Source organism: Pseudomonas sp. R151218B TE3479 (assembly GCF_053629195.1).
In genome coordinates this window covers 5,617,626-5,673,509 of sequence record NZ_JBRJHV010000001.1, presented here as the reverse complement: position 1 = coordinate 5,673,509, position 55,884 = coordinate 5,617,626, and the positions used below count along the sequence as shown (strand labels likewise).

Below are 55,884 nucleotides of genomic sequence, written 5' to 3'. Positions count from 1 at the left end.
TCGCAATCCAGAGCTTCATTGACGAACTGGCCCATAAAGCCGGCCAGGATCCGCTGAAGTACCAGGTCAAATTGCTCGGGCCGGATCGTAAGATCGATCCGCGTACCTTGAGCGAAGAATGGAACTACGGCGAATCCCCCGAGCGTTACCCGATTGATACGGCGCGGATCCGCACGGTGCTGGAAACCGCCGCGCAGGCCGCCGGTTGGGGCCGGAAGCTACCCAAGGGCCGTGGCCTGGGGCTGGCGGTGCACTACAGCTTCGTCACCTACGTGGCGGCGGTGCTCGAGGTGGAGGTCAAGGACGATGGCACGGTGATCGTGCACAAGGCGGACATCGCCGTGGACTGCGGCCCGCAGATCAACCCCGAGCGCATCCGCTCCCAATTCGAAGGCGCCTGCGTCATGGGCCTGGGCAATGCCATGGTGGGAGAAATCAGTTTCAAGGACGGCAAGGTGCAGCAGGACAATTTCCATATGTACGAAGTGGCGCGCATGTCCCTGGCGCCCAAGGAAGTGGCCGTGCATCTGGTCACGCCGCCGGGTGAGGTACCGTTGGGGGGTGTTGGCGAGCCGGGCGTGCCGCCGATTGCGCCGGCCCTGTGCAACGCGATTTTCGCCGCCACCGGCCAGCGTATCCGTAACCTGCCTGTGCGTTATCAGCTGCAAGGCTGGCAACAGGCCAAGGCCTGATGGACAGCGTCGATCTGAATGTCCTGCGCAGCGTGCTCGAGTGGCGCCGCGCCGGGCAGCGGGTGGTGTTGTTCACCGTGGTCCAGACCTGGGGCACTGCGCCAAGGCCGCCGGGGGCGATGCTGGCCCTGCGCGAAGATGGCGTGGTGATCGGTTCGGTGTCGGGCGGTTGTGTCGAGGATGACCTGATTGCCCGGCTGCACGACGGCCGTATTCCGGCGGACGGTCCACCGGTGCAACTGATCACCTATGGCGTCACCCGCGAAGAAGCGGCGCGATTCGGCCTGCCGTGCGGCGGCACCCTGCGCCTGACCGAAGAGCGGGTGGGCGATCCGCAGTGGGTCACCGAACTGCTGGAGCGCTGCGAAGCCCATGAAATTGTCGCCCGTGAACTGACGGTCGCCAGCGGCAACGTGGTCCTGACCCCGGCCAGCAAGACCGACGTGCTGGTGTTCGATGGGCAGGTGCTGCGGGCCATTTACGGCCCGCGTTGGCGGTTGCTGTTGATCGGTGCCGGGCAATTGTCGCGCTACGTGGCGGAAATGGCTCGGCTGCTGGACTTCGAAGTGCTGATCTGTGATCCGCGCAAGGAGTTCGTCTATGGTTGGGAGGAGCAGCATGGGCGCTTCGTCTCGGGGATGCCCGACGAAGCCGTGTTGAGCATCCAGACCGACGAGCGCACGGCCATTGTGGCGTTGACCCATGATCCACGCCTGGACGACATGGCGCTGCTCACGGCCCTGGACTCCAAGGCGTTTTATGTCGGCGCCCTGGGTTCGCGGGTCAACAGCCAGAAACGCCGGGACAACCTGGCTCAGCTAGGCTTGTCTGCGGAGGCGATTGACCGCTTGCATGGGCCGATCGGCTTGCACATCGGCAGCCACACCCCGGCGGAAATCGCCTTGTCGCTACTGGCCGAAATCGTGGCCATCAAGAACGGCGTGGAACTGCGGCAGAAAAAAACGCTGTAAGCCGTGGGTAAGGAGGGCGTATGAGCGAGTCGATTGGCGTGATCATACTGGCGGCCGGAACGGGCAGCCGTTTTCGCCGGATTGCAGGCCCCGGCAAGGATAAATTGCTCGCCGATTGCACTGGGCGTGACGGTGCCGTGCGTTCGGTGATCGAGCACGTGTTGGTGAATCTGCCAGCCTTCCTGGAAAGGCGCGTGCTGGTAGCGCGCAAGGACCGGCCGCAAGCCATTCGCATGGCCCAGGCCTATGGCTGCGATTTTGTGGAGCTGGACTCCCCTGGCTTGGGCGACAGCATTGCCGCCGGTGTCCATGCCTGCCCTGAGCTTGATGGCTGGCTGATGGTGCTGGGCGACATGCCCTTCATCCTGCCGTCGAGCATCGAGCAGGTGGTGGCGGCGATTCGCGCGGACGGCATCAGCGTGCCGGTCCTGGCCGGTGAGTATGGGCATCCGGTGGGGTTCGGTGGTGAGTTTGGGCCGAAACTGATGGCATTGACCGGCGATCGGGGGGCCAAGGTGTTGTTTGCCGGGGCGCAAGTGGTCGAAGTGCCGGTGGACGACCCTGGCGTGACGTGGGATGTCGATGTGCCAGAGGCCCTGGTCTTCAAATAACAGGCGACGCGGAACCCAGTGGGAGCGAGCTTGCTCGCGAAAGCGGTCTGACTTCAGCATTGAGGCAAGCTGACCCGGCGCCATCGCGAGCAAGCTCGCTCCCACATTGGATCTTCAGTGGGCTAAGTCTTGTGCCTGGTTCCAGTCCCCTGTGGATAAGTCTGAAGGCATAAAAAAGCCCCGCCTGGGGTTACCAGGCGGGGCTTTTTACTGGGCGGTGGAATCAGGCGTGAGGTTTAGGCTCGTGCTCTTTTTCCAGGGCTTCAGGGTGACGCGGCGCGATTTCTTCAGCGGTGTGCTGAGGTTCGTCGAACGTCGGAGCTGATTCAACCGGGGTTTCGGCGACCGGGGCAGGGGCTGCCTCGGCGACTTCTTCCACGACTGGAGTTGGCTCGGCAGCAGGCGCTTGAGCGGCGGCAGCGGCAGCTTGTTCGGCTTCCTTCTGCAGACGCTCGGCTTCACGCTTGCGACGACGCACTTCACGTGGATCGTTCGGTGCACGGCCATTCGCGGTCAGGGCGCTGGCAGGTGCAGGCTCTTCCACCGGGGCAGGGGCTTCGGCAACCACCGGCGCCTCGACCACTGGAGCAGGCTCGATCACTTCTGGCTCGACCGCTTTCACGGGCTCTGGGGCCGGCTCAGGCTCGACAGCAGGTGCCGGTGCGGCTGGCTCGGCGGCCCAGTTGAACGCAGTCTGCTCTTCGCGGACAGGCTCTGGTGCCTTTTCCTCGGCCGGTGCTTCGACGACCGGTTCGGCAGTAACGATTGGAGCCTCGACGACCGGTGCAGGCTCGGCGGCGACTTCGGCTTCAGGCTGGGCGTCATGGGCCGGTGCGAGTTCCACTTCTGGCGAGGCGGTGGCTTCTACCGGGGTGGTGGCTTCGACCACAGGCGCTTCGACCGGCGCGCTTTCCACCGCAGCGGTGGCACGTTCGGCTTGTTCGTGAGCCTGGGCTTCAGCCGGGGCACTGATCGCGCTGCTGGCAACGGCCGCTGTCACGGCCAGGCCGGCGGCCAGGTCCGCGGCGCTTGGCGCTTCGGCGTTCTCGGTGGATTCGGACTCTTCCGAACCTTCGATCACGTTGCCGTTGGCGTCGCGTTGACGTTCACGACGGTTGCTGCGACGACGCTGGCCACGGGAGCGGCGGCGTGGACGATCGCCTTCGGCGGTGTCCTGGCCATCTTCCTGCAACTGCTCTTCGGCGTTCAGCACTTCTTCTTCGCTGGCAGCGGCGGCTGCCTGCTCGGCGCGTGGCTGGCGTTCTTCACGTGGAGGACGCGGTGCGCGTTCTTCACGAGGCTGGCGGGCTGGACGCTCTTCAGCGGTGGCGGCAGCCACAGCCGGGGCGGCATCCAGTGGCTCGCGCAGTTCACGAACACGTTCTTCGCGCTCGCCACGTGGCTTGCGGTCTTCACGCGGTGCGCGTGGCTGACGTTCTTCGCGCGGCGGACGCGGTGCGCGTTCTTCGCGGGCTACGGCTGGCGCTTCCTCACGGGCTTCGCGCGGCTGGCGTTCTTCACGCGGCTCACGTGGTGCACGTTCTTCACGCGGTGCACGTTCTTCGCGAGGCTTGCGCTCTTCATCGCGACGACCGTTGCGGTTGCGGGTCTGCTGGCGGCCGTTGCGGCGTTCTTCGTTGCGGGCAGGACGCTCGGTAGCGGCAGGCTTGGCGACGACGGCCGGGGTAGCGGGTTCTTCCTTGGTGGCGAACAGGCTGACCAGCGACTTCACCAGGCCTTTGAACAGGCTTGGTTCGGGGGCTGCGGCCGGGGCGGCAACCGGAGCGGCCACTTCGGTCGGAACCGGAGCGTTGGCGCGGGCCGGAGCAGTCTTGACCGCGGCTTCCTGGCGAACCAGGGTGCGAGTGGCGGCGGCCGGCTGGACTTCTTCCACTTCGGCGGCGGCAGCAGCGATTTCGTAGCTGGACTGGTTGGTGTGGGCTTCCGGACTGTCATCGCGCAGGCGCTGCACTTCGAAGTGCGGTGTCTCGAGGTGATCGTTCGGCAGGATGACGATGCGGGCGCGGGTGCGCAGTTCGATCTTGGTGATCGAGTTGCGTTTTTCGTTGAGCAGGAACGCCGCCACCGGGATCGGCACCTGGGCGCGAACTTCGGCGGTGCGGTCTTTCAGGGCTTCTTCTTCGATCAGGCGCAGGATCGCCAGGGACAGCGACTCGACGTCACGGATGATGCCGGTGCCGTTGCAGCGCGGGCAAACGATGCCGCTGCTTTCGCCCAGGGATGGACGCAGGCGCTGACGGGACATTTCCAGCAGGCCGAAGCGCGAGATGCGACCGACCTGTACGCGGGCGCGGTCGGCTTCCAGGCATTCACGGACCTTTTCTTCCACGGCGCGCTGGTTCTTGGCCGGGGTCATGTCGATGAAGTCGATGACGATCAGGCCGCCGATGTCGCGCAGGCGCAACTGACGGGCGATTTCCTCGGCCGCTTCAAGGTTGGTCTGCAGGGCGGTTTCTTCGATGTCGCTGCCTTTGGTGGCGCGGGCCGAGTTGATGTCGATGGACACCAGGGCTTCGGTCGGATCGATGACGATGGAGCCGCCGGACGGCAGTTCGACGACGCGCTGGAAGGCGGTTTCGATCTGGCTTTCGATCTGGAAACGGTTGAACAGCGGAACGCTGTCTTCGTAGAGCTTGATCTTGCTGGCGTACTGCGGCATCACCTGGCGAATGAAGGTCAGGGCTTCGTCCTGGGCTTCGACGCTGTCGATCAGCACTTCGCCGATGTCCTGGCGCAGGTAATCGCGGATGGCGCGGATGATCACGTTGCTTTCCTGGTAGATCAGGAACGGCGCGGAACGATCCAGCGAGGCTTCTTTGATGGCGGTCCACAGTTGCAGCAGGTAGTCGAGGTCCCACTGCATTTCTTCGCTGCTGCGGCCCAGGCCGGCAGTGCGCACGATCAAGCCCATGTCGGCTGGCGCGACCAGGCCGTTGAGGGCCTCGCGCAGTTCGTTGCGCTCTTCGCCTTCGATGCGGCGGGAGATGCCGCCGGCACGCGGGTTGTTCGGCATCAGGACCAGGTAACGGCCGGCCAGGCTGATGAAGGTGGTCAGGGCGGCGCCCTTGTTGCCACGTTCTTCTTTTTCCACCTGGACAATGACTTCCTGGCCTTCGCTCAGGACGTCCTTGATGTTGACGCGGCCTTCAGGGGCCTTCTTGAAGTATTCGCGGGAGATTTCTTTGAGGGGCAGGAAGCCATGGCGCTCGGAGCCGAAATCGACAAAGGCAGCCTCAAGGCTTGGTTCGATGCGAGTAATCCGGCCTTTATAGATGTTGGCCTTCTTCTGCTCGCGTGCACCGGATTCGATATCCAGGTCGTAGAGGCGCTGGCCGTCTACCAGTGCAACACGCAACTCTTCGGGTTGAGTTGCGTTAATCAGCATTCTTTTCATGTAGTACCGTCGGTTTCCGGGCTGCCGGAAACGGCGTTCGGCACACACGACTTCTCACGGTCGGTGTCAGGTGCGTCCTGGAGATGGCGAGGCCATTCCAGTGTCCAGCGAGTTCGGCCCAATGATGGCGAAGTCGCGACGGACGCGTCCTGCTTGCTGGTACTCAAGCACTCAGTCAGGAGGAGGAATCAACCGGCGTCTGTGGACGAGATGAAGCGTCTAAATATAAGCCTAGTGCTACACAGTCCGACGGTTGTACGTCTCCACCCTACACGTATCCCTGATAATTCGGGTGCTGCCGCGCGCAGAATCCGCAGCGGGTTGGCATTTACCGTGAGCTCCGGAAGGGGAGGTCACGCATCATGGCTAATTTAGGCGTTGTTTCCGAAGCTCTCGCTCGGGGTCGTTCGCAGCTGACTGCACTTTGTGAACTGGCCGTGAATGTGGCGCGCAAGGCGAGTCAAAACTCTGCTTTGCGGCGTATTTCAGGCCTCATGTCACCTGCGCTCGTTACACCTGAAAACTCTACCGTTACGTAGCGAAAGCCCCGTAGGACGGCCTCTCGTCCTCGTGAATTGCGTTGGTCAGGGCCGGTTTTTGACCGCTGGTCCACTGTCCAGCCACTTTTGGCGGCGTTCGCGACTATAGCAGCAATGATTAAGTGCTTCAATTCCATAAAAAATTGTTATGATCGCCGCCATGACAACTACTGCCCCTTCGACCCCTGGCGTTCAACTGCTCGAGGTCTCGCCGGAATATGCCGGCCAAAGAATCGATAATTTCCTGCTGGCCCGGCTCAAAGGCGTGCCCAAGACCTTGATCTACCGCATTTTGCGCAAAGGCGAAGTGCGGGTGAACAAAGGTCGGATCAAGCCCGAATACAAGCTCCAGGCCGGTGACATCGTGCGCGTGCCGCCGGTTCGCGTGCCCGAGCGCGATGAGCCGGTGCCCTTGGCCCAGGGATTGTTGCAACGCCTTGAAGCCTCGATCGTCTACGAAGACAAGGCCCTGATTGTGATCAACAAGCCCGCGGGCATTGCGGTTCACGGCGGCAGCGGCCTGAATTTCGGTGTGATCGAAGCCTTTCGTCAGTTGCGTCCGGACGCCAAGGAGCTGGAACTGGTCCATCGTCTCGACCGCGACACGTCCGGCCTGCTGATGATCGCCAAGAAGCGCAGCATGTTGCGCCACCTGCACGAGCAATTGCGCGGCGACGGCGTCGACAAGCGCTACATGGCGCTGGTGCGTGGCCGCTGGGAAACCTCCATCAAGCAAGTGCGTGCGCCGCTGCTCAAGAGCAACTTGCGTTCCGGCGAGCGCATGGTCGAAGTCAATGAGGAGGGCAAGGAGGCGCTGACGGTGTTCAAGGTATTGCGCCGTTTCGACGACTTCGCCACCTTGGTCGAGGCCAAGCCGGTGACCGGGCGCACGCACCAGATCCGCGTCCATACCCTGCACGCCGGCCACTGCATCGCCGGTGACAGCAAATACGGCGATGACGATTTCACCAAGGAAATCCGCGACCTGGGCGGCAAACGCCTGTTTCTACACGCCTATATGCTCACCGTGCCGCTGCCCGATGGCGGCGAGCTGAAATTGCAGGCCCCGGTGGATGACATGTGGGCCAAGACCGTGGAGCGGTTGAGTGCATCCTGACTACAAATTGCTGATCTTCGATTGGGACGGCACTCTTGCCAATTCCATCGGTCGGATCGTGGAGTCGATGCATGTCGCATCGGATCGCTCGGGTTTTGCCCGATGCGACGATTTTGCGGTGAAGGGCATCATCGGCTTGGGGTTGCCGGAAGCGATTCGCAGTTTGTACCCGGAGATCGACGACGATGAGCTGGTGATTTTTCGCCAGCACTATGCCGATCACTACATTGCGCTGGAGGCCGAGCCTTCGCCGTTGTTCGAGGGCGTGGTTCATACCCTTGAAACCTTGAAGGGCGAGGGTTATCGCTTGGCGGTCGCGACCGGCAAGGCTCGTCGCGGGCTGGATCGGGTATTGAAGGCCCATGGTTGGGACGATTATTTCGATATCACCCGTGCCGCCGATGAGACGGCCAGCAAGCCGCATCCGCTGATGCTCGAGCAGATACTGGCTCATTGTGGGATGCAGTCTGCGCAGGCGCTGATGGTGGGGGATTCTTCGTTCGACCTGCAGATGGCGCGCAATGCCGGCATGGGTTCGGTGGCTGTCAGCTACGGTGCGCAGTCCATCGAGGCACTCAAGGCGTTCGAGCCGCGACTGGCGATTGACCATTTTCCTGAATTGCACGCCTGGCTGAGCCGGCGCGCCGATTAAAGTCTGTTGAGGATGCATGTATGACCGATGAATGGAAGGCACCGGCCAAGGCGAGCGCTGACAACGGTGACGAAAAAAGCTGGAAGCTGCTGGAAAAGACCCTGTTGGCCGGGGTGGAGGAACAGCGTCGTGCGCGCCGCTGGGGGATCTTCTTCAAGTGCCTGGTCTTCATCTACCTGTTTTTCGGCTTGGCGATGATTTTCCAGGCGGTTGATGGCAAGCAGAGTCCGGGAGGTGGTTCGGCCTATACGGCGGTCATCGACATCGAAGGCATGATTGCCGACAAGGAAGCGGCCAGTGCGGACAATATTATCGGCAGCCTGCGGGCCGCGTTCGAAGATTCGAAGGTCAAGGGCGTGGTGCTGCGTATAAACAGTCCGGGTGGCAGCCCGGTGCAGGCCGGCTACGTCTATGACGAAATCGTCCGCTTGCGCGCGGCGCATCCGGCTATCAAGGTCTACGCGGTGATTTCCGACCTCGGTGCCTCCGGTGCCTATTACATCGCCAGTGCGGCGGACCAGATCTATGCCGACAAGGCCAGCCTGGTGGGCTCCATTGGCGTGACGGCGGCGGGTTACGGCTTTGTCGAGACACTGGACAAGCTTGGGGTGGAGCGCCGGGTCTATACCGCCGGCGAGCACAAATCCTTCCTTGATCCGTTCCAGCCGCAAAAGCCTGAGGAAACGGCGTTCTGGCAGGGCGTGCTCGACACTACTCATAAGCAGTTCATCGCCAGCGTCAAGAAGGGCCGGGGCGAGCGCCTGAAAGACAAGGAGCACCCGGAACTCTTCTCCGGGCTGGTCTGGTCGGGCGAGCAGGCGTTGCCGCTGGGCTTGATCGATGGCTTGGGCAGTGCCAGTTCGGTGGCTCGGGATGTGATTGGCGAGAAGGAATTGGTGGATTTCACCATTGAAGAGTCGCCGCTCGATCGTTTCTCGAAAAAGCTGGGCGCCAGCATCGCTGAGCGTCTGGCGATGTGGATGGGGTTCCAGGGGCCGGCGTTGCGCTGATTGCCTTGGAGTTTCAATGCAGAGAGGCTGACAGCCCCTCTGTGGCGAGGGGATTTATCCCCGTTGGGCGCGAAGCGCCCCTTGTCGCCTCGGTGCGCGGCTCCATTGATAGGGCCGCTTCGCGCCCCAGCGGGGATAAATCCCCTCGCCACAAGTTTTGTATTTAGCAGGGGTTGCTCTCAATGCCCGGGCTTCAGGGGATTTGCACGCCCTCGGCCAGCAACATGTCCACCAGGCGAATCAGCGGCAGCCCGACCAGGCTGGTGGCGTCCGGTCCTTCGGTGCTCTGGAACAGGCTTACGCCCAGCCCCTCGGCCTTGAAGCTGCCGGCGCAATCGTAGGGTTGCTCGGCGCGCAGGTAGCGTTCGACGCGCTCTGGATCCAGGGTGCGCATATTGACGGTAAACGCAACGCAATCGACCTGGCAGGCGTCTGTCCGGCTGTTGAGCAGTGCCAAGCCGGTCAGGAACGTGACCTTGGTGCCGCTGGCGGCCAGCAGTTGTTCGCGGGCGTTCTCGAAGGTGTGAGGCTTGCCCAGGATGCGCTCGCCGAGCACGGCGACCTGGTCTGAGCCGATGATCAGGTGCCCTGGATGGCTTGGCGCCAATGCCAGGGCTTTTTCCCGGGCCAGGCGTTTGACCAGTTCGAGGGCGGGTTCGCCGGGGCGATGGCTTTCGTCGATATCAGGTGAGCTGCAGACAAACGGCAGTCCCAGGCGGGCGAGCAATTCCCGGCGATAGACTGAGCTTGAGGCGAGTAATAAAGGCAGCATGGGCATCTCCAGGAGTCGGCGACGAATTCTAGCGAGGCACGCAAGTGACGGACAGGGCTGAATTTCCTTTGACATGGCCGGGGGCATCCCTATAATGCTGCGCCTATGTTGAATGACCCGATTCCACCTCACGTTGACCCGCGCAAATTGGCTGACCGTGGCACCACCCTTCAAGGTGAGCTGCTGCTGGCCGATTTGAAGAGACTCTGCGACCCGCTTTCCGACGATGTCGGTACGGTCCAGGCCAAATTCGTTTTTGAACGAGATGAACGTAAATCTGTGGTTATCCACAGCTTTATCGACACTGAAGTCAAAATGGTTTGCCAGCGTTGTCTTGAGCTGGTCACCCTGCCGATCCACAGCGAATGCAGTTACGCCGTGGTGAAGGAGGGTGCGAATACCCAGTCGTTGCCGAAAGGTTATGACGTGCTGGAACTGGGCGAAGATCCATTGGATCTGCAGTCACTGATCGAGGAGGAGCTTCTGCTCGCCTTGCCCATTGTGCCTGCTCATCATCCGGAAGAATGCCAGCAGCCGGCGGGAGCAGATGAGCCCGAACCGAGCGAGGACGAGGTAACGCGGTCCAACCCGTTCAGTGTATTGGCGCAGTTAAAGCGTGACCCAAACGTTTAGGAGTTAATCAATTATGGCTGTTCAGCAGAACAAAAAATCCCGCTCTGCCCGTGACATGCGCCGTTCGCACGACGCTCTCGAGGCTAGCACCCTGTCCGTAGAAAAGACCACCGGTGAAGTTCACCTGCGTCACCACGTATCGCCAGAAGGCGTATACCGTGGCCGTAAAGTGATCGACAAGGGCGCCGACGAGTAATCACTTGTCCGCTCAAGTCATCGCGATTGACGCAATGGGCGGGGACTTCGGTCCCCGCAGCATTGTTCAGGCCAGCCTTGCTTGTCTGAATGCTACACCCTCGCTGCACCTGACCCTCGTCGGTCAATCCCCCCTCCTGGAAGACATGCTCAGCGGCCAATCGGCTGTGGATCGCGCGCGCCTGACGATTGTCCCGGCGTCCGAAGTCATCACCATGGACGAAAAGCCAGCCCAGGCCCTGCGCGGCAAGCCTGACGCCTCGATGCGGGTGGCCCTTGAGCTGCTGCGTGATGGCAAGGTCCAGGCCTGTGTCAGTGCTGGCAATACCGGTGCGCTGATGGCGCTGTCACGCTATGTACTCAAGACCTTGCCGGGTATCGACCGGCCCGCGATGGTGGCGGCGATCCCGACCCAGCGTGGGTTCTGTCAGTTGCTCGACCTGGGGGCGAACGTCGATTGCAGTGCCGAGCATCTGCTGCAGTTCGCGGTGATGGGCTCGGTCGCGGCTGAAACCCTGGGCATCGTGCGTCCTCGCGTGGCGTTGTTGAATATCGGCACCGAAGACATCAAGGGCAACCAGCAGGTCAAGCTGGCGGCCACGTTGTTGCAGGCTGCGCGGGGCATCAACTACATCGGCTTCGTCGAAGGCGATGGGTTGTACCGTGGCGAGGCCGATGTGGTGGTTTGTGACGGTTTCGTGGGCAATATCCTGCTCAAGTCCAGCGAGGGGCTGGCGACCATGATCGGCCAGCGCATCGAGACCTTGTTCAGGCAAAGCCTCGCTTCGCGGGTGGTCGGTGCCCTGGCGCTGCCGTTGATGCGTCGCTTGCAGGCGGACCTGGCGCCGGCGCGGCACAATGGTGCGAGTTTCCTCGGTCTGCAAGGTATCGTGATCAAGAGTCACGGGTCGGCGGGCGTGCAGGGTTTCCAAAGTGCGATCAACCGAGCGGTGATCGAGATCCAGGAGAACCTGCCGGAGCGCTTGCACGGTCGCCTCGAGGATTTGTTAACTTAGGCGTTTTCGTCCGACAATGCTTAAATGTGACCGGTCGGTTCAACCCGCCATCCAACTTTCAGTTTGCTAGCGCCCCCAGGGGCGTCAATTTTTGACGACAAGATCATTAGGGGCTTTGTTTTCATGTCTGCTTCCCTCGCATTCGTCTTTCCAGGACAGGGCTCGCAGTCCCTCGGCATGCTGGCCGAGCTGGGCGCGCAATACCCGCTGGTCCTCGAAACATTCAAAGAAGCTTCCGATGCGCTCGGCTATGACTTGTGGGCACTGACCCAGCAAGGGCCGGAAGAGCGGCTCAATCAAACCGATAAAACCCAACCGGCCATTCTCACCGCCTCGATCGCCTTGTGGCGCCTGTGGCTGGCTGAAGGTGGCGCGCGCCCGGCATTCGTCGCCGGTCATAGCCTGGGCGAATACAGCGCCCTCGTGGCCGCTGGCAGCCTGAGCCTGGGTGCCGCGGTGAAACTGGTGGAGCGTCGTGGCCAGTTGATGCAAGAAGCCGTTCCGGCCGGGCAGGGCGGCATGGCCGCGATCCTCGGCCTGGAAGACGCCGATGTACTGGCGGCCTGTGCCGAGGCGGCGCAAGGCGAAGTGGTCAGCGCGGTGAATTTCAACTCTCCGGGCCAGGTGGTCATCGCCGGTGCCAAGGCGGCAGTCGAGCGCGCCATCGAGGGCTGCAAGGCCCGTGGTGCCAAGCGCGCCATGCCATTGCCGGTCAGCGTGCCGTCGCACTGTGAACTGATGCGTCCGGCCGCCGAGCGCTTTGCCGAGTCCATCGCGGCCATCGATTGGCAGGCCCCGCAGATTCCCGTGGTGCAGAATGTCAGCGCCGACGTGGCGCCTGATCTCGAGACCTTGAAGCGTGATCTGCTGGAACAACTCTACAAGCCGGTTCGCTGGGTCGAATCGGTGCAGACCCTGGCAGCCAAGGGCGCGACCGAATTGGTCGAATGCGGTCCTGGCAAAGTGCTGGCAGGCCTGAACAAACGCTGCGCCGAAGGCGTGTCGACTTCCAACCTCAACACCCCAGATGCCTTCGCTGCCGCCCGTGCGGCGCAGGCCTGAACAGGAGAAGCTTGCATGAGTCTGCAAGGTAAAGTTGCACTGGTGACCGGTGCTAGCCGTGGCATCGGCCAGGCCATCGCCCTGGAGCTGGGTCGTCAAGGCGCCATCGTCATCGGCACCGCGACTTCCGCTTCGGGCGCCGAGCGTATCGCCGCGACCCTGAAGGAAAACGACATCCAGGGCACTGGCCTCGAGCTGAACGTCACCAGCGACGAATCCGTTGCGGCGGTGCTGGCAAGCATTCAGGAGCAGTTCGGCGCGCCGGCGATCCTGATCAATAATGCCGGTATCACCCGCGATAACCTGATGATGCGCATGAAAGATGACGAATGGTTCGATGTCGTCGACACCAACCTGAACAGTCTGTACCGGCTGTCCAAGGGCGTTCTGCGTGGCATGACCAAGGCTCGCTGGGGTCGAATTATCAGTATCGGCTCGGTTGTGGGTGCCATGGGCAACGCAGGCCAAGTAAACTATGCTGCGGCGAAGGCCGGTCTGGAAGGTTTCAGCCGTGCGCTGGCGCGTGAAGTGGGTTCGCGCTCGATTACGGTAAACTCGGTTGCACCGGGTTTCATCGACACCGACATGACCCGTGAACTGCCGGAAGCACAGCGCGAAGGCTTGTTGACACAGATTCCGCTGGGTCGTCTGGGGCAAGCTCAAGAAATCGCGTCCGTGGTCGCTTTTCTTGCTTCGGACGGTGCGGCATACGTGACCGGGGCTACAATCCCGGTGAACGGCGGGATGTACATGAGTTAAATGTGACGGATTGCTTCAAAAAAATGTCATACGAGCTGTCTAAAATCCGTTATAAAGCTGCAATCAATTTATAGACGGCGGGCCGCGGGGTTTGAGGAGTGAAGCTTTCGGTTGAAAAACCGAAAAGTTCTTCTATACACTTACCCACCGGCCAGCTGCCTGAATTTGTCCATTAGGAGTGAAAACAAGGTATGAGCACCATCGAAGAGCGCGTCAAGAAAATCGTTGCCGAGCAACTGGGCGTTAAAGAAGAAGAAGTTGTGAACACCGCTTCCTTCGTTGAAGACCTGGGTGCCGACTCCCTTGACACCGTTGAGCTGGTGATGGCTCTGGAAGAGGAATTCGAGACCGAGATTCCTGACGAAGAAGCTGAGAAGATCACTACTGTACAAGCTGCTATCGACTACGTTACCAGCCACCAGGCGTAATCGTATTCAGTCGTCGCTAGCTGTCATGGAAAAACCGCACTGCCGTCACGGCGTGCGGTTTTTTCTTTAGGCCTGATGCAAAGTCGTCATTAGAAAAAGGAGAGTGCTGTGTCGCGTAGACGCGTCGTAGTCACCGGTATGGGTATGTTGTCGCCACTGGGCACGGATGTGCCGAGCAGTTGGCAGGGCATTCTGGCTGGCCGCAGTGGCATTGGTCTGATCGAACACACCGACCTTTCTGCCTATTCCACTCGTTTTGGCGGCTCGGTAAAGGGCTTCAATGTCGAGGAATACCTGTCGGTCAAGGAAGCCCGCAAGCTTGACCTGTTCATTCAATACGGCCTGGCAGCCGGTTTCCAGGCGGTGCGTAACGCCGGCCTGGAAGTCACCGACGCCAACCGTGAACGCATCGGCGTGGCCATGGGTTCGGGTATTGGCGGCTTGACCAATATCGAAGAAACCAGCCGCACGCTGCACGATTCGGGGCCGCGACGGATTTCTCCGTTCTTCGTGCCGGGCTCGATCATCAACATGATTTCCGGTTTCCTGTCCATCCACCTGGGCGCCCAGGGACCCAACTACGCCATCGCCACGGCGTGCACCACCGGTACCCACTGCATCGGCATGGCCGCGCGCAACATCATGTACGACGAAGCCGACGTGATGATCGCCGGTGGCGCTGAAATGGCCGCATGCGGTCTTGGCATGGGCGGTTTCGGCGCGTCCCGTGCGCTGTCGACCCGCAACGACGAGCCCGCCCGCGCGAGCCGGCCATGGGACAAGGGCCGCGATGGCTTCGTACTGTCCGACGGTGCCGGTGCGCTGGTGCTCGAAGAGCTGGAACACGCCAAGGCGCGCGGCGCGACCATCTATGCCGAACTGATCGGCTTCGGCACCAGTGGCGACGCGTACCACATGACCTCGCCACCGGCCGATGGCGCCGGTGCGGCCCGTTGCATCGCCAACGCCTTGCGTGACGCGAAAATCAACGGCGAGCAGGTGCAGTACATCAACGCCCACGGTACTTCCACACCGGCCGGCGACTTGGCCGAAGCCCAGGCGATCAAGACCGTGTTCGGCGAGCACGCCTACAAGCTGGCGGTCAGCTCGACCAAGTCCATGACCGGTCACCTGCTGGGTGCGGCTGGGGCGGTGGAAGCGATCTTCAGCGTACTGGCGATCAACAGCCAGACGGCGCCGCCGACCATCAACCTCGATGAGCCGGACGACGGCTGCGACCTGGACTTCGTGCCGCACACGGCCCGCGGCATGGACATCGATGTGGTGCTGTCCAACTCCTTCGGCTTTGGCGGGACCAACGGTTCGCTGGTGTTCCGCCGGTTCGCCGGTTGATGGAAAGCTGGGTCGACGGTCATCCAGCCGACGTCCTGTCGCTGAAAGATCGCGGCCTGGCTTACGGGGATGGGTTGTTCGAGACCATCGCCGTGCGCGGTGGCAACCTGCTGTTGCTGGAGCGTCACCTGCAGCGCCTGGACGCAGGTTGCCAGCGGTTGGCGCTCAACGTCGACATGAGCGCGTTGAGCGCTGAGCTGGACGCCTACGCCCGCGACCTGGGCGACGGCGTGCTGAAGTTGATCGTGACCCGTGGCGACAGCCTGCGCGGTTATGCCGCTGATCCCTCGACGCCGGTCAGGCGCATTCTGCAAGGCAGTCCGCCGGCCGCCTATCCCGCCGTCCATGGCGACCAAGGCATTCTGCTGTTTCCCTGCACCGTGCGTTTGTCCGAGCAGCCCTTGCTCGCCGGGCTCAAGCACCTCAATCGCCTGGAACAAGTGCTGGCTCGTGCCGAATGGCGCGATCCGCAATACGCTGAAGGCTTGATGCTGGACGTGTCCGGACGGGTAATCGAAGGTGTGTTCAGCAATCTGTTCCTGGTGCGCGATGGCGTCTTGTTTACGGCGGACCTGAGCCGTTGCGGTGTGGCCGGCGTGATGCGTGCCGAATTATTGTTTCAAGCCAAGTCCCAAGGCATCGTCACGCAAATCACCGACATCAGCCTCGAACAACTGCATCAGGCTGATGAAGTCTTCGTCTGTAATAGCGTTTATGGCGTATGGCCGGTGCGCGGATGCGGTTCGGCGCGCTGGTCGGTTGGCCCGCTCACCCGTAAACTGCAGACCCTTGCCCGTGCGCTATTGGATGTTTGATTCGTGAGACGTAAATTCTTGCTGCTGCTGGAGACCGGACTGGTCCTGGCAGGGCTGTTGTTGGGTGCTTCGGCCTGGAAGATTCATTCGGCGCTGCAACAGCCGCTGAACATCACCCAGGAAGAATTGCTGGACGTGCCCAACGGGACCACCCCTACCGGAACCCTCAAGCGCCTCGAAGCCGATGGCTTGATCAAGGACGCTTTCTGGCTGCGGATCTATTGGCGCTTCAATCTCGCTGACCAGCCGTTGCACTCCGGTGAATATCGGATGGTGCCGGGGATGACGATGGAAAACCTGATCGGTGTCTGGAAGCGCGGCGAAGTGGTGCAGTACAGCGTGACGCTGGTGGAGGGCTGGAATTTCCGCCAGGTGCGCGCCGCGCTGGCCAAGGATGAGAAGCTCCAGCAGACCCTCACCAACCTGAGCGACAGCCAGGTCATGGACCGTCTCGGTCATTCGGGAGTATTTCCCGAAGGCCGGTTCTTCCCGGACACCTATCGCTTCGTGCGCGGTACCTCGGATGTCGACCTGCTGAAGAAAGCCTACGACCGCTTGGAGGACGTACTCGCCAAAGAGTGGGCACAGCGTTCCGCCGATGTGCCTTACACCTTGCCGTACCAGGCGCTGATCATGGCGTCCCTGGTGGAAAAGGAAACCGGCGTCCCCCAGGAGCGCGGGCAGATTGCCGGCGTATTCGTGCGCCGCATGCGCTTGGGCATGCTGCTGCAAACCGATCCCACGGTGATCTACGGCCTGGGCGAGCGTTACACGGGCAAGCTCACCCGCGCCCACTTGAAAGAAGAAAACCCCTATAACACCTACCTGATCCCGGGCTTGCCGCCGACGCCGATCGCGATGGTGGGACGCGAAGCGATTCACGCCGCGTTGAATCCGGCGCCGGGCAACAGTCTTTACTTTGTCGCCCGTGGCGATGGCAGCCACGTGTTTTCCGATGACCTGGAGTCGCACAACAACGCGGTGCGCGAGTTCCAGCTCAAGCGCCGTGCCGACTACCGCTCCAGCCCGGCCCCGGCCCCGGCAGCGCCGGACGAGCAGACGCCGATCCCGGCGGCTTCGCCCGACACGGCACCCGAAGCGGTGCCCCAGGTGCCGCCCCAGGTACCGACCCCCGAACCGGACGCCAGCGAGCCACCGAGCCCGCAATGACTTTGATTAAGGATCGCCCAGTGACTGGCTTGTTTATAACGCTGGAAGGCCCGGAAGGCGCCGGCAAGAGCACCAACCGCGAATACCTGGCCGAACGCCTGCGGGCCGCCGGCATCGAGGTGGTATTGACCCGTGAGCCGGGCGGTACGCCGCTGGCCGAGCGCATTCGCGAGGTACTGCTGGCTCCCCTTGAAGAGGTCATGAACCCTGACACAGAGCTGCTGCTGGTGTTCGCTGCCCGTGCGCAGCATCTAGCCGAGGTGATTCGACCGGCGCTGGCCCGTGGCGCGGTGGTGCTCTGCGACCGCTTTACCGATTCGACCTACGCCTATCAGGGCGGCGGCCGAGGCTTGTCCTTGGAGCGCATTGCCACGCTGGAAACCTTCGTCCAGGGTGACCTGCGGCCGGACCTGACCCTGGTGTTCGACCTGCCAGTTGAAATTGGCCTGGCCCGCGCCAGCGCCCGTGGCCGGCTGGATCGTTTCGAGCTTGAGGGCCAGGATTTCTTCAATGCCGTGCGCAATGCCTTCCTGGAGCGCGCCAAGGCCGATCCGGCGCGTTACCTGCTGATCGATGCCGCGCAGCCGCTGAACCAGGTCCAGCAATCCCTGGATGGCTTGCTGCCACGTTTGCTGGAGCGTGTCCGTGGCTGAAGCCTATCCCTGGCAAGACGGTCTCTGGCAACAACTGGCCGGTCGTGCCCAGCATGCCCACGCCTATCTGCTGCATGGCCCGGTCGGCATCGGCAAGCGGGCACTGGCCGAACGCCTGATGGCCAGCCTGCTGTGCCTGCGTCCCGGTGCTTCGAACGCCTGTGGTGAATGCAAGTCCTGCCTGCTGCTCAAGGCTGGCAGCCATCCCGACAATTACGTGCTGGAACCGGAAGAGGCGGACAAGGCGATCAAGGTCGACCAGGTCCGGGACTTGGTCAGCTTCGTGGTTCAGACCTCGCAGATGGGCGGGCGCAAAGTGGTGCTGATCGAGCCGGTCGAGTCGATGAACATCAACGCTGCCAACGCCTTGCTCAAGAGCCTCGAAGAACCCTCCGGCGATACCGTGCTGCTGTTGGTCAGCCACCAGCCGAGTCGCTTGTTGCCGACCATCAAGAGTCGCTGCGTGCAACAGGCCTGTCCGTTGCCGAGCGAAGCGATGAGCTTGCAATGGCTGGCCCAGGCCTTGCCTGACAACACCGATGAGGAACGTATCGAACTGCTGACCCTCGCGGCCGGTTCGCCCCTGGCGGCTGTCAGCCTTCAGGCCCAAGGCGTGCGTGAACAGCGGGCCTTGGTGGTGGACGGGGTGAAGAAACTGCTCAAGCAGCAGCAATCCCCCACGCAGTTGGCCGAGGGTTGGAACGCCATTCCGCTACTCCTGCTGTTTGACTGGTTCTGCGACTGGGCGAGCCTGATCCTGCGTTACCAGTTGACCGAAGACGAGGCGGGCCTGGGGCTGGCGGATATGCGCAAGGTGATCCAGTACCTGGCGCAAAAAAGCAGCCAGGATAAAATCTTGAACATCCAGGACTGGATTCTTGCCCAACGGCAGAAGGTGCTGAGCAAGGCGAACCTCAATCGGGTTCTGTTGCTCGAGGCATTGTTGGTGCAGTGGGCGAGTTTGCCTGGTCGAAACTGACAGACACGGCCTAGCTACTAAACTCAGCTCAACCGCAGCGGAGATCAGCATGAACGAACCTGTCAGTCCCGGCCCACGTAACGGCATCCTGTCCCTGACCATCAAGGACAAGTCGGTGCTTTACGCCGCCTACATGCCTTTCATCAAGAATGGAGGCCTGTTCATACCGACCAACAAGAATTATCGCTTGGGCGATGAAGTGTTCATGCTCTTGAGCCTGATGGACGAGGCGGAGAAAATCCCGGTCGCTGGCAAGGTGATCTGGCTGACCCCCAAGGGCGCCCAGGGCAATCGGGCCGCCGGCGTAGGCGTGCAGTTCAACGACGGCGACAATGCGGCTCGCAATCAGATCGAAACCCACTTGGCCGGCTCCCTGAAGTCCGACCGTCCCACCCATACGATGTAGCCTGGCCTTTTATGCTTGTAGATTCCCATTGTCACCTTGACCGTCTCGACCTCGCTGCCCACGGCGGCTCACTGGATGCTGCGCTGGACGCAGCCCGTGAGCGGGGTGTGGGGCACTTCCTGTGCATCGGCGTCAGCGCCGACAACGCCGCCGACGTCAAGGCCTTGGCCGGGCGTTATGCCGATGTCGATTGTTCAGTCGGTGTCCATCCACTGGATGTCCAGCCCGACGCCGCGCCGGCGCTCGATTGGCTGTTGCGTGAGCTCGATCATCCACGAGTGGTCGCCATTGGCGAAACCGGCCTGGACTATCACTACGAGCCAGAAGCCGCCGACGTGCAGCAAGCCTCGTTCCGGCTGCACCTGGAAGCTGCCCGGCAGACCGGCAAACCGGTGATCATCCACACCCGTGGCGCCCGGGCCGACACCCTGGCCCTGCTGCGTGACGCCGCGCTGCCCCAGGCCGGTGTGCTGCATTGCTTCACCGAAGACTGGGACATGGCCAAGGCTGCCTTGGACATGGGCTATTACATTTCCTTGTCCGGGATTGTCACGTTCCGCAATGCCGATGCCTTGCGCGACGTCGCGAGCAAAGTGCCGGCTGATCGGCTGCTGGTGGAAACCGATTCGCCTTACCTGGCACCGATTCCGTATCGCGGCAAGCCGAACCTTCCGCAATACGTACGGGAAGTGGCAGAATTTCTGGCAATGTTGCGCGGTGAGTCCTACGAACGGTTTGCCGAGCAGACGACGGAAAACTTTAAGCAATTGTTTCCGCTGGCTCACGTCCGTCCGGTGGCTGCCTGAATTTCATGCAAAAAAAACCCGGGTTCTGGGGGGTGAATCCGGGTTAAGACCATTAGGAGTAAAACAAAGGCACGCGGTCCGTTGGTACCTTTATCAGCGCGTCACTTGGGGGAGATGTCGCGCCGACAGTTCAAGTATTGATCACTATGCCAACGCGTCCAGTCTGGCCGGGGCGGTTTTTAAACAAATTTGGAATACGCTCGCTTCGGATAAGTTCTCACTGCCGCCAAAGCTCGCCAGCGCGGCACATGGCTGCGGGAAACGGCGAGCCGGGTGTGTACGGTTTTGTGAAGAACAGTGGCCGAGAACGGATGATCCGTGCATTTTTGCGTAAGTTAGGCATAATACCCGGCTTCGAATTTTGACCCTTCAGACCTTTTTCTTATGCACAAAGAACCCCGTAAGGTCCGTGAGTTTCGCCGCCGCGAGCAGGAAATTCTCGACACCGCGCTCAAGTTGTTCCTCGATCAGGGTGAAGACAGCGTCACCGTCGAGATGATTGCGGATGCCGTGGGTATCGGCAAAGGCACGATTTATAAACATTTCAAATCCAAGGCGGAGATCTACCTGCGCCTGATGCTCGACTACGAGCGCGATTTGAACGAGCTGTTGCATTCGGCCGATGTGGACAAGGACAAGGAGGCCCTGTCCCGGGCCTACTTCGAGTTCCGCATGCGCGACCCGCAGCGCTACCGCTTGTTCGACCGTTTGGAAGAGAAGGTGGTCAAGGGCAACCAGGTGCCGGAGATGGTCGAGGAGCTACACAAGATCCGCGCCTCGAACTTCGAACGCCTGACCCTGCTGATCAAGGGCCGGATCAGCGAGGGCAAGCTCGAGGACGTGCCGCCTTATTTCCACTATTGCGCTGCCTGGGCGTTGGTGCATGGCGCGGTGGCGCTGTATCACTCGCCGTTCTGGAGCAACGTGCTGGAAGACCAGGAAGGTTTCTTCCAGTTCCTGATGGACATCGGCGTGCGCATGGGCAACAAGCGCAAGCGCGACACCGACGTCCCGAGCAACTGACTGGCCGCAAGGCAACAAGACATTCAGCTGCCTTATTGCGCCATGTCCGCTTACATGGCGCAGTGCCCCAGTAATATACTCAGGCTTGGGTCTTGCGAAATCTTGATTTCCAGGTCAATTATCGCGAGTCCGATTTTTCTTGTGCCGGAGTGATTCATGATCGTTGACCGTCAAGGCAGGCGTTTCCGTAATTTGCGGATCAGCCTGACCTCAGCCTGCAATTACGCCTGTACCTATTGCGTGCCTGATGGCAAGCGGTTGGTGGCTGCGCAGGATGAATTGTCGGCCGACGCCATGGCGCGCGGCGTGGCCTATTTGATCGAGGCCGCCGGTATCGAGCGGCTGCGCATCACGGGGGGCGAGCCGCTGGTCAGCCCCAAGCTCGAGCGTTTCATGACGGCTGTAGGGCAGATGGGCCTGGAAGACATCAGCCTGACCACCAATGGCCAGTTGCTGGCGAAAAAACTGCCCTTGCTGGTGGACGCCGGTATTCGTCGCATCAACGTTTCCCTCGACACCCTGGACCCCGTTGCATTTCGCAGCATCGCCCGTGGCGGCGACCTGGCGACCGTACTCGACGGCATGGAACAGGCTCGGGCCGCCGGATTGAAGATCAAGGTCAACATGGTGCCGTTGCGCGGGCAGAACCTGGACCAGGTGATGCCATTGCTCGAGTACTGCCTGGAACGTGGTTATGAGTTGCGTTTCATCGAGTTGATGCGCATGGGCCACCTGGCCAGCGACTCCAACGCCTTCCTGCAGCAGTTCGTCAGCCTCCAGCAACTGCTCAGCCTGATCGGCGACCAGTACGAATACCTGCAAGCCGACGCGCCGGTGGATGCCACGGCGGTGCGCTATGAAATCCCGGGGTTGGGGTATTTCGGCGTGATAGCCAATGAAAGCGTGCCTTTCTGTCGGACCTGCTCGCGCCTGCGGCTGTCCTCTACTGGGTGGTTGCATGGCTGCTTGTCCTCCAGCAACCGTCACTTTGTCGGCGATCTTCTGGACAAACCGCGTCACCAGGCGTTGCCCGCTCTTCAGCGATTGCTGGTCAAGGCCTTGGGAGATAAGCAGGAAGTGGCGTTCTCCGGTGGTGCGACCATCATGAAGATCATCGGCGGCTGACCGAGCTGGCGCAAAAGCTGCATCCACTGGCCATTCGCCGGTTTTCCGACACCGGTTTCTGGAGGGTAGGATGCGTAGCCTGGTTTTGCTGCTGGCCGTTTTGGTGCTTGGCGGTTGCATGAATGTCAGCGACATGGGAGAGGGCGTTCGTTATCACATGAGCGACGCCGGCCTGCTGGACCATAGCGACAGCCGTCGTGTGAACAATCTGCGTATTCAGCCCGACTCGTTCATCTACATCGCCCAGGGCGCCTTCGCTCCGCCGGGCAGTGCCTATCCGCGTCCCAACGTGGTGGCCGAAGAAGCCTTCAATGGTTTCATCGAATATTTCCCCATGGTCCGTCGCGCCCGTGTTCCCGAAGGCCTCGACCAGGCCATGGGCGAAGCCCGTGCCGCGGGTGCCCATTACCTGTTGTACACCCGCTTCGCCAAGGCCGATAACCGCATCGGCAACTCCGACGAATGGCTGGATGAAGAAGCCGTGGATCGCCTCGGTGTCGATACCAGCGTGATTCAAATCATGTTGATCGAGACCAGTACCCAGTATTTGATTGATACTGCACGAATCAAGAGTCGTGGCGGTTTACTGACGTTGCACGACAAGCAGCCCCAAGATCTCATCGCCACACCGTTGCGTGAATATGCCCGCAGCCTGCTGGGGATGAGCGACGAGTAATCACAAGGAGTCACCATGAGCGGACCGCAAAAAGCCAATGACTTGCTGGGGCAGATCCCCAAGACCAAAGGCCTGCCGCCGGTCCACTTGTGGAACCCGGATTTCTGCGGCGACATCGACATGCGCATCGCCCGGGACGGTACCTGGTACTACTTGGGCACGCCCATCGGGCGAAAACCGATGGTCAAGCTGTTCTCCACCATCATCCGTCGCGACGGCGATGATTACTTCCTGATTACCCCTGTGGAAAAAGTTGGCATCAAGGTCGATGACGCGCCGTTCGTGGCCGTGACCCTTGAGGTTGAAGGGCAGGGGGAAGGGCAGTTGTTGCGCTTCACCACCAATGTCGAGGAAACCACTGAGGCTGGCGCCGAGCATCCGCTGCGGGTGGTGATCGATCCCCAGACCCAGGAACCGGCGCCCTATGTGCATGTGCGCAGCAACCTCGAAGCGCTGGTCCATCGCAATGTGTTCTACCAATTGGTGGAGCTGGCGGTCGGTCGCGAGATCGACGGGCAGCGCTGGTTGGGCGTGTGGAGCGGCGGCGTGTTCTTCCCGATCGGCCTGGAACCCTGAGCCCTTGTGGAGCGATGGTTGAACCAGTATCTGTGTGGGCTGGACGTCCGCTATCGCGAGCAAGCTCGCTCCCACAGTGAATTTTGGGGGGGGCTGCAATATCTGTTTACGCCACCAAACCCTGTGGGAGCGAGCTTGCTCGCGAAGGCGTCGGCACATCCAGCATCTTCTTGACTGACCCACCGCTTTCGCGAGCAAGCTCGCTCCCACAGAGGCCAAGTAAAATTAAAATTGACACCCAATCGTATGATGATTAGCGTGGGCCTCCAATAAGAGTGGCCCGCGGGGTTTTCATGTCCAGCAGTTTTCATGCATCGACCGTCGATTGGCTGGGGGGCTGGATAGCCGCCGGCCAGGTCAAGCCTGGGCAAACCATCAAGGTCGAAGCGGACTTGGGCGAGCAACTGGGCGTCAGTCGCACGGTGATTCGCGAGGCGATCAAGACCCTGGTGGCTAAAGGGATGCTGGAAGTCGGGCCGAAAGTCGGCACGCGGGTGTTGCCGGTGCGCCGCTGGAACCTGTTCGACCCCCAAGTGGTGGGCTGGCTGTCACGCAGCGGCCTGCCGGAAAACTTCGTCGATGACTTGCTGGATCTGCGCCGTACCATCGAGCCGATGGCGGTGCGCTGGGCCTGCGAGCGGGCCACTGCCGATCAGGTGCAGGCGATCCGCCTGGCCTACCATGCGCTGGAACGGGCGGTGGACAGCGGCGCCGATTACAACCGCGCAGACCAGTTTTTCCACGAGTGCATTCTGGCTGCCAGCCATAATCAATTCATCGAACAAATGGTCCCGGCCCTGGGGGCGCTGCTGGCGGTGTCATTCGAGGTGTCGGCGGCCGACCCGGATGAGCTGCGCCGCACCTTGCCCATCCACAAGGACATCGCCGACGCCATCGCCGCCCGTGACGCGGCGCGGGGCGTCTGGGCCTGCATGACCCTGATCGATAACGCTGACCTGGCGATCAAACGCTTTTACCCCAATGTCATGGCGGGTCGAACAGACGCCGCCGGGCAAGTCGGGAACGGGAGGTTTCAATGAAGTGGACGGCTGTGACGGAGCACCGGGCGAAATTGGGCGAAGGGCCGTTCTGGGATGCGCCGACCCAAGCGTTGTATTGGGTCGATATCGCCGGCAAGCAGGCCCTGCGGCTGATCGGTGCCAATGTGGAGATCTGGCAGATGCCCGAGCATGTCTCCGCCTTTATACCGACCCAAAGTGGTGACGCGCTGGTGACCCTGAGCAGTGGCGTCTACCGTCTCGATCTTGATTCGCCGGGCCTGGAACCGCGTCTGACACTGCTGTGCATGGCCGACCCCCAACCAGGCAATCGCGCCAACGAAGCCCGTTGCGACCCCCTGGGTCAACTCTGGCTCGGCACGATGCAGAACAACATCGGTGCCGAAGGCGAGGACTTGCCGATCGAGCATCGGTCCGGCGGGCTGTTTCGCGTCGGGAGTGATGGCCGGGTCTTGCCCCTGTTGCGCGGGCTGGGCATCCCGAACACCTTGCTCTGGAGCCCCGATGGCACCACGGTGTATTTCGGCGACAGCCTGGATGGCACGTTGTATCGGCACTTTATTTACCCGGAAGGCAACCTGGCGCCTGCCGAGGTCTGGTTCGGCCCGCACCCGCGTGGCGGTCCGGATGGTTCGGCGATGGATGCCCAAGGGCATATCTGGAACGCTCGCTGGGACGGCAGTTGCCTGTTGCGGCTGACCCCGGACGGGCAGGTTGATCGGGTGATCGAATTGCCCGTCAGCCGTCCGACCAGTTGTGTATTCGGCGGTGAAGACCTCAAGACGTTGTACATCACCAGCGCGGCGAGCCCATTGGGTCATCCGCTGGACGGTGCCGTGCTGTCGATGCGTGTCGACGTGCCTGGTACGACCTGTACAAGGTTTGCTGGCTGAATCCCATAATATGGGATGTAAATATATATATTGAGATTGTTTGGGGGCCGGGTTTATAGTCGGCTCCATCGGCAATACGCACTCACACTAAAAAAACAAAACAGGTGAAGTGATGCAACGATCTTTCCCCGTACGCCCCGGTGGCGTACGCCGGCCACTGTTCTTTCAAGCGCCTTCGCGCCGGTCATCCGTGGTTGCCCGGTTTTCGTCGTGCCTGGGCACAGGAGCCTTGAGCCATGGCTGAGCCCTTGGTCTTGCCACCCGTGCCGGAGCCCCCCAAGGGCGAACGCCTGAAGGATAAGGTTGTGCTGTTGACTGGCGCCGCCCAAGGCATTGGCGAAGCCATCGTCGCGGCATTCGCTTCGCAACAGGCCCGGCTGGTGATCAGTGATATCCAGGCGCAGAAGGTCGAGGCGGTGGCCGCCCATTGGCGTGAACGCGGCGCCGATGTGCACGCACTGCAGGCCGATGTGTCGAAGCAGCAGGATTTGCAGGCCATGGCCCGTCGTGCCGTCGAGCTGCACGGCCGCATCGATGTGTTGGTCAACTGCGCGGGTGTGAATGTCTTCCGTGACCCGCTGGAAATGACCGAAGAAGACTGGCGCCGCTGCTTCGCCATCGACCTGGATGGCGCCTGGTACGGTTGCAAGGCGGTGCTGCCACAGATGATCGAGCAGGGCGTGGGCAGCATCATCAACATTGCCTCCGTCCATTCGTCCCACATCATTCCCGGCTGTTTCCCTTACCCGGTGGCCAAGCACGGCCTGCTCGGCCTGACCCGCGCCCTGGGCATCGAATATGCGCCCAAAGGGGTACGCGTCAATGCCATCGCCCCGGGTTACATCGAAACCCAACTGAACGTCGACTACTGGAACGGCTTTGCCGATCCCCATGCCGAACGCCAGCGTGCGCTGGATCTGCACCCGCCACGGCGCGTCGGGCAACCGATCGAAGTGGCAATGACGGCCGTGTTCCTGGCCAGTGACGAAGCACCGTTTATCAATGCCTCATGCATCACCATCGATGGAGGACGTTCGGTCATGTACCACGACTGAATATTCCTGGATTGCAGTGGGAAACTTCGCCTGTAATCCAATCATCATACGATATGACTATTTAGGCCTATGCTGTGTAGCAACTTGATGTAACCGCCCAGCCTGCGCACTTCCACCGTCGGTGGAGCAGACCCTGGACGTTTGGCTTTCAATAAAAAAAACAAGGAGTCAACTATGAATCATCGTCGTGGGATCCGTTCCCTGTGTCGCGCCGCCCTGGCGGTAACCGCGGTCAGCCTCAGCAGCAGCTTGCTGGCGGCCGATCCCGTGAAAATCGGTTTTCTGGTCAAACAGGCCGAGGAGCCTTGGTTCCAGACCGAATGGGCGTTCGCCGAGAAGGCGAGCAAGGACAAAGGCTTCGAGTTGATCAAGATCGCCGTGCCTGACGGCGAGAAGACCCTCTCGGCCATCGACAGCCTGGCCGCCAACGGTGCCAAGGGCTTTGTGATCTGCCCGCCGGACGTGTCCCTCGGCCCGGCCATCATGGCCAAGGCCAAGCTCAACGATCTCAAGGTGATTGCCGTGGACGATCGGTTCGTCGATGCCAGCGGCAAGTTCATGGAAGACGTGCCGTACCTGGGCATGGCCGCGTTCGAGGTGGGCCAGAAGCAGGGCGCCGCCATGGCCGCTGAAGCGAAAAAACGCAACTGGGAGTGGAAAGATACCTACGCGGTGATCAACACCTTCAACGAGCTGGACACCGGCAAGAAGCGCACCGACGGTTCGGTCGATGCCTTGAAGAAGGCCGGGATGCCCGAAGACCATATCCTTTATTCGGCGCTCAAGACCCTCGACGTACCCGGAAGCATGGACTCCACCAACTCGGCGTTGGTGAAGCTGCCAAGCGCCGCGAAAAACCTGATCATCGGCGGCATGAACGACAACACCGTGCTGGGCGGCGTGCGCGCCACCGAAGCGGCCGGGTTCAAGGCCGACAACGTGATCGGCATCGGCATCAACGGCACCGACGCCATCGGTGAGCTGAAGAAACCGAAAAGCGGCTTCTTCGGTTCGATGCTGCCAAGCCCGCACATCGAAGGCTACAAGACCGCCGAGATGATGTACGAGTGGATCACCACCGGCAAGGAACCGCCGAAGTACACCGCCATGGACGAGGTGACGCTGATCACCCGGGAGAACTTTAAGCAGGAGCTGGAAAAGATCGGCCTGTGGAACTGACGGTCGGTTGATTCAAAAGCGGCCCTGGCCACATGAGTGGCGGGGTCGCTTGATCTCTGTAAGTTCGAGGTGGTTATGCAAGCGCAAACAGCGACACGGCAACACAACATCGGCGGCAGCTTGCGGTTCAACGGGATCGGCAAATCCTTTCCCGGTGTGCAGGCGCTGGCCAATATCAGTTTCGTCGCGCATCCGGGGCAGGTGCATGCCTTGATGGGCGAGAACGGCGCGGGCAAGTCCACGTTGCTGAAAATCCTCGGTGGTGCCTATATCCCGAGCAGCGGTGACCTGCAGATCGGCGAACAGACGATGGCCTTCAAAGGCACCGCCGACAGCATCGCCAGCGGGGTGGCGGTGATTCACCAGGAACTGCACCTGGTGCCGGAAATGACAGTCGCTGAAAACTTGTTTCTCGGCCATTTGCCGGCGCGTTTCGGCCTGGTCAACCGTGGCGTACTGCGCCAGCAGGCGTTGACGCTGCTCAAAGGCCTGGCCGACGAAATCGACCCGCAGGAAAAAGTCGGTCGCCTGTCCCTCGGCCAGCGCCAATTGGTGGAAATCGCCAAGGCTTTGTCCCGTGGCGCCCACGTCATTGCCTTCGACGAACCCACCAGTAGCCTGTCGGCGCGGGAAATCGACCGTTTGATGGCGATCATCGCTCGCTTGCGCGACGAGGGCAAAGTGGTGCTGTACGTCAGCCACCGCATGGAAGAAGTGTTCCGTATCTGTAACGCGGTGACGGTATTCAAGGACGGTCGTTATGTCCGGACCTTCGAAAACATGAGCGAGCTGACCCACGATCAGTTGGTCACATGCATGGTCGGTCGCGATATCCAGGACATCTATGATTACCGCCCTCGGGAGCGCGGCGACGTGGCGCTGCAGGTGAAGGGCCTGCTGGGGCCGGGGCTTGCGCGAGCCGGTGAGTTTCCAGGTGCACAAGGGTGAAATCCTTGGCTTGTTCGGGCTGGTCGGTGCCGGTCGTACCGAGCTGTTTCGCTTGCTCAGTGGCCTGGAGCGCCAGAGCGAGGGAAGCCTCGTGCTGCATGGCAAGGAATTGAAACTGCGTTCGCCCCGGGATGCCATTGCCGCCGGCGTGCTGCTGTGCCCGGAAGATCGCAAGAAGGAAGGCATCATCCCGCTGGGCAGCGTGGGCGAGAACATCAACATCAGTGCCCGTCCGGCCCATTCCGCGCTCGGCTGCCTGCTGCGCGGCGACTGGGAGCGGGGCAATGCCGACAAGCAGATCAAGTCGCTGAAGGTGAAGACCCCGGCGGCCAGCCAGAAAATCATGTACCTGTCCGGCGGCAATCAGCAGAAGGCGATTCTCGGTCGCTGGCTGTCGATGCCGATGAAAGTCCTGCTGCTGGACGAACCGACCCGTGGCATCGATATCGGCGCCAAGGCGGAGATCTACCAGATTATCCACAACCTGGCGGCCGACGGCATCGCGGTGATTGTGGTGTCCAGCGACCTGATGGAAGTGATGGGCATTTCCGACCGAATCCTGGTGCTTTGCGAAGGGGCCATGCGCGGCGAGCTGTCGCGTGACCAGGCCAACGAATCCAACCTGCTGCAACTGGCGCTGCCGCGCCAACGCGTTGCCGACGCGGCGAACTGAGAGGTAAATCATGACCATTCAAAACAATGCACTGCCAACGGCACGCAAACCCCTGGACCTGCGCCGTTTCCTGGATGACTGGGTCATGCTGCTGGCGGCCATCGGTATCTTCGTGCTCTGCACCTTGATGATCGACAACTTCCTGTCGCCGTTGAACATGCGCGGCCTGGGCCTGGCGATTTCCACCACCGGCATCGCCGCGTGCACCATGTTGTACTGCCTGGCGTCCGGGCACTTCGACTTATCGGTCGGTTCGGTGATTGCCTGTGCCGGCGTGGTCGCGGCGGTAGTGATGCGCGACACCAACAGCGTGTTCCTCGGCGTCAGCGCGGCGCTGGCGATGGGGTTGATCGTCGGCCTGATCAACGGCATCGTCATCGCCAAGCTGCGGGTCAATGCGTTGATTACCACACTGGCGACCATGCAGATCGTCCGCGGCCTGGCCTACATCTTCGCCAACGGCAAAGCGGTGGGTGTCTCGCAGGAATCGTTCTTCGTGTTCGGCAACGGTCAACTGTTCGGCGTGCCGGTGCCGATCCTGATCACCATCGTCTGCTTCCTGTTTTTCGGCTGGCTACTGAACTACACCACCTACGGGCGCAACACCATGGCCATCGGTGGTAACCAGGAAGCGGCGTTGTTGGCGGGGGTGAACGTCGACCGCACCAAGATCATCATCTTCGCGGTGCATGGCTTGATCGGCGCGTTGGCCGGGGTCATCCTGGCGTCGCGCATGACCTCGGGCCAGCCGATGATCGGCCAGGGCTTCGAATTGACCGTGATCTCGGCGTGCGTGCTGGGTGGGGTGTCGTTGAGCGGTGGCATCGGGATGATTCGCCATGTCATTGCGGGCGTGCTGATTTTGGCGATCATCGAAAACGCGATGAACCTGAAGAACATTGACACCTTCTACCAATACGTCATCCGCGGCTCGATCCTGTTGCTGGCGGTGGTGATCGACCGCTTGAAACAGCGCTGAAGCTTGCGTCGGCCGGGCTGCCAACGGGAAAGCCCGGTTTTTTGACCGGGTGCAGGCACAACAATGTGGGAGCGGGCTTGCCCGCGAAGGCGGTGGTCCATCAGCATTGATGCGAGCTGACCCACCGCTTTCGCGAGCAAGCTCGCTCCCACAGGTTTTTGTGTCCGGCACAACATCGCGACACACCGCCAAACCTATGTGGGAGCGGGCTTGCCCGCGAAGGCGGTGGTCCATCAGCATTGATGCAAGCTGACCCACCGCTTTCGCGAGCAAGCTCGCTCCCACAGGTTTTTGTGTCCGGCACAACATCGCGACACACCGCCAAACCTATGTGGGAGCGGGCTGCCCGGAAGGCGATGGTCCATTCAGCATTGATGCAGGCTGACCCACCGCTTTCGCGAGCAAGCTCGCTCCCACAGGTTTTTGTGTCCGGCACAACATCGCGACACACCGCCAAACCTATGTGGGAGCGAGCTTGCTCGCGATAGCGTCCTCCCTGACGCCAACAATCACCCCGCTTTGCGCAACGCTTCGACCAACTCCTGCTTGCGCATCTTCGACCGTCCGGGAATGTTTTTCGCCCGGGCCTCTTTCATCAGGCTGTCCACCGTCTGGGTCCCATGGGAGGCCTTGCTGCTGCGCGGGTGGCCTTCGCGGGTCTTGGTGGCGCGGCGGGCCGATTCCTTGCGGTCGGTTTTCTTTTCCACAGCCGGTTTAGTCTTTCCCGAACCACCGGAACGTTCGCCGCCACCGGACTGCTTGTTCACCGTCGCCCAGGCCCGTGCTTCGGCTTCGTTCTGCGACACGCCTTTTTTCTCGTAACTCTTTTCAATGTGCTCGGCCTTGCGTTTTTGCTCGGCGGTATATTTGTCTTTGCTTCCACGAGGCATGGAATTTTCCTCCTCAAGTGTCTGAGCAGAGGCTGCTTACTGGCTGGCAGCGCCACCTTCGGAGCCCGAGCCACCGGTAGTGGTTTTCGAACCCACGCCGGTCTCGGCGTTGTCAGGAGCGGTGGAGTCAGGCGTATTCATGCCGCCCTGGCGTCCCATGTCATTACCCTGCACGCGGGGATCGGTGCCGGTGGCAGGTGGCTGGCCGTTGTTCAGACTGCCGCCGGTGCCGTCGGTGTTCAACTTGGGCAGGCCTTGCGTGGCTGGAGAATTGGGTGCCTGTACCGGGTCGGTGGGGCCGGTGCCGGAAGTGGAAGCCGCGAAAGCCACCGAAGACAGCAGCGTGGCGAGTGTGAATGCAGTCAGCCTTGAAGTGATCATGGTGTCGCCTCCATTTTTCAGAATGCTTACCTGATCTTGGGCCGTGGTGGCTTGGGGTTGGTGCCTTGGGCGCGACGAATGGCACTTTTTGAAACAAGCTCGCGTCCGCGATCAAATAGTTGGATCGGTATGTGACGAGCGCCGCGCAGCGGCTTAGTATGGCGCTTTCAATTGGCTACAAGGCCTGTTCATGTCGATCGAGATCCGTCCTGCGCAACCCAGCGATGCGCCTCAAATCCTTGCCTTCATCACCGAGTTGGCCGATTACGAAAAGGCCCGCCACGAAGTCATCGCCAGTGTGGCCGACATCGAGCGCAGCCTGTTCAGCGAAGGCGCGACCGCCCACGGGCTGATCTGCCTGCGTGATGGCGTGCCGATTGGTTTCGCGGTGTTTTTCTTCAGTTATTCCACCTGGCTGGGCAGCAACTGCCTGTACCTCGAAGACCTGTACATCACACCGGAGCAGCGCGGTGGCGGGGCGGGCAAGACGCTGTTGCGCCACCTGGCGAAGATCGCCTGCGACAACGATTGCGGTCGCTTCGAATGGAGCGTGCTGGACTGGAACACGCCGGCCATCGAGTTCTACAAATCCCTCGGTGCGCAACCCCAGGAAGAATGGGTGCGCTACCGAATGGACGGCAAGGTGCTACGGGATTTCGCTAACGGCCACTGAGCACTTCATGAGTGTGCGGCAGACGCGTACTCGGCGAACCCCGGTCGTTGCTCGAGGCGTTTGCAGTAAGCCGTCACGGCCGGATAGTCGGGACGCTCCATGGGCGTCTGGCGCCACCGGTGTACGGACAGGCCGATGAGCACGTCCGCGAGGGAAAACGCCGTACCGGCCACGTAGGCGCCGGTGCGGTTCAACTGCTGCTCCAGCAACCCCATCTTCTCGTTCCAGCCCTTGATGCCGGCGGCGATGCGCTGCGGGTCCTGGAAGTCCGGGTTCTTGCGCACCAGGGCGTGGAAGGCGTAGCCCCAGGACGGGTTGAGTTCCGTGGCTTGCCAGTCCATCCACTGTTCGATCCGCGCTCGGGCGGCAGGCTCGACAGGTAGCAGATCGCTGGGCCCGTGCTTGCCCACCAGGTAGCGGCAAATGGTATTGGATTCCCAGAACACGCCGTTCTCATCAATGATCACCGGCACCTGGGCATTGGGATTCAAGGCCAGGAACGCCGGGTCCTGGGTCGAGGCAAAACCGATGCCCCAATCTTCGCGCTCGTAGGCGATGTCCAGTTCCTGGCAGGTCCACAGCACTTTTCTGACGTTGATCGAAGACGTGCGGCCGAGGATTTTCAGCAGTTGTCCCATCACTTTTTCCCTAGTTGTTTGGCGTCCGGTCAGAAAACGTAGCAGGGTCTTGGGCGGATGGCGATTAGCTTTATAGGTGGTGCATTTTAATCCCAATATATGGGAGTGATATTTATATATTGAGATTTGATCGCCCCCAGGTTTATAGTCCGTCTCACTCACTGCCAAAAAACAAAACAGGTGAAGCGGATGCAGGCGCAATTGATCGCGCTCGATTGGGGGACCACCTCATTACGGGCTTACAAACTCGCAGCCGGTGGCGAGGTGCTCGAGCAGCGTTCGCTGTCGTCGGGGATCATGCAGTTGCCGTCCGGGCCGCGGAATGTGGCCGGCCAGGTGTGCATCGATGGTTTCGAACTGGCCTTTGACGAAGCCTGCGGCGACTGGCTCGATGCCCAGCCAGGCTTGCCTGTCATCGCCTGCGGCATGGTCGGCAGTGCTCAGGGCTGGCGTGAAGCGCCGTACTGCGACACACCCGCCAACGTCGCCAATCTCGGACATTCCCTACAAACCGTTCGCAGCCTTCGCGGTGTCGATGTGCACATCGTGCCGGGCGTGATTCAGCGTTCACGCTTGCCCAATGTCATGCGCGGCGAAGAAACCCAAGTGCTCGGTGCCTTGCACAGCCTGCCGGACGAAGCGGTGCTGATCGGCCTGCCCGGCAGCCACTCGAAATGGGTGGAAGTGGCCGATGGCCGCATCGTGCATTTCGATACCTTCATGACGGGCGAGATCTTCGCCGTGCTCAGTGACCACAGCATTCTCGGCCGCACCCAACAAAGGAGTGCGACCTTCGATGGCGCGGCCTTTGATCGCGGCGTGCAAGTGGCGTTGTCGGTGGACGGCCAGATCGGCCCGTTGTCCACCGTGTTCAGCGCCCGCAGCCTGGGCTTGACCGGCGAGTTGGGCGCCAGCGCCCAAGCGGACTATCTCTCGGGGCTGTTGATCGGCCATGAACTGACGGCGTTGGCCGAGGTACAACGCCGACGCCGCGACAGCCTGCACCTGCCGACGGTGGTGTTGATTGGCAACTCCCAACTCTGTGTCCGTTATCAACGGGCCCTCGACGCCTGCGGCTTCGCCCGGGTGGTTCTGGCCGAACAGGCCACCGAACGCGGTTTGTGGCAACTGGCCGTGGCGGCCGGGTTGCTCGACTCCACCGCCCCCTGAACCTGACTGGAGGTCTGACATGCTCACACAAGCACTGGCGCACAACGGGCTGATCGCGATCCTGCGTGGCCTGCGTCCCGAAGAGGCGGCGGCCATCGGCGAAGTCCTGTACAGCGCCGGATTTCGCGTCATCGAAGTACCGCTCAATTCCCCCGAACCGTACGAAAGTATTCGCATCCTGCGCAGTACCTTGCCCGCCGATTGCCTGATCGGTGCCGGCACCGTGCTCACGCCGGAACAGGTGGAACAGGTGAAAGCCGCCGGTGGCCAGGTGATCGTCATGCCCCACAGCGATCCGAAGGTACTGCGTGCGGCGAAAGCGGCGGGCTTGTACCTGTCGCCAGGCGTCGCCACACCCACCGAAGCCTTTGCTGCACTGGCCGAAGGCGCCCATGTGCTGAAGATGTTTCCCGCCGAGCAAATGGGCCCGGCGGTGGTCAAGGCCTGGCTCGCGGTGCTGCCGGCCGGGACCGTGCTGGTGCCGGTGGGCGGGATTACGCCAGACAATATGGCGGTGTTCGTCGAAGCCGGCGTCAAGGGTTTCGGCCTCGGTTCCGGGTTGTTCAAGCCGGGCCTGACAGCGGATGAAGTGGCGGTGCGCGCCAAGGCCTATGTGGCCGCATGGAATGCCTTGAACTGAAGACTTTTCCAGCGCTCCGTGCGCTGCATCTGACAAGAGAGACAACAAGATGAAAATCACCAAGCTGACCACGTTTATCGTTCCGCCGCGCTGGTGCTTCCTCAAAGTCGAGACCGACGAGGGCGTGACCGGTTGGGGCGAGCCCGTGGTCGAAGGCCGTGCCCACACGGTGGCGGCTGCCGTCGAGGAATTGTCCGACTACCTGATCGGCAAAGACCCACGCAACATCGAAGACATCTGGACCGTGCTCTATCGTGGCGGCTTCTACCGCGGCGGGGCCATTCACATGAGCGCCCTGGCCGGCATCGACCAGGCGCTCTGGGACATCAAGGGCAAGGCCCTGGGCGTGTCGGTCAGCGACCTGCTGGGCGGCCAGGTGCGGGACAAGATCCGTGTGTATTCGTGGATCGGCGGTGACCGGCCGGCGGACACCGCTCGCGCGGCGAAAGAGGCGGTGGCGCGGGGCTTCACGGCGGTGAAGATGAATGGCACCGAAGAGCTGCAGTTTCTCGACACCTTCGAAAAAGTCGACCTGGCCCTGGCCAACGTGGCGGCGGTGCGCGATGCGGTCGGGCCGAACGTCGGCATTGGCGTGGACTTCCACGGTCGGGTGCACAAGCCGATGGCCAAGGTGCTGATGAAGGAACTCGACCCCTACAAACTGATGTTCATCGAAGAGCCGGTGCTCAGCGAAAACTACGAAGCCCTCAAGGAACTGGCGCCGCTGACCAGCACCCCGATTGCCCTGGGCGAGCGGTTGTTTTCCCGCTGGGACTTCAAGCGCGTGCTCAGCGAAGGCTACGTGGACATCATCCAGCCGGATGCATCCCACGCCGGTGGCATCACCGAAACCCGCAAGATCGCCAACATGGCCGAGGCCTACGACGTGGCGCTGGCGTTGCATTGCCCGCTGGGCCCCATCGCCCTGGCGGCGTGCCTGCAACTGGATGCGGTCTGCTACAACGCGTTCATTCAGGAGCAAAGCCTGGGCATCCACTACAACGAAAGCAACGACCTGCTGGATTACATCAAGGATCCGCAGGTGTTCGACTATGACAAGGGGTTTGTGAAGATCCCGAATGGCCCGGGCCTGGGCATCGAGATCAACGAGGAATACGTCATCGAACGCGCAGCCATCGGCCACCGCTGGCGCAACCCGATCTGGCGCCATGCCGATGGCAGTTTTGCCGAGTGGTGAGGCACGCCTGACCCTGTGGGAGCGCGCTTGCTCGCGATGGCGATGTATCAGTCACGCATATGCCAACTGACACACCCTCATCGCGAGCAAGCTCGCTCCCACAATTTGATCTTCGCAAGCAGGGAGATCTTCTTCGATGCGCCCGTTTCCTCAATAAACATAAGAAGAGGCACCTCACATGCAAGCGCACACCCTGAGCGCGCAGGCGTCGTTGGTGACGCCCAGCCGCAAGCGTTTCTTCATCATGGTCCTGCTGTTCATCACCGTGGTGATCAATTACCTGGACCGCAGCAACCTCTCCATTGCCGCCCCCGCGCTGACCAGCGACCTGGGCATCGACCCGATCCACGTCGGGCTGATTTTTTCGGCGTTCGGCTGGACCTACGCCGCCATGCAGATTCCCGGTGGCTGGCTGGTGGATCGGGTGCCGCCGCGCATTCTCTATAGCGTGGCATTGCTGTTGTGGTCGGTGGCCACGGTGATGCTGGGGTTCGCCGCCAGTTTCATCGCGCTGTTCGTCCTGCGCATGGCGGTCGGTGCTTTGGAAGCGCCGGCGTACCCGATCAACAGCCGCGTGGTCACTACCTGGTTTCCCGAGCGCGAGCGGGCCACGGCCATCGGCTTCTACACCTCCGGGCAGTTTGTCGGGCTGGCCTTCCTGACGCCGGTATTGGCCTGGCTGCAACATGCCTTCGGCTGGCACATGGTGTTTGTCGCCACGGGCGCGGTGGGCATTCTCTGGGCGGTGATCTGGTACGCGGTGTATCGCGAGCCCCGGGATTTCAAAGGCGCCAATGCCGCCGAAATCGAGCTGATCCGTGACGGCGGCGGGCTGGTGGATATCCAGGCCGATACCGCCAAGGTCAAGGCGAAATTCAGTTGGTCCGACCTGGGCATCGTCCTGACCCAGCGCAAATTGTGGGGCATTTACCTGGGGCAGTTCTGCCTCAATTCCACGCTGTGGTTTTTCCTGACGTGGTTCCCCACCTACCTGGTGAAGTATCGCGGCATGGACTTCATCAAGTCCGGCTTGCTGGCGTCGTTGCCGTTCCTCGCGGCGTTTGTCGGCGTGCTGTGCTCCGGGTTCTTCTCCGACTGGTTGATTCGTCGCGGCGCCACCGTGGGGTTCGCGCGCAAGCTGCCGATCATTGGCGGGTTGCTGATCTCGACCTCGATCATCGGCGCCAACTTTGTCGAGTCGACGCCGCTGGTGATCGCTTTCCTGGCCCTGGCGTTCTTCGGCAATGGCCTGGCGTCGATCACCTGGTCGCTGGTGTCGACCCTGGCGCCGGCACGACTGCTCGGGTTGACCGGCGGGGTGTTCAACTTCATCGGTAACCTGGCGGCCATTGCCACGCCGATCGTGATTGGCTTTCTCGCCAGCGGCGATTCGTTCGCCCCGGCCATTACCTATATCTCTGTCCTGGCATTGGCTGGCGCACTGTCCTACATCCTGCTGGTCGGGAAGGTCGAGCGCATCGAGTTGTAGTCCGACGGGGCGGGCGACCATAATGCCGCCCGTTCCCCGCTTACTGTTGAAGGCCGGCTATGCAGCAAGACGATCCAAAAATCACCAAGGACGCCGCGCCTACAGGCACGCAGACATTGCTGCGTGGTCTGGGCGTGGTCCAGGCGGTCGCCAGCGGCGCCCGTGACTTGAAGGAAATCGCCCGGCTCATCGGCACCACCCGCAGCACCACCCATCGCCTGGCCAGTTGCCTGGTGGACGAACGTTACCTGCGCGTGGTGCCGCAAGTGGGCTACCTGCTGGGGCCGAAGCTGATCGAGCTGGGCTTCCAGGCCCGGGAAGAATTGCCGTTGGTCAGCCTGGCGGGGCCGTACCTGGACGAGCTGTCAGCGCTGACCGGGGACACCGTTCACCTGGCGATTCGCGAGGGTGACGAAGTCTTGTACCTGCTGAAGAATCCGGGGCGTAACGGCCCGGAAATGCGCTCGCGCGTAGGCCATCGGATGCCGTTGGCGCGCACGGGGATTGGCAAGGCGCTGATGCTCGATGACACGCAGGAACAATGGAAGCGGCTGTATGAAATCAGCCTGCCGGCGGGGGGGAAGAATCAGTTCTGGCCCCAGCATCAGGAGCAATCCTGGGAGCAGTTCCAGCAACGGATGCTGGAGTACGTGGCGGGGGGCTATGCCTTCGACCTGGAAGACAACGAACCGTCGATTCGCTGTGTGGCGGCGCCGATCCGTGATGCCGGCAAGCGCATCGTGGCCGGTATCAGCATCGCCAGCACCGTGCCGTACATGCCGCTGGAGAAAATGGCCGAGCTGATTCCCTTGGTCAAAGGGGTCACAGCCCGGCTGTCGGCGGAACTGGGTGCTAAGGTCTGATTAGTGGCCTGTGTGGTTAATTCATGCACTCAACTTCGGCGCCAGAACTTGCCAGTCTGCGTTGCCATTCCTCGCCGTAGCGGGCTACGACTCGTCATGGCGCCTTGCCTGGCAAGCCCTGGCGCTCGAATTTGAGTACACGAATTAACCGTACAGGCCACTGCGTCAGGCCTTGAGCGTCGCCATGTCGATGACGAAGCGGTACTTCACGTCCCCGGCGATCATGCGGCTGTAGGCCTCGTTGATCTGGCGGATGTCGAGCATTTCAATGTCGCAGCTGATGTTGTGTTCGGCGCAGAAATCCAGCACTTCCTGGGTTTCTGCGATACCGCCGATCAACGAGCCGGCCAGGACGCGACGACCCATGATCAAGTTGGCCGCATGAACCGGCGGATCGATCGGCTCGACCAGGCCCACCAAAATGTGTACACCGTCGAAATGCAACGTGTTGAGGTAGGGGTTGAGGTCGTGTTGCACCGGAATGGTGTCCAGCAGGAAGTTGAAGCGCCCCGCGGCAGCGGCCATCTGCTCGGCGTCGGTGGACACGATCACATGGTCGGCGCCCTGGCGACGGGCCTCGTCCGCCTTGCTGGCCGAGCGGGTGAACAACGTCACTTCGGCGCCCATGGCCTTGGCGAACTTGATGCCCATGTGGCCGAGGCCGCCCATGCCCAACACGCCGACCTTGTCGCCGGCCTTCACACCGTAGTGCTTGAGGGGCGAGTAAGTGGTGATACCGGCACAGAGAATCGGCGCGGCGCCGGCCGGGTCGAGTGCTGCCGGGATGCGCAGCACAAAATGTTCTTTGACCACGATGCTGTTGGAGTAACCGCCCATGGTGTGGCCGCCGCTGATACGGTCCGGGCTGGCGTAGGTCTGGGTCATGCCCTGGTAGCAGTATTGCTCAAGGTCGGCGTGACAGGCTTCGCACTCGCGGCAGGAGTCGACCATGCAGCCAACGCCGACCAGGTCGCCAACCTTATAGCGGGTGACGTCCGCGCCGACGGCGGTGACTTTGCCGACGATCTCATGGCCAGGCATCAGCGGGTAAACGGCGATGCCCCATTCGTTGCGGGCCTGGTGAATGTCGGAGTGGCAGACGCCGCAGTAAAGAATGTCGATCGCCACATCGTCGGCTCGCGGGCTGCGGCGCTCGAACTTCATCGGGGCGAGGGGAGCGGTGGGCGATTGAGCGGCATATCCGATGGCGGTATACATGATGGACCTCGCTAAGCAGTGAACGGTAGGGTTCCATTGTGGGAGTCCGATCCGTGAACGGCGATGACGATTCCTACGGGTGTCATGCCTAATTCTCCGACCTTGGCCGTGGATTGGTCCTATGTGACGTTAGACCTGCGATGATGTTCCCATCCATTTTTTCGTGAAGTTTTCATCATGTTGTTGACCCGCCATCTCGATGCCAACGCGGCGCTGGTTTCGCTGATCGAACCTCTGGCCACCCGTGACGGTTTTATCCCGACCCCGCTGCCTGGGGTACAAGTTCTGCGGTGCAGCGAGGACATCGCCCGTGGTCCGCAGCTCTACGAGCCAAGCCTGGTGATCATTGCCCAGGGCAGCAAGCTGGCTTACCTGGGACCGCGCACGCTGGAGTACGGCGCCGGGCACTACCTCATCCAGGCGCTGCCGGTGCCGTTCGAGTGCGAAACCTATGCCATGCCCGATGCTCCGTTGCTCGGGATTTCCGTGGCGATCGATCGGGCGATGTTGGGGGAGTTGGTGCTGGCCATGGGGTTGACGCCGGGGCGAAGCCTGGCGGCGCAGACGCCGGAATCCATGACCAGTGCCGCGCTCGATGGTGCTATGCGAGGGTGTGTCGAACGACTGTTGCACTGCTTGCACGACCCCTTGGAATGCCAGGTCATGGGCCAGGCGCGGCTGCGAGAATTGCTGTTCGTCGCCTTGCGTGGGCCTCAGGCCGACGTATTGCGGGCGCTGGTGGAGCAGCATGGGCAATTCGCTCGGATTGCCGCGGCGCTGAGCCATCTGCATGCGCATTTCACCGAGCCGCTGAACGTCGAGACACTGGCCAGTTGCGCGAACATGAGCGCATCGACCTTTCATGAGCATTTCAAGCGCAGCACCTTGCTCTCGCCCGTGCAGTACCTCAAGCGGTTGCGCCTGCTCAAGGCCCAGCGGCTGCTGCTCATCGAGGGCATGGGTGTGGCCCAGGTGGCGCACCAGGTGGGGTATCAGAGCCCGTCGCAGTTCAGTCGGGAGTACAAGCGCTATTTCGAGCGCAACCCCGGGGAAGAGCGCGCCGCCTGACCCTGTGATGTTCACCTGTGGGAGCGAGCTTGCTCGCGATAGCGGCGGTTCAGCTTGCATCAATGTTGAATGGGTTGCCGTCATCGCGAGCAAGCTCGCTCCCACATTGGGTTGCGGTGTTCCTGGAATGGCAGACAACAAAAAGGCCCCCATTGCGGGAGCCTCGATGTTCAGCGTGTCGGCTTACATGTTCGGGTAAGTCGGCCCGCCAGCGCCTTCCGGGGATACCCAGGTGATGTTCTGCGCCGGATCCTTGATGTCGCAGGTCTTGCAGTGCACACAGTTCTGGGCGTTGATCTGGAAGCGCTTCTCGCCGTCTTCCTTGGTCACCACTTCGTACACGCCAGCCGGGCAGTAGCGCTGGGCCGGTTCGTCGTACAGCGGCAGGTTCTTGCCGATCGGGATGCTCGGGTCGGTCAGCTTCAGGTGGCAGGGTTGTTCTTCTTCATGGTTGGTACCGGAGATGAACACCGAGCTGAGTTTGTCGAAGCTGAGCTTGCCGTCCGGTTTCGGGTAGTCGATCTTCTTGCAATCGGCGGCCAGCTTGAGGCAGGCATAGTCGGGCTTGTTGTCGTGCAGGGTGAACGGTATTTTGCCGCCGAAGATGTTCTGGTCGAGCCAGTTGAAACCACCGCCGACGATCGCGCCGTACTTGTGGATCGCTGCACCGAAGTTGCGGCTGGCGAACAGTTCTTCGTACAGCCAACTGTTCTTGAAGTTGTCGACGTAGGCGGTCAGTTCATCACCGCCTTCGGACTCGGCGAACAACCTATCGGCCACGGCCTCGGCGGCGAGCATGCCGGATTTCATGGCGGTGTGGCTGCCCTTGATCTTGGCGAAGTTCAGGGTGCCGAGGTCGCAACCGATCAGCGCGCCGCCCTTGAAGACCATTTTCGGCAACGAGTTCAGGCCGCCCTTGCAGATGGCTCGGGCGCCGTAGCTGACGCGCTTGCCGCCTTCCAGGTACTGCTTGAGCACCGGGTGATGCTTGAGGCGCTGGAACTCGTCGAACGGCGACAGGAAGGTGTTGCTGTAGGACAGATCGATAATCAGACCGACAACCACCTGGTTGTTTTCCAGGTGATAGAGGAAGGAGCCGCCGGTGTTCTCGGTGCCCATGATGTCCAGCGGCCAGCCAGCGGTGTGCACCACCAGGCCGGGTTGGTGCTTGGCCGGGTCGATTTCCCAGATTTCCTTCAGGCCGATGCCGTAGTGCTGGGCGTCGGCCTCGCTGTCCAGGTTGAAACGCTTGATCAACTGCTTGCCGATGTGACCACGGCAGCCTTCGGCGAACAGCGTGTATTTGCCACGCAACTCCATGCCAGGGGTGTAAAGGCCTTCCTTCGGCTTGCCTTCGCGGTCGACACCCAGGTCGCCGGTGATGATCCCGCGCACCACACCGTTTTCGTCGAACAGCGCTTCCTGGGCGGCGAAGCCGGGGTAGATTTCCACGCCCAGGTTCTCGGCCTGCTGGGCTAGCCAGCGGCACAGGTTGCCCAGGGAAATAATATAGTTGCCTTCGTTGTGCATGGTCTTGGGCACAAAGAAGTCAGGGATTTTGCTCGCGGCCTCGGCGTTTCTCAGGACATAAATGTCATCGCGTTTGACAGGCGTATTCAGCGGTGCGCCGAGTTCTTTCCAGTCCGGGAACAGTTCGTTCAGGGCGCGGGGCTCGAATACCGCGCCGGAGAGGATGTGCGCACCGACTTCGGAACCTTTTTCGACCACGCAGACGCTGATTTCCTTACCGGCTTCGGCGGCCTTCTGTTTCAGTCGGCAAGCGGCAGACAGGCCAGCGGGGCCGGCACCGACGATGACCACGTCGAATTCCATGTATTCGCGTTCCACAGGCTATCTCCTACTCAAGGCTCACAGTTTTTCTAATTGGAGGTTTGGCGTCGCATCCTTTGTTTCCTTCGCCAAAAGCGACGAAAGCGACAATGGATGAGCCGCGGGTCTCTCTTAAGCGGCGCATTATATCTACACCACTCTCAGGGTCCAATACAAACGTTTGTTTGAAATTGCCGCAGCCCAGATAAATCACTGACGTACGGCTTATGACTGACCATTTTGCCGTATTGACCGGAATAGGCGTTCCGGTCAAGATACGGGCGGTTTTGCGCTCGCCGTAGGCTGACTGTTGGTTTCAAGAGCACCTCTAAAGACAGGGCGAAGGCAGCACCAAGTGACGTATTGCGCGGTTCCGAGGCGCAGTTTACACGCCGCGATAATGAATGACCCATCGGTCATCACTGACGAATGGTCTTCACTCCCGTGAGCAGGGTCATGTGTGGTTCATGCCGGCGTTTTTAGAGGTGCCCTTGCGCCCATGAGCATCAACCGCCAGGTTCGCCTAGGCGACTTTTTTTCACCGGAGAGTAACGAGGAATCCATGAAGGTTCTTGTAGCTGTCAAACGAGTGGTCGACTATAACGTCAAGGTTCGCGTCAAGGCGGACAACTCCGGCGTCGACCTCGCCAACGTTAAGATGTCGATGAACCCCTTCTGCGAAATCGCCGTGGAAGAAGCCGTACGCCTGAAAGAGAAAGGCGTGGCAACGGAAATCGTCGTCGTCTCCATCGGCCCGACCACCGCCCAGGAACAACTGCGCACCGCACTGGCACTGGGTGCCGATCGCGCCATCCTCGTCGAATCCGCCGAAGACCTGACTTCCCTGGCCGTGGCCAAGCTGCTCAAGGCCGTTGTCGACAAGGAACAGCCATCGCTGGTGATCCTCGGCAAGCAAGCCATCGACAGCGATAACAACCAGACCGGCCAGATGCTCGCGGCATTGAGCGGCTACGGTCAGGGCACCTTCGCGTCCAAGGTCGAAGTGTCCGGTGACAGCGTTGCCGTGACTCGCGAGATCGACGGCGGCGCGCAGACCGTTTCCCTGAAACTGCCGGCCATCGTCACCACCGACCTGCGTTTGAACGAGCCGCGCTACGCGTCCCTGCCAAACATCATGAAAGCCAAGAAGAAGCCGCTTGAAGTGCTGACGCCTGACGCTTTGGGCGTTTCCACCGCCTCCACCAACAAGACCCTCAAAGTCGAAGCGCCGGCTGCACGCAGCGCGGGCATCAAGGTCAAGTCGGTGGCTGAACTGGTCGAGAAACTGAAAAACGAAGCGAAGGTAATCTGATCATGACTATCTTGGTAATCGCCGAACACGATAACAAGGCGCTGGCTCCGGCCACGCTGAACACCGTTGCTGCTGCCGCCAAAATCGGTGGCGATGTGCACGTCCTGGTGGCCGGGCAGGGCGCAAGCGCCGTTGCCGAAGCCGCTGCGAAAATCGCGGGTGTGGCAAAAGTACTGTCGGCTGACAACGCCGCCTACGCGCACCAGTTGCCGGAAAACGTCGCGCCACTGGTGGCCGAGCTGGGCAAGGGCTACAGCCACATCCTGGCGGCCGCCACTTCCAACGGCAAAAACATCCTGCCGCGTGTCGCCGCTGCGCTGGACGTCGACCAGATCTCCGAGATCATCTCGGTAGAAAGCGCCGACACCTTCAAGCGTCCGATCTACGCCGGTAATGCCATTGCCACCGTGCAATCGAACGCGTCGGTCAAGGTCATCACCGTCCGCGCCACCGGTTTCGACCCGGTTGCCGCCGAAGGTGGCTCGGCTGCCATCGAAGCCGTAGGCGCTGCCCACGACGCCGGTATTTCCAGCTTCGTCAACGAAGAACTGGCCAAGTCCGACCGTCCTGAACTGACCGCTGCCAAGATCGTCGTTTCCGGCGGCCGTGGCATGCAGAATGGTGACAACTTCAAGCACCTGTACGCCCTGGCCGACAAGCTGGGCGCTGCCGTCGGCGCTTCCCGCGCGGCAGTCGACGCAGGTTTCGTACCCAACGACATGCAGGTCGGCCAGACCGGCAAGATCGTTGCGCCACAGCTGTACATCGCCGTCGGTATCTCCGGCGCGATCCAGCACCTGGCCGGCATGAAAGACTCCAAGGTGATCGTAGCGATCAACAAGGACGAAGAAGCGCCGATCTTCCAGGTGGCCGACTATGGTCTGGTAGCGGACCTGTTCGAAGCCATCCCTGAGCTGGAGAAGCTGGTCTAATCCGGCGTCTTCACTTATAAAGAGCCCGGCCCTTTGGCCGGGCTTTTTATTTTCCGCACTGATTGTTTTGCTGCAAGGGGAGCGTATCGCCATGGATCTGCGTCGTTTGACCGGCTGGTCGTTGCTGTGGACGTTGGCGGTCATGCCGGGCCTGTCTGTCGCCGCCGGCAAATGCGAACGGCTGATCGCCACCGGCAGCCCAGACGCGCCGCCTTACCTCTGGCAAGACCCTCAGGATCCCAAGCACCTGATCGGTGCCGGTGCTGACTTGCTGGCGCAAGTGGCGGGCGAATTGGGGATCAAGATCGAGCTGCTTTACGCTGGCAAGCGTGCCCAGGCACTGGACGAAGTGCGCAGTGGGCGCATGGACCTGCTCACCGATGCGCCACTGACCAGCACGGGGCTTGAAGCGCTGGATTACGTCCACCCGCCCTTGCTGGAAAATGATTACCTGGTCTGGACTCGCAAGGACTCGACGCTGGTCATCAACCAACCCGGGGACCTTCATGGTCATCCCGGTGCCTTGTCGGAAAAGTCCCGAATGACCCAGGGGTTCGGCGTTTTTGCCGAGCAGCAATTATCCCTGGTGCGCACGCCCAACCTGACCCAGGCCTTTCAGAAATTGCTGCTGGGAGAGGTGGAATACGTCTTGGCGGGGCGCTATTCGGGTCTGGCGATGGCGCAGACCCTGGGGATGGCCAACGACCTGCAAGCCGCACCGCAACCGGTGGATAAACCCGGGCTGTTCCTCGCGGTTTCCCATAACTCCGCTTGCAACGACCCATGGTTACGCGGACAGCTGGCGCAAAAGATGACAGAATTGGCCGCGTCCGGGCTGACGGAGGCTGTGTTGCAGCGCAATCTCGAGCGTTGGAAAACACAGTTGCAGCCACCTGTCAGTGCCCCAAAACAGTAGGGAACATTAGTGACTATTCGACCTCTTTTCGCTGCCCTGGCCGTTCTGGCTCTGGCGGGCTGCGCAGCCGATCCGGCGCCGAATGAACAGATCCGCCTGACCGAACAGGCACTGCAGCAAGCCCGGGCCGTTGGCGCTACTGCCGACGAAGTGCCCGAATTGAAACTGGCTGAAGAAAAATTCGCCCGCGCCAAATCCAACATGGCCGACGAATCCTACAAGAAGGCGCGCATGCGGGCCGAACAGGCTGAACTCGATGCCCGCCTGGCCGAAGCGAAGGTGCTGACCCTCAAGAGCCAGGAGCAACTGAACGTGCTCGACACCCGCATCAAGCGCTTGCGCAAACAACTGAGGGAGGATGCCCAATGAAGCACTCCCACGTATTGGGTGGCCTGGTCCTCGCCGGCCTGGCCAGCCTGTATGGCTGCGCCGGCCAACGCAGCGAAGCGGCACTTGAGCAGGCCAGCACCGATTTCCAGAAGGTCAAGGAAGACGCCAACGTATTGCGTGCCGCCCCCCGGGACGTGATCCGCGCCGGTGAGTCCCTGGCCCGTGCCGATCGCTTGTCCAGCTACTGGGGCAGCGGCGAGGATGTTCAGCATTACGCCTACCTGAGCCAGCGCTACAGTGCGATCGCCCGTGAGCACAGCAATCAGGTGCTCAACGAAGAGCGCGCGGCGAAGCTCGAACTGGAGCGCCAGCGCCTGCAGTTGGCCCTGCGTGAATCGAAGTTGCTGAGTGTGCAGCAGCAGGGCAAATGGCTCGAAGAACAGATCATGGCGATGGCGACCACCCAGACCGATCGCGGCCTGGTGATGACCCTGGGTGACGTGCTGTTCGACACCGGCGAAGCGGAACTGAAGAATTCGGCCAACCGGGTGGTGCTCAAGATTGTGCAGTTCTTGCAGCTCAATCCCAAGCGCGTGGTGCGTATCGAGGGGTACACCGACAGCACGGGCGGCAAGCAGGAAAACCTCAAGCTGTCTCGCGATCGCGCGCAAGCGGTCGCGGATGTGCTGGTAGACCTGGGGATCGATGAAAAGCGCATCCAGGTCGAAGGCTACGGTGATGAGTACCCGGTGGACGTCAACGCTACCGAGCGGGGCCGGGCACAGAACCGTCGCGTTGAAATTGTGTTCTCCGACGAAAAAGGCCAGCTCGGCGCCGCCCGCTAAGGGTTGCGTCACTGGAAAGCCCGGCCCCTGTAGAAGGCGCCGGGTTTTTTTGGCCCTGCAATCGATGCGCGATGAGTACAGTTAGAGCTGTCACTCCACTGTACTGTCAAGTAATCTGGCAACTGTCCCAGTACACTTCTAAACTGTTCCGGTATCGTTTCCGACAAGAATAAAATGCCCGTGAAATCGAGTGCTGCGTCATGACCAACCTCCTGCTCTATCAACGTATTGCTCAACAGCTGGCTGAAGACATCCGGCGCGGTGTGTATCAGCCCGGTGAACGCGTGCCTTCGGTGCGCAAGATGAGCTCGCAGCTCAATGTCAGCCACGCCACTGTGTTGCAGGCCTACGCGAACCTTGAAGATCAGGGGCTGATTCGTGCACGGCCGCAATCGGGCTACTACGTGCACCAGACACCGGCCCTGACGGCACCGACGCCGGACATTGCCCGGGTAGAGCGCCCGGGGCTGGTGACGCGTAGCAGTATCATCCAGCAGGTATTGGTCGAGTCGCGTCGCGAAGGGGTGTTCCCCCTGGGCGCGGCCGTGCCGAGTGTCGACTATCTGCCTGTGCGGGCCTTGCATCAGCAGTTGGCCAAGGTCACGCGTTTCCATAGCCCACGGGCGTTCAGCTACATGTTCAGCCCGGGCTTCGAGCCGTTGCGGCGACAAGTGGCGATTCGCATGCGCGATGCCGGTGTCGTGGTGGACCCTTCCGAGGTGGTGATCACCCACGGCTGCGTCGATGCGCTGCAGATGTCCTTGCGGGTGCTGACGCGGCCGGGGGACTTGATCGCTGCCGAGTCGCCAACCTATTACGGCTTGCTGCAACTGGCGGATCTGCTGGGCCTCAAGGTTATCGAGATCCCCAGCGATCCGGTCACCGGCATGAGCCTGGAGGCCTTGCAATTGGCGGCCAACCAGTGGTCGATCAAGGCGCTGGTGCTGACCACGCGCCTGAGCAATCCCCTGGGCAGCACCATGCCTGAAGAGCGGCAAAAGCAACTGCTGCGCCTGGCGTCGGACTTCGACATCCAGATCGTCGAGGACGATATCTATGGCGAGCTGATGTTCGAGCAGGGGCGCACCAAGGCCCTCAAGGCCTACGATCGGCTGGACCGGGTTATCTACTGTTCGAGTTTTTCCAAGACGTTGTCGCCGGGTGTGCGCATCGGTTGGATGATCGCGGGTAAATTCCAGCAGGAAATCCAGCGGCTCCAGACCTTCAGCACTCACTCGGCGTGCAGCGTCACGCAGATGGGCATTGCCGCTTATCTGGAAAACGGCGGCTATGACCGGCACCTGCGCTATATCCGCCAGGAGTACCGCAAGAACCTCAGTGCCTTTCAGCTGGCGGTGCAACAGTACTTCCCCGAAGGCACGCAAATGAGCCGCCCCAATGGCGGTTTCATCCTGTGGGTCAGCCTGCCGGGACGGGTCAATACCCAGGAATTGCATGTGCGGGCGTTGCAACAAGGCATCAGTATCGCGCCAGGGCTGATTTTCAGTAACACCGAGCAGTTCAACCACTGCATTCGCTTGAACTGCGGTACCCCCTGGAACCGTGAGGCAGAGCGGGCCTTGATGACGCTGGGGTTGTTGGCGACTCAATTGTGCCAAGAAACGGCCAACGGGTTTCCATAGGAATCAGCGGCTTAGCTTGATGTGCTTGTCAGCGCCTCATTATCAGGCGAGCATGGGCTTTTCTGCCGTCAGTGCCGTTGTGTCTATGAAAGCCAATGTTCCTGTTGTCTGGGTTTTGATCGGCCTGTTCAGTGCCTTACACATGGGAGGCGTCGTCGTGGCGGCTCCGGCGCAGGAAAAACCGGCCGTCAGTGCCACGAAGAATGCGCCGAAAAAAACCGCAGTGGCCAAGAAGCCGTCCGCTAAAAAGGCGACTGCGGCGAAGAAAAAAAAGCGTGCGCCCATTGCTTCCAAGAGCAAATCCGCCCGCGAGGTCGCCAAGACTCCATTGCCGCCGGCCAAGCTGGACCTGAGCCTGCCCCATGATATGGTCGAGGAATTGCAGCCGCCGGGTAAGGTAGTGCCGCCCAAGCGCGAACCGCTCTTGCCGTCCATGTTCGGAGATAAACCCGGACCGTTCCAGCTCAATGGCCGGTTGTTGAGCAATGAAATGCAACTGCCGCTGCGCAATCAGGAGCGCAACGAGGTGGAAGGCGCAGCGCTGGATTTCGAATTCAAGCAGTAAGCCTTTCACGGGGCATGCAGCTCGTCGCTGACCGTTCGGTCACTTGGCCAACGGCAAAAAAACACGCAGACGGTAATTTAAAACGAGTGTTTTAGCCGTTACTCTGTCTTCTGTTACTCATCATTACCCGTCGCGAGGATGTTGTCGTCATGAAGTGCCGTGAAGGCTGTGGCGCCTGTTGCATCGCCCCTTCCATCAGCTCACCTATCCCTGGCATGCCCCAAGGCAAACCGGCGGGAGAACGTTGTGTGCAACTCTCGGTCGATAACCTGTGCCGGATCTTCGGCCAGCCGGAGCGTCCGGCGGTGTGCTCGGCATTTGAAGCCGACATCGAGGTGTGCGGCGGCAGCCGTGAAGAGGCCATCCGCTTGATCGGTTGGTGGGAGCAAGTCACGGCAGCGTAATGGGTCAATGAACAGATCCGAAATGAACGAACTTGGACAATAAGGAAAAAACTATGGGTTCGCTGCATCGTATGGCTGTGTTGTGTGGGTTGACCGTATTGCTGGCGACGGCCACCGCCCAGGCAGAGGACTGGCAGGTTGCCAAGGAGAAGGAAGGTATCAAGGTTTCCCTCAGTGAAGTGGGGGGCTCCAAGTACAAGGCCTATCGCGGCGTGACGGTGATGAAGACCACCATGGCCAAGCTGCGGGCCCTGCAGGAAGACGTTCCCGGCGCCTGCGCCTGGATTCATGAGTGCAAGAGCCAGAAACTGCTCAAGCACGAAGGCGACAAGAGCTGGACTTATACCCAATTCAACACGCCATGGCCGGTGACGCCGCGGGACTCGGTGCTGGAAGTCACCACCGAGGAGGGGGCCGACGGCAGCCTGACCCGCAAGCTCAAGGGTGTGCCGACGTACCTGCCTGAAGAGCAAGGTTTCGTACGGGTGGCCCAGGTCGACGGCTTCTGGAAATTCACGCCAAAGGGCGCGGACCAGATTGAAGTGGTTTATCAGGTTCACACCGAACCGGGCGGTGACGTGCCGTCCTGGCTGGCGAACAAGTTCGTGGTGGACGCGCCGTTCAACACCCTCAAGGCCCTGAAGGAACGCGCCGAAAAGTGATTGGCCAAGGCCGCACAAAAGAGACCGCCCCCGAGGCGGTCTTTTCATGTGTGCCGTCCAAGCACCCAGCGGAACGATTGTCCGCCCCTCAATGTCGAGATAAAGGTAAGCCAGGCCCTGAATTGATCAAGGAGACACTGATGCAAAAGTGGGAAATCACTTTCATTGACGATCACGGTGAAACCACCGTCGAGCAGTTCGACTATGACCACAAACCCACCATGGAGCAGGCCGCCCAACTGATTCGTGAAAGGTTGCTACCAGTGCTCAGCCAATTGGACCTCAACGACTTGGTGGATCGCACCGAAGACCCGACAGTCAAGAATCTCAAGTCCCAAAACAGTATCGAAATCCTCAGCATTACACCGATTTCATGAAACGGTGGCTGGTCTCGCTTGGCAGTGGCCACCACTTGCGGCTACTCTGCAATTGAGATCAGCGAAAGGATCGCCAAGGTCCGGTCTTGTCAGCTACATGCTTGTGTCCCGACGGCCATTTGATGCCGTATCGCTTGCAGCCTGAAGGCTTCACGCACGGGAAGACGGAAAGTCTATCCATCGGTTTTAGGAGGACGTTTCATGAGCACAGCCTATCAAGAAGACATCAGCACCAGCGTATTGCGCCGCATGAAAGAAGGCGGTTTCGATTTTTCCCGATTCCATCCCATTGAGTTCTACGCCATTTTCCCGGACGAGGAGCGGGCGCGCAGGGCGGCAGGTCATTTTCGGGGCGAATCGTTGAATGCGCAGATCAGTGCACGGGACGACGGGGCTTGGTCATTGGAACTGAGCCGGGTGATGTACGCCACTTACGATGATATTGGCGACTTCGAGCAAGACTTCGAGGCAGTTGTCGAACCCTTGGGGGGGGTTATCGAGGGTTGGGGCGTCAAGCAAGAGATCCGGCGCCTGCAGGCCTGACAGTCCTCACCGCAACCACAGCAACGGCTGACCTTTGTGTCGGCCGTTTTCATGTCTGGAACTTCCAAGAATCCTGTGGGAGCGAGCTTGCTCGCGATAGCATCGGCACATTCAACCGCGATGCAAGCTGACCCCCGCAATCACTTCCCCAGGTTTTGTACCTAACTGTATCCAGATCAAGCCGCTTCGTTTTTCCATGGCTATGCTCAGGAGAGCGACGCCCCTGCGTCGCAATGAAGCGGGGGCAGCGGGTTGGGGGCATTTGCCGCACTATAAAAGTGCGCGGCCTCTCCTTAGCGATTCCAACCCGTTGATCATAAAGCGTTTATGCCGATGGCACGGGGCTTGCGATGCCTTGCTGCCAGGGTGACAAGGAGTACGGCATGATCCGCAGCGGTTTTGATGAAATGTACGATGCTGGCGGCCAGATCCGCCCGCACTACCAGGCGTTTGCCCGCTGGCTGGCCGACACGCCTGACGAACTGCTGGCGCAACGCAGGCGCGAAGCCGACCTGTTGTTTCACCGTGCCGGCATTACGTTCACGCTCTACGGGGACGAGCAGGGCACCGAGCGCCTGATCCCGTTCGACACGATCCCGCGCAGCATCCCGGCCAGCGAATGGCGGGTGGTCGAACGTGGCTGCATTCAACGGGTCAAGGCGCTGAACATGTTCCTGGCCGACCTCTACCACGAACAACGGATCATCCGGGCCGGCATCATCCCCGCCGAACAGGTGCTGGCCAACGAGCAGTACCAACTGGCGATGCAAGGGCTCGATCTGCACCGTGACATCTACGCGCACATTTGCGGTGTCGACCTGGTACGCGACGGTGACGGCACCTACTACGTGCTCGAAGACAATCTGCGTACGCCCAGCGGTGTCAGCTACATGCTCGAAGACCGCAAGATGATGATGCGCCTGTTTCCCGAACTGTTCGCCGCCCAACGCATCGCCCCCATCGATCATTATCCGAACCTGCTTCTCGACACCCTGAAAAGCTCCAGTCCGCTGGACGACCCCAGCGTCGTGGTGCTGACGCCGGGGCGTTTCAACAGTGCATTTTTCGAGCACGCATTCCTGGCCCGGGAGATGGGCGTGGAGTTGGTGGAAGGCGCCGACCTGTTCGTGCGGGATGACAAAGTGTTCATGCGCACCACCGACGGGCCGAAGGCGGTGGATGTGATCTACCGTCGCCTCGACGACGCGTTCCTCGATCCACTGGCCTTCAATCCGGATTCGATGCTCGGCGTACCGGGGCTGTTGTCCTCCTACCGTTCCGGCAACGTGGTGCTGGCCAATGCTATCGGCACGGGTGTGGCGGACGACAAGTCGGTGTACCCGTTCGTCACCGACATGATCCGTTTTTACCTGGACGAAGAGCCGATCCTGAAGAACGTTCCCACCTGGCAGTGCCGTAATCCTGCAGAGCTTTCCCATGTACTGGCGAATCTTCCCGACCTGGTGGTCAAGGAAACCCAGGGCTCCGGGGGGTATGGAATGCTGGTGGGGCCGGCCGCGACGGCCGCGCAAATCGATGCCTTTCGCGAGCGGATCAAAGCCAAGCCGCACGCCTACATCGCCCAGCCGACGCTGTCGCTCTCGACGTGCCCGACCTTTGTCGAAAACGGCATCGCCCCACGTCACATCGACTTGCGCCCGTTTGTGCTGGCCGGACGCGAGACCCGCGTGGTCCCTGGCGGGCTGACACGGGTGGCGCTGCGCGAAGGCTCCCTGGTGGTGAATTCATCCCAGGGCGGCGGTACCAAGGACACGTGGGTGGTCGAGGATTGAGGAGCTGCCATGCTGAGTAGAACCGCCTCGGACCTGTACTGGATGTCGCGCTACCTGGAGCGGGCGGAAAACCTCGCGCGGATGCTCGACGTCAGTTATTCGTTGTCACTGATGCCCCAGGACGGGCGTGGCGACGGTCTGCACGAACTGGCCATGCCATTGCTGATCACTGGCACCCTGGACGATTACCGGGAGCGACACGGCGATCCGCACGCCGAGCGCCTGCTGCATTTCTTTGCCCTGGAAGCGGCCAACCCGGCCAGCATCTACAGCTGTCTGGGTTCCGCGCGGGCCAGTGCCCATGCGGTACGTGGCCGGATCACCGCCGACATGTGGGAAAACATCAATGCCACCTGGCTGGAAATTCGCGGTATCGGCGAGCAAGGCTTGAATCGCTACGGCATGAGCCGTTTCTGCGAGTGGATCAAGGAGCGCTCGCACCTGTTTCGTGGCGCGACCTACGGCACCATCATGCGTAACGACGCGTTCCGGTTCATTCGCCTGGGGACCTTTATCGAAAGGGCCGACAACACCCTGCGCTTGCTCGATGCCCGCTACGAAATGGCCGGCGACCAGGCCGACGCCGTCAGCGACGGCACGGCCCACGCCTACTACCAATGGAGCGCCTTGTTGCGGGCCTTGTCGTCCTTCGAGGCCTACACCGAGATCTACCGTGAGGCCCCGGGCGCTCGCCATGTGGCTGAGTTGCTGCTGTTGCGCGCCGACGTGCCGCGCTCGCTGCGTGCCTGTACCGAAGAAATCGACCAGATCCTCGCGAGCCTGCCTGGCACCAACGGTCGGCAGGCACAACGGCTGGCGGCGGAAATGGACGCGCGCCTGCGCTACACCGGCATCAACGAAATCCTCGATGGGGGCCTGCATGCCTGGCTCACCGAATTCATCCCACTGGTCCGTGAACTGGGCAACACCATTCACAGTTCCTACCTGGAGGTCATATGAGACTCTCGATCAGCCACGAAACGGCCTACCACTATGAAGATCAGGTTCGTGCCAGCATCCAGTACCTGCGCCTGACGCCCCACGACAGCGAACGTCAGCATGTGCTGAGCTGGCAGCTTGATTTGCCACGGCCGGTGCGGGCGCAGCTGGATCCGTTTGGCAACATCCTGCATGTGCTGACCCTGGATGAACCCCACGAAACGGTCATCATCGGCGCCCGCGGACAGGTGGATATCGATCCGTTGCGCGAAGCCGAACACGAGAGCCAGTCGGCACTGCCATTCCTGCGTTTCACCCGGCTGACCGAGGCGGACGAGGCCCTTCGAACCTTCGCCGCGCAGCAATGCCAGCAGCGTCGCGACCGCACAGCGTTGATCGACCTGATGCATGGGTTGAACCAGCACATGATCTACACCCCTGGCACCACGGCAGTCGAGACCAGTGCAGCCCAGGCGTTCGCCGGTCGTAGCGGGGTGTGCCAGGACCATACCCATGCCTTCCTGGCCTGCGCTCGTAGCCTGGGCGTGCCGGCGCGGTATGTGTCGGGTTATCTGTTCAGCGAAGAGAGCGAGCACCTGGCGAGCCATGCCTGGGCAGAGGCCTGGCTGGACGACGCCTGGTACAGCTTCGACGTGACCAACCAACTGGCTCGCCCGGAGCGCCACCTGAAACTGGCCGTGGGCCTGGATTACCTGGACGCCTGCCCGGTGCGTGGCATGCGCCGCGGCGGTGGTGGCGAGCAGATGCATGCCAGGATGATCGAGACCCCCGGCGCCCCAGCGATCACTGTGCAAATCCAGTAATCACCTGGCGAACGAGCTTCTATGGCGAAAGAGCTTGCTCCCGCCGGGCTGCGCAGCAGCCCCTTGACGAGCTTGCGAGCGCTTCGCACTCGAGCGGGAGCAAGCTTCCTCGCCACAAAAGCGATCTCATGGAGCCAGCGGCTGCTTGCGCCCCGCCATATGCTTCAAGTAACCCACCAGCAAATCCAGGTCCGAATCCGGCAACACCGCTGCCGAGAAGCCAGGCATCTTGCCCTGGGGCCAGTGTCGCAGGCCTTGCGGGTCGCGAATGTAGCGCTTGAGGAAATTCCCGGAGAAGTATTCGGTGGGATTGAAAGGGATGTTCAGGTCAGGACCGAACTGTGCATCGCCAGCGCCATTGAGCCGATGACACGCCAGGCAGTTCTTCTGGAACAGCTCGAAACCTTTATTGATCGGGTCGTCCTTGGCCAGGTTGGGCGCTGGTAGCAGGGCCGGGAAGCGTTCAGCCACCGCCGACAGGCGCTTGATGCTCGCCACCGCATAGGGCCATTGTTCCGGGCTGATGCGGCCAGCCTGCGGGTCGGTCCAGACCAGATAGAAAGGCCCGGCACTGGACTTGCCTTCCCCCAGCTCCGGCCACGGCTTGGCCGGGTCCTCGATCGCCAGCCAGGCCCGGGCCCCGTTCTTGTTGAGTAATGGCGCCGCGGGCATCTCGGCAGCGAAGCCGTCCAGGGCAACGGCCTGCAGGTGGTCGTCCGGGTGGATGCCCCTCAACAGGGACGTCAGCGGCACGGCTCGATAACTCATGGGTTTCTTGTAGGAAACGTCCTCAGCAATCTGGACCGTTTGAGCGTCCGGATGCTTGAGCAGTTCTTCGGTTTGCCAGGTACGCGTGCTCGCGCCCAACTCCAGCACCAGTTGCGCGGCATAAAGAGGCGTGCTGAGCAGCAACGCCCCGAACACAATAAGAGCTTTCAAGTCGATCGCCTTCCATGTCGAGGGGGGCCGCAAAGATTGGCACAGCCATCGCAGCTCGAACAGTGAACCCATCACATTTTTTGGCGACACAACGTATTGGATGAAGCAGGTGCCTCCGCGCAGGATTCAGCCAATCACCTTGGTGATATTCGGCAAAATCAACAGCAGCGTCGTGGCAAAAAGAATGAGTCCGGCTTGACGAACTTTCGAATGTTTGAACATGGCTGATCCGCCTTTTTTGTTATGTCCTGAAAACCAGCCTGCATATCCATGACGGCTGGCGTTGCACTTCCTGTTCCGACAAGCGCCTCGGCAAAACCCGACGACTAACTTGTACAAGGATTACATTAGGGGCCGCGGCCGCCTTGGCTTAGATCCAATTCGTATCAACTTGCTAAATATCGCTATTAAAACGGTATGAGGCCTATTGCCACCTTCCTGCTGGCCCTTTTGCTAGACAGCTTGCCCTCCTGAATCGGTTAACCCGATAGCTCGCTACCGTTCGTCTGAGCGTGGCCGTCAACGCCATTGAGCGCTGTGGTCATTGAATCCGGCGCCGCTGGGCTTATGGTTGGAGGCATCGCATTACCCCCGTGGTTTCG

At 61.1% G+C, this 55,884-nt stretch carries 57 protein-coding genes and 1 pseudogene (1 of these 58 cut by a window edge); 50 read left to right on the top strand and 8 right to left on the bottom strand.

All coding sequences use genetic code 11. The features are described 5' to 3' along the window. The 3 genes in view from AB7M32_RS24490 to AB7M32_RS24480 are tightly spaced (at most 20 nt apart) and all read left to right on the top strand, a layout consistent with a single transcriptional unit that may run on beyond the window. A protein-coding gene (locus AB7M32_RS24490; protein ID WP_454251642.1) for a molybdopterin cofactor-binding domain-containing protein crosses the window boundary here: on the top strand, positions 1-692 show its 3' end. It extends 1,624 nt beyond the left edge of the window; the window shows 692 of its 2,316 coding nt (coding positions 1,625-2,316); the start codon falls outside the window, past its left edge; it ends in the stop codon at positions 690-692. Beyond that, positions 692-1,663, top strand: a complete 972-nt coding sequence (locus tag AB7M32_RS24485; protein ID WP_454251641.1) for an XdhC family protein — start codon at positions 692-694, stop codon at positions 1,661-1,663. The genes AB7M32_RS24490 and AB7M32_RS24485 overlap by 1 nt, the downstream gene beginning before the upstream one ends. A 20-nt stretch (positions 1,664-1,683) precedes the next feature. Further along, the gene (locus AB7M32_RS24480; protein WP_454251640.1) at positions 1,684-2,274 is read left to right on the top strand and encodes a nucleotidyltransferase family protein; all 591 of its coding nucleotides are present in this window, start codon (positions 1,684-1,686) and stop codon (positions 2,272-2,274) included. A gap of 223 nt (positions 2,275-2,497) precedes the next feature. On the opposite strand, the gene rne is transcribed toward AB7M32_RS24480, so the two are convergent. Beyond that, on the bottom strand, positions 2,498-5,689 hold the full coding sequence (gene rne / locus AB7M32_RS24475) for a ribonuclease E (RefSeq protein WP_454251639.1): 3,192 nt from the start codon (positions 5,687-5,689) through the stop codon (positions 2,498-2,500). Positions 5,690-6,388: 699 nt separating this feature from the next. On the opposite strand from rne, the gene rluC reads away from it, so the two are divergent. From rluC to AB7M32_RS24460, 3 genes are read left to right on the top strand one after another with little or no spacing between them, the layout of a single operon-like run. After that, positions 6,389-7,345 (top strand): 23S rRNA pseudouridine(955/2504/2580) synthase RluC, encoded by a 957-nt coding sequence (gene rluC, locus AB7M32_RS24470; RefSeq protein ID WP_060743156.1) that lies wholly within the window; start codon positions 6,389-6,391, stop codon positions 7,343-7,345. Then, positions 7,335-7,997, top strand: coding sequence for an HAD-IA family hydrolase (locus tag AB7M32_RS24465; RefSeq protein ID WP_454251638.1), 663 nt, complete (start codon positions 7,335-7,337; stop codon positions 7,995-7,997). Before rluC ends, AB7M32_RS24465 begins: the two co-directional genes overlap by 11 nt. A 20-nt stretch (positions 7,998-8,017) precedes the next feature. After that, on the top strand, positions 8,018-9,007 hold the full coding sequence (locus AB7M32_RS24460) for a S49 family peptidase (RefSeq protein ID WP_454251637.1): 990 nt from the start codon (positions 8,018-8,020) through the stop codon (positions 9,005-9,007). Positions 9,008-9,200: 193 nt separating this feature from the next. On the opposite strand, the gene AB7M32_RS24455 is transcribed toward AB7M32_RS24460, so the two are convergent. Continuing rightward, on the bottom strand, positions 9,201-9,779 hold the full coding sequence (locus AB7M32_RS24455; protein ID WP_454251636.1) for a Maf family protein: 579 nt from the start codon (positions 9,777-9,779) through the stop codon (positions 9,201-9,203). A 105-nt stretch (positions 9,780-9,884) separates the two neighbouring features. Here AB7M32_RS24455 and AB7M32_RS24450 point away from each other — a divergent pair, with 105 nt between their 5' ends. From AB7M32_RS24450 to araH, 23 genes and pseudogenes are all read left to right on the top strand, one after another. Next, positions 9,885-10,412 (top strand): YceD family protein, encoded by a 528-nt coding sequence (locus tag AB7M32_RS24450; RefSeq protein ID WP_003204262.1) that lies wholly within the window; start codon positions 9,885-9,887, stop codon positions 10,410-10,412. A 13-nt stretch (positions 10,413-10,425) separates the two neighbouring features. Continuing rightward, positions 10,426-10,608: a 50S ribosomal protein L32 gene (gene rpmF, locus AB7M32_RS24445; protein ID WP_003179396.1), complete on the top strand. Its 183-nt coding sequence runs from the start codon at positions 10,426-10,428 to the stop codon at positions 10,606-10,608. Positions 10,609-10,612: 4 nt separating this feature from the next. Beyond that, positions 10,613-11,623, top strand: coding sequence for a phosphate acyltransferase PlsX (plsX, locus tag AB7M32_RS24440; protein ID WP_092168507.1), 1,011 nt, complete (start codon positions 10,613-10,615; stop codon positions 11,621-11,623). 123 nt (positions 11,624-11,746) lie between these two features. Beyond that, positions 11,747-12,685: an ACP S-malonyltransferase gene (gene fabD, locus AB7M32_RS24435; RefSeq protein ID WP_072406322.1), complete on the top strand. Its 939-nt coding sequence runs from the start codon at positions 11,747-11,749 to the stop codon at positions 12,683-12,685. Between the two features lie 15 nt (positions 12,686-12,700). Continuing rightward, positions 12,701-13,444 (top strand): 3-oxoacyl-ACP reductase FabG, encoded by a 744-nt coding sequence (gene fabG, locus AB7M32_RS24430; protein ID WP_454251635.1) that lies wholly within the window; start codon positions 12,701-12,703, stop codon positions 13,442-13,444. A gap of 191 nt (positions 13,445-13,635) precedes the next feature. Then, positions 13,636-13,872 carry an acyl carrier protein gene (acpP, locus tag AB7M32_RS24425; RefSeq protein WP_003175607.1) on the top strand — a complete coding sequence of 79 codons (237 nt, stop codon included), beginning with the start codon at positions 13,636-13,638 and terminating at the stop codon, positions 13,870-13,872. A 108-nt stretch (positions 13,873-13,980) separates the two neighbouring features. Further along, positions 13,981-15,225: a beta-ketoacyl-ACP synthase II gene (gene fabF / locus AB7M32_RS24420; protein WP_092255817.1), complete on the top strand. Its 1,245-nt coding sequence runs from the start codon at positions 13,981-13,983 to the stop codon at positions 15,223-15,225. Then, positions 15,225-16,040, top strand: coding sequence for an aminodeoxychorismate lyase (pabC, locus tag AB7M32_RS24415; protein ID WP_454251634.1), 816 nt, complete (start codon positions 15,225-15,227; stop codon positions 16,038-16,040). Before fabF ends, pabC begins: the two co-directional genes overlap by 1 nt. A 3-nt stretch (positions 16,041-16,043) precedes the next feature. After that, positions 16,044-17,210 carry an endolytic transglycosylase MltG gene (gene mltG, locus AB7M32_RS24410; protein ID WP_454251633.1) on the top strand — a complete coding sequence of 389 codons (1,167 nt, stop codon included), beginning with the start codon at positions 16,044-16,046 and terminating at the stop codon, positions 17,208-17,210. Between the two features lie 20 nt (positions 17,211-17,230). Next, positions 17,231-17,863, top strand: a complete 633-nt coding sequence (gene tmk, locus AB7M32_RS24405; RefSeq protein ID WP_454252196.1) for a dTMP kinase — start codon at positions 17,231-17,233, stop codon at positions 17,861-17,863. Next, positions 17,856-18,842 (top strand): DNA polymerase III subunit delta', encoded by a 987-nt coding sequence (locus AB7M32_RS24400; protein ID WP_454251632.1) that lies wholly within the window; start codon positions 17,856-17,858, stop codon positions 18,840-18,842. The genes tmk and AB7M32_RS24400 overlap by 8 nt, the downstream gene beginning before the upstream one ends. Before the next feature lie 49 nt (positions 18,843-18,891). Beyond that, the gene (locus AB7M32_RS24395) at positions 18,892-19,248 is read left to right on the top strand and encodes a PilZ domain-containing protein (protein ID WP_072406315.1); all 357 of its coding nucleotides are present in this window, start codon (positions 18,892-18,894) and stop codon (positions 19,246-19,248) included. An 11-nt stretch (positions 19,249-19,259) separates the two neighbouring features. Continuing rightward, positions 19,260-20,054 (top strand): TatD family hydrolase, encoded by a 795-nt coding sequence (locus AB7M32_RS24390; protein ID WP_454251631.1) that lies wholly within the window; start codon positions 19,260-19,262, stop codon positions 20,052-20,054. Between the two features lie 384 nt (positions 20,055-20,438). Then, positions 20,439-21,077 carry a TetR/AcrR family transcriptional regulator gene (locus AB7M32_RS24385; protein WP_060741238.1) on the top strand — a complete coding sequence of 213 codons (639 nt, stop codon included), beginning with the start codon at positions 20,439-20,441 and terminating at the stop codon, positions 21,075-21,077. A 156-nt stretch (positions 21,078-21,233) separates the two neighbouring features. After that, a complete protein-coding gene (locus tag AB7M32_RS24380) occupies positions 21,234-22,202 on the top strand; it encodes a GTP 3',8-cyclase MoaA (RefSeq protein ID WP_072406311.1) in 969 nt (322 codons plus the stop codon). Between the two features lie 70 nt (positions 22,203-22,272). Continuing rightward, the gene (locus tag AB7M32_RS24375) at positions 22,273-22,878 is read left to right on the top strand and encodes a DUF4823 domain-containing protein (RefSeq protein ID WP_072406309.1); all 606 of its coding nucleotides are present in this window, start codon (positions 22,273-22,275) and stop codon (positions 22,876-22,878) included. A 15-nt stretch (positions 22,879-22,893) separates the two neighbouring features. Continuing rightward, entirely contained in the window at positions 22,894-23,454 is a 561-nt protein-coding gene (locus AB7M32_RS24370; RefSeq protein WP_454251630.1) for a DUF1285 domain-containing protein, read from the top strand. A 293-nt stretch (positions 23,455-23,747) separates the two neighbouring features. Further along, complete coding sequence (locus tag AB7M32_RS24365) at positions 23,748-24,494, top strand: FadR/GntR family transcriptional regulator (RefSeq protein WP_060741242.1); 747 nt, start codon at positions 23,748-23,750, stop codon at positions 24,492-24,494. Beyond that, positions 24,491-25,366, top strand: coding sequence for an SMP-30/gluconolactonase/LRE family protein (locus AB7M32_RS24360; protein WP_454251629.1), 876 nt, complete (start codon positions 24,491-24,493; stop codon positions 25,364-25,366). Before AB7M32_RS24365 ends, AB7M32_RS24360 begins: the two co-directional genes overlap by 4 nt. Before the next feature lie 236 nt (positions 25,367-25,602). Next, on the top strand, positions 25,603-26,421 hold the full coding sequence (locus AB7M32_RS24355) for an SDR family oxidoreductase (protein ID WP_060741244.1): 819 nt from the start codon (positions 25,603-25,605) through the stop codon (positions 26,419-26,421). Positions 26,422-26,595: 174 nt separating this feature from the next. Beyond that, a complete protein-coding gene (locus AB7M32_RS24350) occupies positions 26,596-27,600 on the top strand; it encodes a substrate-binding domain-containing protein (RefSeq protein WP_025214844.1) in 1,005 nt (334 codons plus the stop codon). Positions 27,601-27,675: 75 nt separating this feature from the next. Next, a pseudogene (gene araG, locus AB7M32_RS24345) lies at positions 27,676-29,221 on the top strand (L-arabinose ABC transporter ATP-binding protein AraG). A 10-nt stretch (positions 29,222-29,231) separates the two neighbouring features. Beyond that, positions 29,232-30,200 carry an L-arabinose ABC transporter permease AraH gene (araH, locus tag AB7M32_RS24340; protein WP_025214842.1) on the top strand — a complete coding sequence of 323 codons (969 nt, stop codon included), beginning with the start codon at positions 29,232-29,234 and terminating at the stop codon, positions 30,198-30,200. Between the two features lie 509 nt (positions 30,201-30,709). Here araH and AB7M32_RS24335 read toward each other — a convergent pair. Both AB7M32_RS24335 and AB7M32_RS24330 read right to left on the bottom strand, forming a co-directional pair. Further along, a complete protein-coding gene (locus AB7M32_RS24335; RefSeq protein ID WP_454251628.1) occupies positions 30,710-31,090 on the bottom strand; it encodes a Rho termination factor N-terminal domain-containing protein in 381 nt (126 codons plus the stop codon). Positions 31,091-31,126: 36 nt separating this feature from the next. Next, positions 31,127-31,471, bottom strand: a complete 345-nt coding sequence (locus AB7M32_RS24330) for a hypothetical protein (protein ID WP_454251627.1) — start codon at positions 31,469-31,471, stop codon at positions 31,127-31,129. Positions 31,472-31,661: 190 nt separating this feature from the next. Here AB7M32_RS24330 and AB7M32_RS24325 point away from each other — a divergent pair, with 190 nt between their 5' ends. Next, complete coding sequence (locus AB7M32_RS24325; protein WP_060741250.1) at positions 31,662-32,144, top strand: GNAT family N-acetyltransferase; 483 nt, start codon at positions 31,662-31,664, stop codon at positions 32,142-32,144. A 5-nt stretch (positions 32,145-32,149) separates the two neighbouring features. Here the strand turns inward: AB7M32_RS24325 and AB7M32_RS24320 are convergent, their stop codons facing one another. After that, entirely contained in the window at positions 32,150-32,782 is a 633-nt protein-coding gene (locus tag AB7M32_RS24320) for a glutathione S-transferase family protein (RefSeq protein ID WP_072406297.1), read from the bottom strand. 189 nt (positions 32,783-32,971) lie between these two features. Here AB7M32_RS24320 and AB7M32_RS24315 point away from each other — a divergent pair, with 189 nt between their 5' ends. From AB7M32_RS24315 to AB7M32_RS24295, 5 genes are all read left to right on the top strand, one after another. Continuing rightward, positions 32,972-33,952, top strand: a complete 981-nt coding sequence (locus AB7M32_RS24315; RefSeq protein WP_072344184.1) for a 2-dehydro-3-deoxygalactonokinase — start codon at positions 32,972-32,974, stop codon at positions 33,950-33,952. A 19-nt stretch (positions 33,953-33,971) separates the two neighbouring features. After that, complete coding sequence (locus AB7M32_RS24310; protein WP_003204208.1) at positions 33,972-34,592, top strand: 2-dehydro-3-deoxy-6-phosphogalactonate aldolase; 621 nt, start codon at positions 33,972-33,974, stop codon at positions 34,590-34,592. A 49-nt stretch (positions 34,593-34,641) separates the two neighbouring features. Continuing rightward, positions 34,642-35,790, top strand: coding sequence for a galactonate dehydratase (dgoD, locus tag AB7M32_RS24305; protein ID WP_003179439.1), 1,149 nt, complete (start codon positions 34,642-34,644; stop codon positions 35,788-35,790). 178 nt (positions 35,791-35,968) lie between these two features. Beyond that, complete coding sequence (locus tag AB7M32_RS24300) at positions 35,969-37,279, top strand: MFS transporter (protein WP_454251626.1); 1,311 nt, start codon at positions 35,969-35,971, stop codon at positions 37,277-37,279. A gap of 59 nt (positions 37,280-37,338) precedes the next feature. Then, positions 37,339-38,142 carry an IclR family transcriptional regulator gene (locus tag AB7M32_RS24295; protein ID WP_072406290.1) on the top strand — a complete coding sequence of 268 codons (804 nt, stop codon included), beginning with the start codon at positions 37,339-37,341 and terminating at the stop codon, positions 38,140-38,142. Positions 38,143-38,307: 165 nt separating this feature from the next. On the opposite strand, the gene AB7M32_RS24290 is transcribed toward AB7M32_RS24295, so the two are convergent. Beyond that, positions 38,308-39,360: an NAD(P)-dependent alcohol dehydrogenase gene (locus AB7M32_RS24290; RefSeq protein ID WP_454251625.1), complete on the bottom strand. Its 1,053-nt coding sequence runs from the start codon at positions 39,358-39,360 to the stop codon at positions 38,308-38,310. A 177-nt stretch (positions 39,361-39,537) separates the two neighbouring features. On the opposite strand from AB7M32_RS24290, the gene AB7M32_RS24285 reads away from it, so the two are divergent. Then, entirely contained in the window at positions 39,538-40,428 is an 891-nt protein-coding gene (locus tag AB7M32_RS24285) for an AraC family transcriptional regulator N-terminal domain-containing protein (protein ID WP_454251624.1), read from the top strand. Between the two features lie 183 nt (positions 40,429-40,611). Here the strand turns inward: AB7M32_RS24285 and AB7M32_RS24280 are convergent, their stop codons facing one another. Continuing rightward, positions 40,612-42,276 carry an electron transfer flavoprotein-ubiquinone oxidoreductase gene (locus AB7M32_RS24280; RefSeq protein ID WP_454251623.1) on the bottom strand — a complete coding sequence of 555 codons (1,665 nt, stop codon included), beginning with the start codon at positions 42,274-42,276 and terminating at the stop codon, positions 40,612-40,614. 544 nt (positions 42,277-42,820) lie between these two features. Between AB7M32_RS24280 and AB7M32_RS24275 the strand changes: the two genes are divergently transcribed. The 14 genes from AB7M32_RS24275 (at position 42,821) to AB7M32_RS24210 (ending at position 54,343) form a co-directional block, all read left to right on the top strand. Continuing rightward, entirely contained in the window at positions 42,821-43,570 is a 750-nt protein-coding gene (locus AB7M32_RS24275; RefSeq protein WP_014339477.1) for an electron transfer flavoprotein subunit beta/FixA family protein, read from the top strand. Positions 43,571-43,572: 2 nt separating this feature from the next. Then, positions 43,573-44,502: an FAD-binding protein gene (locus AB7M32_RS24270; protein WP_106274876.1), complete on the top strand. Its 930-nt coding sequence runs from the start codon at positions 43,573-43,575 to the stop codon at positions 44,500-44,502. A gap of 91 nt (positions 44,503-44,593) precedes the next feature. Beyond that, entirely contained in the window at positions 44,594-45,418 is an 825-nt protein-coding gene (locus AB7M32_RS24265) for a substrate-binding periplasmic protein (protein ID WP_454251622.1), read from the top strand. 9 nt (positions 45,419-45,427) lie between these two features. Continuing rightward, positions 45,428-45,787, top strand: a complete 360-nt coding sequence (locus tag AB7M32_RS24260) for a DUF4398 domain-containing protein (protein WP_072406275.1) — start codon at positions 45,428-45,430, stop codon at positions 45,785-45,787. Then, complete coding sequence (locus AB7M32_RS24255; protein WP_072406272.1) at positions 45,784-46,593, top strand: OmpA family protein; 810 nt, start codon at positions 45,784-45,786, stop codon at positions 46,591-46,593. The genes AB7M32_RS24260 and AB7M32_RS24255 overlap by 4 nt, the downstream gene beginning before the upstream one ends. A 200-nt stretch (positions 46,594-46,793) precedes the next feature. Next, positions 46,794-48,236, top strand: a complete 1,443-nt coding sequence (locus AB7M32_RS24250; protein ID WP_454251621.1) for an aminotransferase-like domain-containing protein — start codon at positions 46,794-46,796, stop codon at positions 48,234-48,236. A gap of 85 nt (positions 48,237-48,321) precedes the next feature. Next, positions 48,322-48,801 carry a translation initiation factor 2 gene (locus AB7M32_RS24245; protein WP_454252195.1) on the top strand — a complete coding sequence of 160 codons (480 nt, stop codon included), beginning with the start codon at positions 48,322-48,324 and terminating at the stop codon, positions 48,799-48,801. Between the two features lie 149 nt (positions 48,802-48,950). Further along, entirely contained in the window at positions 48,951-49,205 is a 255-nt protein-coding gene (locus AB7M32_RS24240; protein WP_060741261.1) for a YkgJ family cysteine cluster protein, read from the top strand. A gap of 53 nt (positions 49,206-49,258) precedes the next feature. Further along, positions 49,259-49,867 (top strand): START domain-containing protein, encoded by a 609-nt coding sequence (locus AB7M32_RS24235; protein WP_072406266.1) that lies wholly within the window; start codon positions 49,259-49,261, stop codon positions 49,865-49,867. 140 nt (positions 49,868-50,007) lie between these two features. After that, entirely contained in the window at positions 50,008-50,244 is a 237-nt protein-coding gene (locus AB7M32_RS24230; RefSeq protein WP_072406264.1) for a hypothetical protein, read from the top strand. Between the two features lie 201 nt (positions 50,245-50,445). Further along, a complete protein-coding gene (locus AB7M32_RS24225) occupies positions 50,446-50,787 on the top strand; it encodes a ribonuclease E inhibitor RraB (RefSeq protein WP_003179463.1) in 342 nt (113 codons plus the stop codon). A gap of 383 nt (positions 50,788-51,170) precedes the next feature. Then, a complete protein-coding gene (locus AB7M32_RS24220; RefSeq protein WP_454251620.1) occupies positions 51,171-52,580 on the top strand; it encodes a circularly permuted type 2 ATP-grasp protein in 1,410 nt (469 codons plus the stop codon). Between the two features lie 9 nt (positions 52,581-52,589). Further along, positions 52,590-53,540, top strand: coding sequence for an alpha-E domain-containing protein (locus tag AB7M32_RS24215; protein ID WP_454251619.1), 951 nt, complete (start codon positions 52,590-52,592; stop codon positions 53,538-53,540). Then, the gene (locus tag AB7M32_RS24210) at positions 53,537-54,343 is read left to right on the top strand and encodes a transglutaminase family protein (protein WP_072406261.1); all 807 of its coding nucleotides are present in this window, start codon (positions 53,537-53,539) and stop codon (positions 54,341-54,343) included. Before AB7M32_RS24215 ends, AB7M32_RS24210 begins: the two co-directional genes overlap by 4 nt. Before the next feature lie 126 nt (positions 54,344-54,469). Here the strand turns inward: AB7M32_RS24210 and AB7M32_RS24205 are convergent, their stop codons facing one another. Beyond that, entirely contained in the window at positions 54,470-55,282 is an 813-nt protein-coding gene (locus tag AB7M32_RS24205) for a c-type cytochrome (RefSeq protein WP_454251618.1), read from the bottom strand. Positions 55,283-55,884: the final 602 nt, after the last annotated feature.

Bases quoted from the DNA above. Each gene is read 5' to 3' on its own strand.
- AB7M32_RS24250 (WP_454251621.1), top strand. From the start codon at position 46,794: ATGACCAACCTCCTGCTCTATCAACGTATTGCTCAACAGCTGGCTGAA.
- AB7M32_RS24240 (WP_060741261.1), top strand. From the start codon at position 48,951: ATGAAGTGCCGTGAAGGCTGTGGCGCCTGTTGCATCGCCCCTTCCATC.
- AB7M32_RS24310 (WP_003204208.1), top strand. From the start codon at position 33,972: ATGCTCACACAAGCACTGGCGCACAACGGGCTGATCGCGATCCTGCGT.
- AB7M32_RS24325 (WP_060741250.1), top strand. From the start codon at position 31,662: ATGTCGATCGAGATCCGTCCTGCGCAACCCAGCGATGCGCCTCAAATC.
- AB7M32_RS24485 (WP_454251641.1), top strand. From the start codon at position 692: ATGGACAGCGTCGATCTGAATGTCCTGCGCAGCGTGCTCGAGTGGCGC.
- AB7M32_RS24265 (WP_454251622.1), top strand. From the start codon at position 44,594: ATGGATCTGCGTCGTTTGACCGGCTGGTCGTTGCTGTGGACGTTGGCG.
- araH (WP_025214842.1), top strand. From the start codon at position 29,232: ATGACCATTCAAAACAATGCACTGCCAACGGCACGCAAACCCCTGGAC.
- AB7M32_RS24395 (WP_072406315.1), top strand. From the start codon at position 18,892: ATGAACGAACCTGTCAGTCCCGGCCCACGTAACGGCATCCTGTCCCTG.
- AB7M32_RS24290 (WP_454251625.1), bottom strand. From the start codon at position 39,360: ATGTATACCGCCATCGGATATGCCGCTCAATCGCCCACCGCTCCCCTC.
- AB7M32_RS24300 (WP_454251626.1), top strand. From the start codon at position 35,969: ATGCAAGCGCACACCCTGAGCGCGCAGGCGTCGTTGGTGACGCCCAGC.
- AB7M32_RS24350 (WP_025214844.1), top strand. From the start codon at position 26,596: ATGAATCATCGTCGTGGGATCCGTTCCCTGTGTCGCGCCGCCCTGGCG.
- AB7M32_RS24230 (WP_072406264.1), top strand. From the start codon at position 50,008: ATGCAAAAGTGGGAAATCACTTTCATTGACGATCACGGTGAAACCACC.
- AB7M32_RS24360 (WP_454251629.1), top strand. From the start codon at position 24,491: ATGAAGTGGACGGCTGTGACGGAGCACCGGGCGAAATTGGGCGAAGGG.
- AB7M32_RS24255 (WP_072406272.1), top strand. From the start codon at position 45,784: ATGAAGCACTCCCACGTATTGGGTGGCCTGGTCCTCGCCGGCCTGGCC.
- AB7M32_RS24480 (WP_454251640.1), top strand. From the start codon at position 1,684: ATGAGCGAGTCGATTGGCGTGATCATACTGGCGGCCGGAACGGGCAGC.
- AB7M32_RS24335 (WP_454251628.1), bottom strand. From the start codon at position 31,090: ATGCCTCGTGGAAGCAAAGACAAATATACCGCCGAGCAAAAACGCAAG.
- AB7M32_RS24390 (WP_454251631.1), top strand. From the start codon at position 19,260: ATGCTTGTAGATTCCCATTGTCACCTTGACCGTCTCGACCTCGCTGCC.
- AB7M32_RS24365 (WP_060741242.1), top strand. From the start codon at position 23,748: ATGTCCAGCAGTTTTCATGCATCGACCGTCGATTGGCTGGGGGGCTGG.
- rpmF (WP_003179396.1), top strand. From the start codon at position 10,426: ATGGCTGTTCAGCAGAACAAAAAATCCCGCTCTGCCCGTGACATGCGC.
- AB7M32_RS24285 (WP_454251624.1), top strand. From the start codon at position 39,538: ATGTTGTTGACCCGCCATCTCGATGCCAACGCGGCGCTGGTTTCGCTG.
- acpP (WP_003175607.1), top strand. From the start codon at position 13,636: ATGAGCACCATCGAAGAGCGCGTCAAGAAAATCGTTGCCGAGCAACTG.
- AB7M32_RS24315 (WP_072344184.1), top strand. From the start codon at position 32,972: ATGCAGGCGCAATTGATCGCGCTCGATTGGGGGACCACCTCATTACGG.
- AB7M32_RS24370 (WP_454251630.1), top strand. From the start codon at position 22,894: ATGAGCGGACCGCAAAAAGCCAATGACTTGCTGGGGCAGATCCCCAAG.
- AB7M32_RS24450 (WP_003204262.1), top strand. From the start codon at position 9,885: ATGTTGAATGACCCGATTCCACCTCACGTTGACCCGCGCAAATTGGCT.
- rne (WP_454251639.1), bottom strand. From the start codon at position 5,689: ATGAAAAGAATGCTGATTAACGCAACTCAACCCGAAGAGTTGCGTGTT.
- AB7M32_RS24210 (WP_072406261.1), top strand. From the start codon at position 53,537: ATGAGACTCTCGATCAGCCACGAAACGGCCTACCACTATGAAGATCAG.
- fabG (WP_454251635.1), top strand. From the start codon at position 12,701: ATGAGTCTGCAAGGTAAAGTTGCACTGGTGACCGGTGCTAGCCGTGGC.
- AB7M32_RS24225 (WP_003179463.1), top strand. From the start codon at position 50,446: ATGAGCACAGCCTATCAAGAAGACATCAGCACCAGCGTATTGCGCCGC.
- AB7M32_RS24270 (WP_106274876.1), top strand. From the start codon at position 43,573: ATGACTATCTTGGTAATCGCCGAACACGATAACAAGGCGCTGGCTCCG.
- rluC (WP_060743156.1), top strand. From the start codon at position 6,389: ATGACAACTACTGCCCCTTCGACCCCTGGCGTTCAACTGCTCGAGGTC.
- pabC (WP_454251634.1), top strand. From the start codon at position 15,225: ATGGAAAGCTGGGTCGACGGTCATCCAGCCGACGTCCTGTCGCTGAAA.
- AB7M32_RS24320 (WP_072406297.1), bottom strand. From the start codon at position 32,782: ATGGGACAACTGCTGAAAATCCTCGGCCGCACGTCTTCGATCAACGTC.
- dgoD (WP_003179439.1), top strand. From the start codon at position 34,642: ATGAAAATCACCAAGCTGACCACGTTTATCGTTCCGCCGCGCTGGTGC.
- AB7M32_RS24375 (WP_072406309.1), top strand. From the start codon at position 22,273: ATGCGTAGCCTGGTTTTGCTGCTGGCCGTTTTGGTGCTTGGCGGTTGC.
- AB7M32_RS24385 (WP_060741238.1), top strand. From the start codon at position 20,439: ATGCACAAAGAACCCCGTAAGGTCCGTGAGTTTCGCCGCCGCGAGCAG.
- AB7M32_RS24220 (WP_454251620.1), top strand. From the start codon at position 51,171: ATGATCCGCAGCGGTTTTGATGAAATGTACGATGCTGGCGGCCAGATC.
- AB7M32_RS24235 (WP_072406266.1), top strand. From the start codon at position 49,259: ATGGGTTCGCTGCATCGTATGGCTGTGTTGTGTGGGTTGACCGTATTG.
- AB7M32_RS24460 (WP_454251637.1), top strand. From the start codon at position 8,018: ATGACCGATGAATGGAAGGCACCGGCCAAGGCGAGCGCTGACAACGGT.
- AB7M32_RS24330 (WP_454251627.1), bottom strand. From the start codon at position 31,471: ATGATCACTTCAAGGCTGACTGCATTCACACTCGCCACGCTGCTGTCT.
- AB7M32_RS24275 (WP_014339477.1), top strand. From the start codon at position 42,821: ATGAAGGTTCTTGTAGCTGTCAAACGAGTGGTCGACTATAACGTCAAG.
- AB7M32_RS24355 (WP_060741244.1), top strand. From the start codon at position 25,603: ATGGCTGAGCCCTTGGTCTTGCCACCCGTGCCGGAGCCCCCCAAGGGC.
- AB7M32_RS24380 (WP_072406311.1), top strand. From the start codon at position 21,234: ATGATCGTTGACCGTCAAGGCAGGCGTTTCCGTAATTTGCGGATCAGC.
- AB7M32_RS24455 (WP_454251636.1), bottom strand. From the start codon at position 9,779: ATGCTGCCTTTATTACTCGCCTCAAGCTCAGTCTATCGCCGGGAATTG.
- fabD (WP_072406322.1), top strand. From the start codon at position 11,747: ATGTCTGCTTCCCTCGCATTCGTCTTTCCAGGACAGGGCTCGCAGTCC.
- AB7M32_RS24215 (WP_454251619.1), top strand. From the start codon at position 52,590: ATGCTGAGTAGAACCGCCTCGGACCTGTACTGGATGTCGCGCTACCTG.
- AB7M32_RS24295 (WP_072406290.1), top strand. From the start codon at position 37,339: ATGCAGCAAGACGATCCAAAAATCACCAAGGACGCCGCGCCTACAGGC.
- AB7M32_RS24245 (WP_454252195.1), top strand. From the start codon at position 48,322: ATGAAAGCCAATGTTCCTGTTGTCTGGGTTTTGATCGGCCTGTTCAGT.